The organism is Chromatium okenii (assembly GCF_016583745.1).
GTDB classification, from domain to species: Bacteria; Pseudomonadota; Gammaproteobacteria; order Chromatiales; family Chromatiaceae; genus Chromatium; species Chromatium okenii.
In genome coordinates, this window is sequence record NZ_NRRQ01000017.1 from 57,672 (window position 1) to 115,342 (window position 57,671).

The following is a 57,671-nucleotide window of genomic DNA, read 5'->3' on the forward strand; positions in this document are numbered from 1 at the left end:
GTCGCCAGCAACCCGCGAAAACGATACGCAGCGCGTTGATGTTCTGGCGTCACCACCGCGCTCATCACCCGCGACACCGAAGCGTTGACATCAATTGCCGGATACCGCCCCGTTTCGGCGATGTCGCGTGACAGCACGACATGCCCGTCGAGAATGGCGCGAGCGGAATCGACAATCGGATCATTTTGATCGTCGCCTTCCGCCAACACGGTATAAAACGCCGTGATCGAACCGCCGCCTTGATCGCCGTTGCCAGCGCGTTCCACCAACTGCGGCAGCCGCGCAAACACTGACGCGGAATAACCTTTGGTGGCGGGCGGCTCGCCAATCGCCATCGCAATCTCCCGCGCTCCCTGCGCAAACCGCGTCAACGAATCCATCAACAGCAGCACGTTCAAACCGCGATCTCGAAAATACTCGGCAATCGTGGTTGACACCCACGCGCCGTGCTGGCGCAGCAGCGGCGATTGATCGGCAGGCACGGCAACGACCACCGTGCGTCGGCGCGATTCGTCATCTAAAATTTCCGTAATAAATTCATTGACTTCACGTCCGCGTTCGCCGATCAGACCGACCACGATCACGTCCGCTTCCGTGTGTTTAGTCATCATCCCCAGCAACACGCTTTTGCCGACGCCGCTGCCAGCAAATAGCCCAATCCGCTGCCCACGCCCAATCGACAGCAGCCCGTTGAGAGCGCGGATGCCGACATCCAGCACCGTGCGCACCGGCGCCCGTTTGAGCGGATTGATCGGTCGCCCTTCAATCGGCACCAATTCCTGCGTGCGCAGCGGCCCGCCGCCGTCCAGCGGTTTACCCAGCGCATCCAGCACCCGCCCGAGCAATTCCGGGCCAACGGGAATCCGGCGGGTTTGTTCCAGCGGCTCAATCCGCGCACCGGGGATCAAACCTTCTAACTTCGTCTCCGGCATTAAAAACGTGCGTTCACCCTGAAATCCCACCACTTCTGCCGCCAACTGCGTGCCGTGAACGGTATGAATCGCAGCGCGACCACCGATGGGCAGACGAATCCCTTCCGCCTCCAGCGTCATTCCCACCATCCGCGACAGCCGACCTTCGGGCTGCGGCTCCGGCACGGTTTCAACGCGCTGACGGGATTGCGCCAGCCGTTCGCGCAGCCCTTGCGTCAACTGCCGCGAACCTTCTTCTTGTAAATCACGAATGACATCAGTCATTAACTACTCCGGGGAGCGGCGGAAGTGCAGGTGAGGAAGCTGGCAGCGGGGCTGCGGCTGGTGGAGCAAGCTCGCCCCAGATGGCATCAATCGCTTGCTGGAGGCGGGTTTCGAGAGTGGCGTCGATGCGACTGGGGCCGCTTTGTACCACGCAGCCGCCGCGTTCAATTGCCTGATCTGGCAGCCAAATCATCGTTTCATCGAGCGCGTGGGCATAAGCCTCCAGCATCACTTGATCGTCGGGATGAATATGAATGCGCAGCGGATGATGACGGGAGGGCAATTGCGTGAGCGCCTGCCGCAACACCGACACGATCAACTCTGGATGTTGCTGTAATTCTTCCATAATCACGCGCCGCGCCAAGGTGGTGACTAGCAACAACAATTCTGGCTCCAGCGCGTCGGCGGAATCCGCCAGCGGATCGGCGAGCGCGTGGGCGATGTTTTCGAGTGCGCCGACTGCGATCTTGAGCATCGCCTCTTGCTCGGTGCGAAAGTCCAACTCGCGCTGCTGGCGCGTCCGTTGTTCCTCATGCGCCAACTGCGTGGCCAACTCGCGTCCGGCGTCATAACCGGCTTGATAGCCTTCTTGATAACCCGCCTCCGCGCCAGCCCGCCGCGCCGCTTCCTCAATGGCGGCAATTTCCGCCGGTGTCGGCAGCGGCTGGGCTGGCGGCTGCTCTGGGGGAGATTCATCCACTGCAACCGTGTCAAAAAACACATCGGGCAAGCTGACGTCGGGGGGATCCCACAGCCGCACGTCAGTGCAAAAGGATGGACCTGCCAGAGTGAGGATGCGGTTCACAACATGGTTTCTCCGCCTTTACCACCGAGGATGATTTCGCCACTTTCGGCCAGACGACGGGCAACGGCGAGAATTTCTTTTTGCGCGGCCTCAACATCGCTCAGGCGTACCGGCCCCTTGCTATCAAGATCATCACGCAGCGCCTCGGCAGCGCGTTTGGACATATTGCGGAAGATTTTGTCTTTCAAATCCTCTTCCGCCCCCTTCATCGCCGTGACCAGCACATCGGTTGAGATTTCGCGCATCAGCGTTTGCAGACCGCGATCATCAACATCAATCAGGCTGGCGAAGACAAACATCAATTCTTGAATCCGCGTGGCGACGCCTTCGTCCACTTGGATGATGCCTTCCATGACTACCGCTTCTTTTGAGGAATCCATCAAATTCATAATGTTAGCGGCCATCTTGATGCCGCCAACCATGGACGATTTGGCGGTATTTTTGCCGGAGAGCTGGCGCTCTAACACTTCGTCGAGTTCCTGCAATGCTGCCGGTTGGACGCCGTCAAGCGTGGCGATGCGCAAAATTAAATCCGACTGCACCCGGTCGGGCAGATACGACAGCGTCTCGGCAGATTGATCGGGGTCTAAATGCGAGAGCACGATGGCGACGATCTGCGGATGTTCGTTGCGGATCATTTCGGCGATGGCGCGGGGATCAAGCCATTTCAACGCCTCCAACCCTTTGGAATTACGCCCCAGCAAGATGCGATCAATCAACCCTTCGGCTTTATCTTCACCGAGAGCTTGGCGCAACACGCGGCGCACATAATCGTCCGCACCGATGCCAAACGAGGTTTGATCGTGAATGACATCAAGGAATTGTTGCAGCACATAGCTGATGTCGTTGCGCGAGATGCGTTCCAGCGATGCCATCGCGGTGCCGATTTTCTGCACCTCTTTCGGCCCCATGTGCCGCAGCAATTCGGCGGCGGAGTCTTCACCGAGCACCATCAAAAAGATCGCGGTGCGTTCCGTGCCCGTAAAGCGCGACGGATCGGTTGATTTGGGTTTTGCCTCAGCCATTATTCAGCCATCCACAGTTTTAAGACCTGCGCCACCCGTTTGGGGTCTTCGTGTACCAGTTCCCGAATGGCATCTAAATCCATTTGTTGCTGTTCCACTTCTTTCGTGGTCGCCAACGCCAACTTCGCCCCGGTCAGTTCAGTTTTCTTCTCGCTGCCATCAGTTAATGCCGCCATCGCTGCTCCTTCTTCACTCAGCGCCAAAATCTCTTCTTCAGTCATGTTGTCATCAAGTTCACGTCCATCTGCCAAGGCTTGGGCGCGGGCAGCGGCGAGACGTTCATCACGTTCATCATCAGGTCCGGTCAACTGCGCGACCGGTTCGGGTGCAGGTGGTTTTGGCAACAGTTGCCGCAGTGCGGGGCGGACGACGGTCAACAGCACCAGCAACGCCAGAATCATGCCGCCCACGACCTTGACCAGCTCCAAAAACCAAGGCTCTGACCAAAACGGCGTGGCATCTTCGGTCAGCGTATCGGGCACGAAGGAGGCAGAACTGACGCTGAGTTGATCGCCGCGTTTGTCACTAAAACCAATCGCGCCGCGCACCAGCGCCCGAATGCTTTCGAGTTCCGCCTCGGTACGCGCCACCCGCACCACTTCACCTTGCGCGTTGGTTTGATCTTGAAAATCAACGACGACGGCGGTGGATAACCGGCGGATGCCGCCCGGCGTTTCCTGAATGTGCGAGACGCTGCGATCCACTTCATAGTTGCGCGTCATCTGCTGGCTGCGACTGCTGGGCGGTTGCGGATTGGCGCCAGCTTGTTGTTGATTGCCGACTGCGCCGCCAGCGGGCGGTTGATTGGTCAACGCGCCGGGAATGCCACCAATTGCAGCTTCAGCGCCGGTTTTTTCTTCTTCATTACTTTGTTCAGAACGGATCGCAGTGCGGTCGGGATCAAAGGTTTCTTGCGTCCGCTCTACTCGCGCAAAATCCAGTTCTGCTGCGACCTGCACCCGCACCCGATTCCGCCCCACGATGGGCGTCAACAGCGCCTGCACCCGCTCCACAAAACCGGATTCGACGCGATGGGTATAGTTTAGATGGTCAAGTGACAACCCCGCGTTTTTGTCCTCTTTGCCATCGGAAGTGAGCAAGCGCCCGGTTTGATCGACCACCGTCACCCGCGTGGGCAGCAATTCCGGCACGCTTGACGACACCAGATGCACGATGGCACCGACCTGCGCCTCGGTGAGTTCTTGGTTGTTGCGCAAATGTACGACGACCGATGCGGTGGGCGGAGTGCGGTCACGAACAAAGACCGAGCGCTCGGCTTGCGCCAAATGCACCCGGGCGTGTTCCACCGGTTCCAACGCCGCCACTGATCGCGCCAGCTCGCCTTCCAAAGCACGTTGATGACGCGCCCCTTCAATCAGCCGACTGCTGCCAAAGCCAGAAGTTTCTTGCAGCAATTCAAAGCCGGTATCGGTCGTTTTTGGCAAGCCTTGCCCCGCCAGCAACAAGCGCGTTTCCGCGATTTTGGCTTCGGGAATTTCAATGCGCCCGGTGGCGGAATCGACTTGATAAGGCACTTTCATTGCCGTGAGTGCCTGCATCACCTCTGCGGCTTGCGCCCCTTCAATCTGCGCAAACAGCGGCGCATACGTCGGGCGCAGTGCCCAATACAAAATCGCGCCCGTGACGACCAGCCCGCCCGCCAAAATGCTGATGAGCGCAATCTGACGTCCAACCGGCAATTCGTTGAAATTGCTCATGCTGGTGGAAAGCGCGGTGGACAATGACGAGGACATGGCAGGGTGTTCCGATTAACGGGAAAGGGCGATCAGGATTCAGACCTGCATACTCATCACTTCTTGATATGCCGTGAGCAGGCGATTGCGCACCTGCGTGATGGCTTCAAACGCAATGCTGGAGCGATTCATCGCCAGCATCACTTGCGGCAGGCTCACTTGGTCATCGCCGAGTTCAAATTGGGTTTGCAAGGTGTTGGCTTGCTGCTGTTCGGTATTGACCGAGCGCACGGCGTCTTTCAACTTGGCGGCAAAATCGTCTCCCGCCGAGAATTGACTTAATGCGCCAAGCGCCGCAGTGGGCGACGTCTCGCTGCTTTCAGAAGTTTGGAGGCGGCTGATTTGCGGTGACAACACCGTGTTGAGACTGAGTGAATTCATGTGTTTCTCCGGCGCAGGACATGAGGGGCGAGGCGGCGCGTCAAATAAGCGCCCGGCGACATACCGTTGCTTCCGGCAGTGCAAAATCAGTGCCGCTGTAATGAGTTGTCAGTTGTCGGTGACACCGACGTTTTTTACTGACAACCGCCAACTGACAACTGCCAACTGTGTTGCCTAACACCGTTAAAACTGGGTTATTGAGCGCGGTGCCGGTGGCGGCGTCAAACAGATGGCGGCAGCAACAGTGCTGCTAATCAGTTGTTTTATTTGATGCTTTGTGGCGTGAGTGGCGATGGTGCGGTGGCAGTGACGAGATGTTGACGCTGGCGCGGCACCTGCGCTAGACGGAAAAGTCGTCAGCAGTATCAACGCCATCGCGGTCAAGACCGAATTTGCGCATCCGTTCCACCAGCGTGGTGCGCCGCACTCCTAAACGACGGGCAGCGCGGGCGACGACCTGCCCGTGTTGTTCCAAGGCGGTGATAATCATATTGCGTTCTAAATCATTGAGATATTCGCGCATCTCGACGCCTTCGGGAGGCAATAACGGGGTGAGTTGAGCGGGGGGATGTGGGCGCAATTCCTGAACATGCGTCAGGGGCAGCAGTGCGAGTTGGGGCGGGCGAAACCGCGTGGGCAATTGCGCCAAATCCACCAGCAAGTTGGGATACATAATTGCCAACTGTTCCAACAAGTTAGCGAGTTCGCGGATGTTGCCGGGCCAGGGAAGGGTTTCGAGATGGGCGAGGACGGCGAGACTGAGATGCGCGGGCTGGACGCCCTGTTCGCGCAGCCGCGTTTCCAAGGTGTTAATCAACAGCGGAATATCGCTTTGGCGCTCGCGCAGCGAGGGCAGTTCAATCGGGAACACGTTGAGACGAAAGAATAAATCTTGGCGGAAGCTGCCGCAGGTGACGGCGGCTTCTAAATCGCGGTGGGTGGCAGAAATGATGCGGGCGTTGGTTTGCAGTGATTTATTAGAGCCAATCCGTTCAAACGTCCGTTCTTGCAACACGCGCAACAGCTTGACCTGCATCGGCAGCGGCATGTCGCCGATTTCATCGAGAAAGAGCACGCCATCTTCGGCGAGTTCAAAGCGACCGGCGCGGGCGGTGAACGCGCCGGTAAATGCGCCCTTTTCGTGCCCAAACAGTTCACTTTCCAGCAAATCCGGTGGAATTGCGCCGCAGTTGACGGCGACGAAGGGTTTATTTTGTCGATTGGAGGCGGCGTGAATGGCGCGGGCGACGACCTCTTTGCCGGAGCCGGTTTCGCCGAGAATGAGCACGGTGGCGTCGGTTTTGGCGACCTGTTCGATCAGCCGTTTAACCAGCAGCATCGTGGGATGCTGTCCGACGAGTTCCATATCGGCGGGGGCGGCGGTGAGTTCACAGTGCAGCCAGTGCAGGATTTGCATGACCTGCCCGGGAATGAGCGGCGTCTCAATTTGCACGACGGTAGATGGCAGGGCGTAGGGCGCAACGTCGCTCAGTTGGCAAATCACGGGGAGCGTGGTGCTGAGAGTCGCAAACCAGTTTTTGAGGGCAGCGGCGGGAGCGCACAGCCACAGTGCTTGCAGCTCGGCGGGCGGAGCGGTGGGCAACTGCGCCAGCTCACAGACGCTGCACCCGAGAAATTCCAAAATATGGCGCGTCGCGGTGCCTGCATGTGCATGATTGAAAAGACCAATGTGCATCACCGCCACCCATCCCCTGTACCCGGCATCTTGATGATTGTGCCGTGTTGTTTATAGAGCGTTATTGAACTGGGCTGGAGTGGCGGAGGTGACACATGACGCCTCATCAGTCGCTTCAGGTCCATGTAAGCGCCGCCGTGCGACTTCACGCCGATGTAGACGAAATACCCAGCGCCGTAACACTTCACCCAGTCCGTAATCTGGAGAATGCCAACGCGCTCCGCAACGTGCGCCCTGCTGCTGAAAACCGTCGATTTCTAACACCAACGGCTGCGCGAGCCAGTGACAGGGATAAATGGCGAGGCGGGTACAGTCGCTCGGCAGCAGTGCGGCAGGGAACACAATGCCCTCGCTACTGAGGAATAACGGCACACAAGGCGGAAGTTGATTGACTAACAGCGTCGTGACTAAATCCATCAATAAATCAAGTTTAAGCTCTAACCGTACCAGTTCTGGCGGCGCAGGATCATCCGCCCCTCGCGTGGGTTCGGTTTCCAAAACGGCGATGGCATCAAGCAACCGCACGGCGACATCGGGCGTGGTTGGTGGACGGTCGCTCGCTGCAAGCGGTAATTCCAACGTGACAATCAACCCATCGCCAAGGATATTGTGCCAATCCTGCATTGTGAATAGCCTTATTTAAGTGAATTAAATACGATGACGACGCGCTCAGTTGGATGTTATTTCATTGCTAACGGTGCGCCAGTTGCACAAACTCAATAACGGAAATGAACAATTGTTATCGTTATTCATAATAGTTGTAATAACACTTTTAATACGAAAAAGTGCGTTGTTATCACGAGCGGATTACAATTCAAAAACTGTACTTCTTATGCGTATAACCGCTGCTATTAAAGCCCAGTTGTTTACTATCAATTGACAGCTCACGTTCGACTGACAACTGACAACTGACAACTCAAAAAAACTGCCCCGTTGCGCTTTCGCAACAACTCGCACGGCATCCCAGCGCCGCCAGCGTGGCTAAAGTGTACGCGATGTTGGGCAAATGTGAGCTGCCGCACATTTTCGCAAGCAACAACACACAGCGTCTATTTAACGCAACAAACGGAATTGCCCCACTAACTGTTGTAATTCAGTTGCCAAACTCGTCAATTGTTGGGCTGCCGCCGCCGAAACCTGCGCATTGGTAGCACTTTGCTGTACTACCACCGCGATTTGTTGCAATGCCCGACTGATGCTGCGCGTTTCGGCGGTTTGTTCCTCAGCCGTCTGCGCAATACACTGTACCTGCGTACTCACAACGTCGATTTGGCGCAACAACGTTTGTAGTATATCACTTGACTGTTGCGCTTCAGCAACGTAGCGATCCACTTCACACACATCTTCTTGCCGCGCCGCCACCGCCAGCCGCGTCTCTTGTTGAATCGTAGCAACAGTTTGCGCAATATCGTGTGTCGCGTGCGTCGTCTGATCCGCCAGCGCCCGCACTTCATCCGCCACCACCGCAAACCCGCGCCCATGCGACCCCGCCCGCGCCGCTTCAATCGCAGCATTCAACGCTAATAAATTGGTTTGTCGCGCAATTTTTTCAATTGTTTCAACGATGTTCCCGATTTGCTCCGAATGCTGCCCCAGCCCCAACAACGTCACCGCTGTTTCCCTAGTTCGTGCGCCCAAATGCGTCATCGCCTGAAGAATATGTGCCGCGCTGGCAGTTCCCGCTGCCCCTGCCGTCGTCGCTTGTTGCGCATCATGTGCCGCCTGCACACAATGATTTGCAATCTCCGAAGCAGTAAAACTCATTGTTTTACTGGCAGTTGCGACCTGCGTCAGTTGCTGCGCTACCATGTCAGCTCCGCCGGCAATCTGAGAAGCAGTGGTTGACATCTGCGCGGCTGCCGTCGTTAATTGAGCGGCGGAATCTTTCACATTGCTCATAATGCCATGTAATTGCTTACTCATACGATTGAGATCACGCGCCAATTGCCCCAATTCATCATTCGCTGCGTAATCAATTTGAAAGTCAAGATGCCCTTGCGCAAATTCATTAACATTGTGAGCCAAATATCGCGTGATACGCCGAATTGAACGAATCACCATGATTGCAAGCAGCGTTCCTAAACTAAATACTCCTACTGCAATTAACACACAATCACGCAATACAACGTACAATGCCTCTTGAATACCAGCTAACGACAAATCAGCGCCAATGACATATTCCGTGCCATCACTTGCGCGAGCGGGAACAAAGACCGAGCGAAATTCGCCCCACTCATCATGATATTGATCGTGTTGCAGGCGGCGCGTATCCAATGCAGAATGCAATCCGGCGCTGGCGTCATCATAGGGATCAAACAGCACATTTAATTCACCACGTGCAAGTTCTTCAGCGGTGTAGCTTGATAGGGTAAATTGCACCACATCATCACGCTTAATCACAGTATAGAGATAATCTAATTGCGCCACAGTCGCAAACTGTGATAAACGATCCAACAACGTTCGATAATGCTGGGATGAAATTGTCTCGGGATGAGCAAGCAAAGTATGAAAATCATCACTGAGCAAACGAACACTTTCGGCAGCAACAAATAAGCGATCATCAATCTCACGCAGTACCGTCTGCCGTTGATGCTCATAAATATAAATGGTAAAAGCAGTAGTGGTGATTGCATTCATCACCATCATTGCCAACATCAACTGCGTTGATAAAGTCATTCGGATTCGAGTTTGAGGGTGTGTCATCTCATTATTCCATCGCTATAGTACATATGACTGACTCAAAGCTGTCATGGTAAGGTAGCACTTAATACACCACACGACATAGGATTGAAAACTCCAGCAGGTCTGTTAAACTCAGCACAACAGTAAAATTTTATCGGTTCTCGCCGTCAGGTCAAACAACCGATTAGCGCGATGACTATTCTACCCTTGTTTTTTGCGTTCGTTATTATTACCCATCTGAGGATCAAACTATGGCAATCAGTTTACAAAAAGGCGGTAACGTCAGTTTAACCAAGACCGATCCGGGTCTGATTAACGCTCTTATTGGACTTGGTTGGGATGCGCGTTCCACTGATGGCGCAGCTTTCGATCTTGATACCAGTGTATTTTTGGTTGGCGACAGCGGTAAAGTGCTTTCTGATGCGCATTTTATTTTTTACAACCAAAAAACCTCACCCGATGGCGCAGTGATTCATTCCGGTGATAATCTTACCGGAACTGGTGACGGTGATGATGAAACCGTTTCGATTAACTTGCCAGGAGTTGATGCCGCTATTCAACGCATTGTATTCGCGGTCACGATTCATGAAGCGGAAACGCGCAATCAAAATTTTGGCATGGTGCGCAACGCCTTTATGCGTGTTTTGAATAAAGACAGCAGCACCGAATTAGCGCGGTTTGATTTATCTGAAGATTATTCAACTGAGACAGCGATGGTCTTTGGTGAAGTGTATCGCAACGGTGGCGAATGGAAATTCAAAGCGGTTGGACAAGGATTTGCAGGTGGTTTGGGCGCTTTGGCGCGAGATCATGGAGTGAGCATCGGCTAATCACCATGCGTGGAATGAGCGAGGTGTTTCCATTATGCCAACTTTCACAGTCACGGGTGACATTGATCCCTTTTTACATGTGCATTTATGTAAAAATGAAAAGATTTTTTGTGAATCTGGGGCAATGGTGATGATGGAGGACACCTTGCAATTAAAAGGCAAGATGCGGGGCGGTTTGGGACGAGCATTATTGCGCCGCATGGCAACTGAAGAATCGTTTTTTCAGCAAGAAATTGCAGCAACTACTGGTGACGGTGATTTCTTATTATCACCAGCATTGCCTGGATCAATTGAATTGCTGACCGTTAGCCCATCCTGCGCTTATACGCTTGCAGATGGAAGTTTTGTTGCCGCTGAATCATCAGTTACCTTAAACTCCCGTCTGAATTCATTAGGTGGAAGTTTCTTTGGTGGTACTGGTGGTTTTATCATTATGGAAGCACGCGGCAGCGGGCAATTAGCAGTGTCTGGATTTGGAGCAATTTTTACCCTAGATGTGCAGCCAGAACGCGACATTGTAATTGATAACCACCATGCAGTTGCGTGGTCATCCCAGCTCCATTATGAGATTGGAATGCCACAAGCGGGAGGTGGTTTTTTAACCGGATTAGTTAATTCCGTCACTTCTGGCGAAGGGCTTGTTATTCGGTTTCGCGGACAGGGTAAGGTGGTGATTTGTTCACGCAATCGTGCATTATTTAATGCACAACATGCTAACGCAACTGCGTTAAGCTAATACATACCATTATCGAGGAGTTCATTATGGGAATCAGCCTAAGTAAAGGGCAAAAAATTTCCTTGACTAAAGAAGCCGGTGCCAGTTTAACCCGCATTATTATGGGGTTGGGCTGGGATGCAGTGAAAAGCAAGGGCGGCTTTTTAGGAGGAATTTTTGGTGGTGGCGGTGAAAGCATTGATCTTGATGCGTCCTGTTTAATGTTTGATGATGGCGGCAATTTAATAGATGTAGTTTGGTTTCGCCAATTGCACAGTAAAGACGGCAGCATTCAACATTCTGGCGATAATCGCACTGGAGAAGGCGAGGGTGATGATGAGCAGATTCAGGTGAATCTCAATGCAGTTCCAGCAACAGTCAAGAACCTGATATTCACTGTAAATAACTTTACCGGGCAAAATTTTGCCAACGTAGAAAACGCTTATTGTCGTTTAGTGAATGCAGATAATAACAGCGAGATTGCGCGTTATAATCTGAGCTGCCAAGGTGAACATAGCGCGATGATTATGGCAAAAGTGTATCGTCATAATGGCGAGTGGAAGATGCACGCAATTGGTGATGTGGGTCATGGTCGTACTGCTGGGGAGTTATTGCCGCAACTTTCTCCATTGCTCTAAATTGACAACTTGGTCATCAATTTTGGCTTGATGAATAAGCCAAATTTAATTAACCGAAGAGTTTCAACGCTTAATACTCAGTTTTGAAATTCTTCGGTTTTTCCTCAGTTAAAACACCATTCTCTCGGTGCGTTATTAACATTTTGAGGCAGCGTATTTGAACACAATGCAACAAGTTGAATTAGCAACTGGTACCCTTAAATGTAGAGTGCAGAAAGCCGATTTTACTTTTACTGAATTGTGTGATTTTGCTGCCCGCAACAATCAAAAACGTGGGTTTCTCTTCGTCAGCAAAGTGTTAGGGAAACATTGGCCAACAACGCCAACGCGAATGCGCCAAATCCATGATTATTTAGCGCAATCATTGACAATCACTGCTACGCCTTGCCTCTTTATTGCTTTGGCAGAAACAGCAACCGGATTAGGGCAAGGTGTATTTGAAGCCACACTGGCACAACAACATGATTCCTTGTTTTTACATTCCACTCGCTATCGCGTACCCGGACGGCAAGCAATTATTTTTCAAGAAGAACATTGTCACGCACCCGAACAACTGTTATATGAACCATTACATCCGCCGCATCGTCACATTTTTCAAAATGCCCGCGAATTAGTGGTGATTGATGATGAAATTAGTACGGGCACCACATTGTGCCATTTAGTCAACGCTTATCGCAGACATAATCCATATCTTGAACGGGTGCATTTCGTTACCATTACTGATTTTAGTGGCGAAAAAAGCAGTGCGCTTTTTTCCAGTCGTATTGGACTTCCAGTGCAGATGCACGCAGTGCTCAGTGGCGATTTTTCTTTTACTCCAGACCCAGATTGGATGGCAGAACCGGCACCACCAGCAGTTGGCAATAATCATTGTGATTTTGAACAACTCATTGAATCATTCGGGCGCTTTGGTATTGACCATCGTATTGACATCCCCGCTGCGGATTTAGTACGCCTAAGTGCTGGACTTGATAGCGACGCACGGATACTGGTGCTTGGTACTGGTGAATTCATGCACTTAGCGTTTCGCTTAGGATTAGCATTAGAAGCACGCGGATTTACAGTGGTCGTACAAGCCACCACGCGCTCGCCAATTTTAATTGGCGCTGCTATTCAAAAACGGTTAATTTTTTTGGATAATTATGGGGAAGGCATTTATAATTATCTGTACAACGTTGATTCCTGTGAATATGCCCGCATTATCATTTGCCATGAAACGCCAACTGATACGTTAGATGAATTAGTGCAATTACTGGGTTCGCACTGCGTGACTTACCGACCCTGTTCCTAAACAACTTTAGTGGCATCTTATGAGTTTGCATCAAGTGATTGACCAATTAAAACAAAAAGCGGCTGATCTAAAAAATGAAGTTCTAAAATTTAAGAACAAAGATTTTTTGAACGCTGCGATTAGCGGTTCTGTGTTAATTGCAATGGCGGATGGTGAAATTACCGCCCCAGAAAAACAGAAGATGATGCGTTTTATAGAAAACTATGACGCTTTATCCGTTTTTTCAAGTCAAGAATTGATTGAAACGTTTCAAACAATCGTTCACCAAATTGAGTTTGACCGCGATCTTGGTGAAGCTAAGGCTTATGCGGCTATTCGGAAGATGAAACGCAATGAAGATGCAGCGCGACTCATTATGCGGTTGATTGTGGCAATTGCTGCGGCTGACGGTCATTTTGATGACAATGAACAGTGCATTGCTGGTAAAATCGCATTGGAGCTTGAGCTGAATTTAGCGGATTTTGAATTACCCACGACGTCGCCAATATCTCCAACTTCTTCTACTATACAGGAGCGCACTATGACAATTAGTTTGAATAAAGGTGGCAATGTTAATCTGAGCAAGGAAGCGCCCACGCTTGAAAATGTTCTGATTGGTTTGGGCTGGGATTCCCGCGCTACAGATGGACAGGCATTTGATTTGGATGCCAGCCTATTCATGGTAAAAACCGATGGCAAGGTTCCCAGTGATGCTTATTTTATTTTTTACAATCAGAAAACATCACCAGAAGGTTCGGTTGAACACACCGGCGATAATTTAACCGGCGATGGCGACGGTGATGATGAAACAATGCACGTCACCTTATCCAAGGTGCCCGCCGATATTCAGCGTTTGGTCGTTGTCGTGACGATTCACGATGCCGAAGCGCGGCATCAAAACTTTGGACAAATCAATAACGCATTTGTGCGGATTGTGAATCGTGACAATCAACAGGAAGTTGTGCGGTTTGATTTGTCAGAAGATTATTCGACTGAGACCGCGATGGTTTTCGGTGAACTGTATCGTCACAACGGCGATTGGAAGTTTAAAGCAGTTGGACAGGGCTATGCTGGTGGTTTACATGCATTAGCATTACAACACGGCGTCAACGTTTAATCATCAACCCTATTGTTATTGGAGTCATGCGCGATGAGTTTTCAAGATTTTGTCAGCAACTTGAAGCAGAAAGCTGCTGAGTTAAAAAATGAGGCGATGAAGTTCAAGAATAAAGATTTTTTGAACGCCGCCATCAGTGGTTCCGTGTTGATTTCAATGGCGGATGGTCATGTCTCTTCTGAAGAAAAACAGAAGATGATGCGCTTTATTGAGAACTATGAAGCGCTGTCAGTGTTTTCTAGCAAGGAACTGGTTGAGGCGTTTCAAAACGCAATGAGCCAGATTGAGTTTGATAAAGACCTTGGCGAAACCAAGGCTTATGATGCGATTCGCAAGATGAAGGGCAATGATGGCGCAGCGCGGTTAATTGTGCGTTTGATTATTGCCATTGCTGCTGCGGATGGAGATTTTGATGAGAGTGAGAAACGGGTAGCGCGTAAAATCGCTATGGAGTTGGCACTCAATCCAGCAGATTTTGAATTAGTCTGATTATGAAAACGTTGGTTTTTCTGGATTTGGATAATACTTTATTCCAAACACGCCAGAAATGCCCAACTGAAGACGCGCTACAGTTTCCGGTTGCTTATCTCCGGGACGGTAGCGCACATTCTTTTATGACGCCTAAACAACGCCAATTTTGGCAATTGTTAAATACCAACGCAACAATCATTCCCACCACAGCGCGAGATTTAGACGCTTTACAGCGCGTTCAATTGCCATTTCATAGTTGGTCTATTATTGACCATGGTGGAGTTATTTTGAATCCGGCTGGAATACCAGATGCGTATTGGCTTGAACACATGACCAGCGCATCACAAATGGCACAGGTTGATCTTGGCGCTTTATTAGAGATGGCAAATACTGTCATTGCGCATCAAAAGTTAGCGGCACGGGCGCAAATGATTACCGATTTTCAATTACCACTTTATTTTGTGGCGAAATACCGCAATGGAAAAAGTGGTGATCTTGATTGGTTACAAGAGCACCTTGTGCAACCTTGGGTGTTAGCGCGATCAACTACTTACCAATTACACCGCAACGGCAATAATCTTGCAGTATTACCGCGCGGCCTTGGTAAAGAACACGCCGTGCGTTATTTAATCAAACGCTTCAATAACGAATGGGGCGATTTATTCACTATTGGTGTTGGTGATAGTGTGAGTGATGGTGCATTTATGGCAGAGTGCGATTATGCAATCACGCCCCGCGACTCGCAGTTGTTTAGCGCAACGTTAAAGCTGCTTTAACTATTTGGCGCTGAAGTTTAACGCGCTCATGTGTATTTCCGCAGCACCACCCCCCACTTTTTTTTCAGGGAGTTATCGTCCTGATGACGTGCGTATTTTACTCAAGCCACTTGCGTTAAATACCGTCAGCATTGCAGAAAAAGAGCAGTTACTCCAAACAGGTCAATACCATTACAGTGAATTGCTCAGTCCAGAAACACTCCCGTCACCGCGTTATTTAGAGATTTTTTATCACACTTTTGCGCTCATGCAGCAGCGACTGGCGCATAACATCATTGATTTAGCTGCGCTCATTGCCGCACAACACGCCCACACCATAACGCTCGTTTCACTCCTCCGCGCTGGTACGCCAATTGGCGTCTTGCTCAAACATGTATTAACCAATTATTTCGCCCGTTCTGTCGTGCATTATTCGGTATCAATTCTGCGGGATCGCGGCATTGATAATAATGCGCTGCGCTTTATTGTGCAGACAGAAGCGCAAAATGCCGCCAGCATTGTCTTTGTTGATGGTTGGATTAGTAAAGGAATGATTGCGCGTACCCTTACGCAGTCGGTGACTGCATTTAATCAGGAATATCACACCACAGTGGATACGCGATTATTTGCATTAACTGATTTAGCCGGGGCTGGGGTTGCGCCGAGCGATGAAGATAATTTAATTCCATCCTGCATTTTGAATGCGACGATTTCTGGTTTAGTGAGCCGCTCAGTATGCAATCAACACATCAATACCAACGATTTTCATAGCTGCTTATTTTATCAACAGTTTGCCGCGCATGATATTTCAATCTGGTTTATTGATACCATGCTGGCAACCATTCACACTTGTTTGCATGAGGGTTATTTACCGCAAGCAACGCCAGTTGCATCTCCGCCCGCCCGTGATCGTTCGCAACAATTATTAGCGACAATGAAAGCGCAATTTGGAGGTAATAACGAACATTTAATTAAATTCGGGATTGGTGAATCAACTCGCGTATTGTTAAGGCGCGTTCCTGAGCGTTTAATTGTGCGCGATCCGACCGCCCCGGACGTGGCGCATCTTTTACAATTAGCGCAGGAAAAACAGGTGCCTTGGCAAATCAATCCAACTTTGCCATATCAAGCCGTATCATTGATTCAAGGATTTACAGCATGTTAAATGCGTATTGTCTTGGTGGTTCTTTATATGTTCCGGCAACGCATCAAGATTTATTGACCATTGCGAATGGTACGCGCTGGCCAGCATTGCGCTCGGTGATTTTTTGCACTGAAGATGCAGTTGCGGAAAATGCGCTTGAAAATGCGCTTGTTCATTTAGAACATTGCTTGACTGCGATGATAGCAACTACAGCGATGTTGCGTTTTGTGCGCGTGCGTAATCCCGCTGTTTTAGCGCGATTATTAGCGCAGCCCGGTATTGAAAAACTGGATGGGTTTGTCTTTCCTAAGCTCGACATTAATAACGCCGATGTCTATCTGGATATGCTAAAACATTCTAAATATCTTTGTATGCCGACGCTGGAAACGCGAGATGTGTTTGACACGGCAAAATTGATACAGTTGCGCGATCATTTGCTCGGTTGTCAGTATGAACAACGCATTCTGGCGTTGCGCATTGGCGGCAATGATTTGTTAGCCATTTTGGGAATTCGCCGTCCCCGTGATCGCACCATTTATCGCACTCCGCTCGGTCATATCATTGCGCAAATTGTCACGGTATTTAAACCGTTTGGTTTTCAAATTACCGCACCCGTATTTGAGCATCTTGATTGTGTGCAATTATTGCAAGAAGAACTCAGTGAAGATATTGCGCATGGTTTATGCGGCAAAACCGCTATTCATCCGCAGCAGCTTCCCGTGATTGAAGCGGCTTTTCAGGTGACGCCAACAGATTTAGCCGCTGCCCAGCGCATTTTGAGTGAAGAACGCGCCGTCTTTCAATTCAATGGCTCCATGTGCGAAATTGCGACGCATCGCGCTTGGGCGCATACCATTGTGGCGCGGCAAAAGACGCTCTCTTAAAACGGTCGATAATGCGGAACGTCAGCAGCCGCTAATAATTCGCGGTCGCCTTCTGAATCACCATACGCATATAATTCATAAGCACTTAAATCACCGCACAGCAATTCTAATTGGCGCACTTTTTCTGCGCCGCGACAATTCACTCCAATCAATTGCCCAACGCAGCGTCCATCGCGCATTGCCAATTGCGTACACAGCAATTCATTAAACCCTAATTGTGCGGCAAGATCGCGCAAATAGACATCCAACGAGGCGCTGATCATAATTAACCGATCACCGCGACTGCGGTGCCACGCAATGCGTGCAAGTGCGGCGGGACGCAATTGGGTTGTGAACACCTGTTGCGCATGTTGTGCGCCGAGTTGTTGTAGTTGCGCTTGCGGTTTGTTGGTGAATAAATAAGCAATCAATTTGACTTTGAATTGATCGCGGTGCAGCCGCCCCAATCCCACTTGGATTCCAGCGCCAGCTAAAAACAGCAATGCCTGCGCCACGCGCCAGCGTCCACAAACGCGAATTAAAAACGGTAAAAACGTGTCCGTTTTGCTAATGGTTCTATCAAAATCAAATGCCGCCAGCACGGGTTTTTTTAATGCAGTCATATTTAACTTTCCGTATGCAATGCCGCCGCAATGCCGCTGACACGAGTCACTCGCCGTTGTAACGCAGCTTCTAATACCGATGCCTGATAATAAATCAGCGTAAAGGCTTTTTTGGAGCGCGTAATGCCGGTGTAAAGCAATTCTTGCGTCAGCACCGGATTGGGCACATCTGGCACCAGCAGCGCCGTGTGTTCAAATTCCGAGCCTTGCGCTTTGTGTACCGTCATCGCAAACACCGTTTCGACCGCTTGCAGCCGACTCGGTAACATCCAGCGCACCCCGCCGCTGCCGTCATCAGCCGGAAACGCGACCCGCAACCCGCGCTGCGGCGGTTGGGTTTGGCGCAGCGGCACCTCCAGCGTGATCCCAATATCGCCATTCATCAGTCCCAAATTCGGATCGTTGCGCGTGACCAGCACCGGTCGCCCGGCAAACCACTGCTGCGTCTCCGTCGGCTCGCCGTCCAACAGCTTTTGGTCGCGCAGCAACGCGATGATGTGCTGATTTAAGCCGCTCACGCCCCAGATGCCGTCGCGCAGCGCCGTGAGCAATTGGAACTTTCCCAGCGCCGCCAACACGCTCAGTGCCCATTTATCAATCTCCGCTGCTGACGCCGTCGCCGCTGGAGCTGCATTGCGCAGCCGCTTGAGATACTCGGCATAACCCGCGCTCACCAATTCATCAAAAGCGGGCGCAGCCGGGCTGGCGCTGGGCAATTGCAGCGCGGTGAGTTGGCGCGAATCGCCTTGCTCCGCAAACAGCGCCAGCACCGCCTCCGCTCGCCGCTGTTGACCCGACGGCGGCGCATTGACCAACGCAGCCAGTGCGCCAATGCCGCCGTGCCGATCAAAGCGATAACTGTGGCGCAACATCGCCACTGCTTGATCAAGCGCCCGTCCAGCGGGATCGCGGTATTCCTCCGGCAGCATCACCCCGGTGACGCGCTGCAACCAGTCGCAGGTCGCAGCCGTGTAGTGCGCCGCTGCCGCCCGCCGACATAAATCACCCAGCACTGCGCCCGCTTCCACCGACGCCAATTGATCCTTATCACCCAGCACCAGCAGCCGCGCTTCGGGGCGCAGCGCCTCCAACAATCGCGCCAGCAATTCCACATCCACCATCGACGCCTCATCAATCACCACCACATCCACCGGCAGCGGCTGCCCGGCATGATGATGAAAATGACGACTGTGCTGGCGCGGCCCCAGCAGCCGATGCACGGTCGTGACCGCCGTCGGAATCGCCGCCCGAATCTGCTCACCGTGCGCGAGATCAGCCAGCGGCAACGCAGCGACGCGCCCAGCGATGGATTCATTCAACCGCGCTGCGGCTTTGCCGGTGGGCGCAGCCAGCCGAATTCGCAGCAATGGTTGTCCCGCTGCCAGCGCCAGCCCTTGCAACAGCGCCAGCAAACGCACCACCGTCGTGGTTTTGCCCGTGCCCGGGCCGCCGGTGATGATGGCAAAGGCGCTGCGCACCGCCAACGCACAGGCGATCCGATCCCAAGGCAACTGCGCTGGTGCTGGCGCATCAAATAACTGCGCCAACAACTGCCGCAGCACGTCGTCATCCACCGCCAGCGGCTGCCGCAATCGCGCCGTAATTCCGGCTAAAATCAGTTGTTCATCGCGCCAATAGCGGCGCAGATACAGCAACGGACGCGCCGCAGTTCCCGCCAATACCAACGGCGTGGTCGCAGCCGCCGTTGCTGCGAACTGGTCAGCGACTGCCGGACTGCGGCGCAAGTGTTCCAACCACTGCGGCAGCGGCAGCGCCCCGAGCAACGCCTTGAGTTCCGCTGCTACCTCAACTGGCTGCGCCGTCGGTCGCCGCGCCAGCAACAGCGTTTCTGGATGCTGCTGCGCGGCGGTCAAATCGAGGCACACATGCCCGTGACTGTTGCGCTCGCTGACCAGCGCCGCTGCCAATAACACCGGCGCAGCACTGTCCGGGCATTGCTCGTGAATGAGCCGCGCCAGCGCCAAGTCCAACTGGCGCAGTGCGCCCACCGCGACCCAGCGTTCTAATTGCGTGATCAGCGCCGAGCTTTGATTCACGTCAATTCACCTCGCGCTGTTGCAGAATAACGATGTTCAACATTTTATAATCACTTTCACTTTTATCACTGAAAAAATGCAACGGTTCTATTTCAATTTGTCCATTTCAGCCACCGAATATCTCCGCTATTATCAAGGCGCGGCGAATACGGTAATCGTCCACACGCACAACGGCTTAAAACTGTCGTTACCTGCGGCAAATTTGCGTCCATTCGTCAGTAGCAGCGGTATTGTCGGACAGTTTTGTGTGACGGTCGATGCGCAGCACCGCTTGGTCGCGCTGGAGCGCGTGCCGCCGTCAAGCTAACGCCGTCTCCGCCGATATATTTCCCACCATCAACGATGCTGTTTGGAGCCTGTCATGTCGATAACACTGCAATCTTACGCTGCTTTTTCCGCGCAACAGTCGGCGCTAAAACCGGCGCAGTCTGATGCGAACTCTGCGCCGAATTGGGGGCAATCAGAACGGGCGCTGGCGCGGGTGCAAGATGTCACGCTCAAGGCGCTGGCGCAGGAAATTCCGGGCATGGATGTCAATACGCTGAAAAAGCGCGATCAACAGGAATACACCCCGGACAAAATCGCCAATCGGATTGGCACCTTTGTGGCGCGTGGTTTAGAGAATGCCCGGGCGCAAGGAAAATCAGATGAGGAAGTGCAAGCGTTGTATGACAGCGCGGTGCGCGGAGTGGAGCGCGGTTTCAAAGAAGCGAAAACGATTTTAGAGAATTTGAATCTATTGAATGGCGGCATCAGTGAGCAGGTGCAGGCGACGGAAGATGCGACCTTTGCCACTCTGCGCCAGCTCGCACCGTCGTCAACGCTGGCGGGACTTGATACGGGTGCGAGCGCCGTTGGTGCCGCGCAACGCTATCAAAAAGCTGAGGATTTCCAGCTCAGTTTGCGCACCAAAGATGGCGATACCGTCAAGGTGAGTTTTAGCCGGGCGCTGGATGCGCAGGTCAGTTTGGGCGTCGCCGCTGACGGGAAAGGCAATCAAGCGTTGGCGCTGGATGTCAGTCGCAGCTCCAGCACGGGCTATCAGTTCACGGTGGAGGGCAATTTGGATGCCGAAGAGCTGGAGGCGATGCAGACGTTGGTGCGCGATGTCAGCGCCGTTGCGAATCAGTTTTTTAACGGCGATGTGCAACAGGCGTTCGCGCAAGCGCCGGATATTCGCTTTGATGACAGCCAGTTGGCGTCGATGCAGTTGCGCTTGAGTCGCAGCGAACAATCGACGGCAGTGGCGCAATATCAACAGACGCAGCAGTTGGAGCCGTCGCCGCAGGTGGGAGCTGGTCGCCGATTGGGGCAGATGGCGCGTGATCTTAATGATGCTGCGCTGGCACCAGCCGCGCAGTTTTTGGAACAGGCGCGGACGGCGGTCAATCAGATCATGGAAGGGCTGGTGCGGCAGGATCAGCGGTTCCAGACCGCCTCCGCTGACCAGCAAACGACTTACCAAAACAACCTCGCTCGCCTGCTGGGAATTCCTGAATTTTCAGCGACTTAAATTTGCACCACCACGCAGCGTTTAGACTCTCGCTGCGTGGCATTGATTGTCGCCAATCACGCCACAGCGTAGGATCGCCAACTGTGTTTTATGGCAATTTTAACTGCCGCAGTGAACGATCCATTTGAGCCGTTGGGGTGAGACGATGTCGAATAATCAGGACAACAATCAAGCAGTTACTCCACCGCCCCGACCTTGGAAAGTGCTTTTATTGGGCGTTGGCGCTGCCGCAAGTCTCATCGCATTGACTCCCAGCGCGTGGCTGACATGGCTGCTGGCGCTGGCGCTGCTGACCGGCGCGGCGCTCATTGAATATCTGCACTGGCAAACGCTCACGGCGCTGCTGGCGCAGTCTCGCCGCGATTCCCAAGACACTGCTGCTCACCAAACGCAGCGATTTGAGCGGTGGCTGCACACTTTTGAGCGGCTCGGCATCGAGCTATTTCCCATCTTTACCCGCCACATCGAACACTCGCGCCAGCTTGCGGAAGACAGCGTGATCAATCTCTCACAGACGTTTAGCGGATTGGTGAATGATCTGGAGCGGATCGTGAGCACGTCGCGCAGCGGCGGGCACATGCAATCTCTCGTCGAGCAGTTCCAACGCAGTCAGGCGACCTTGACCGAGGTCATCGGTGATTTTGAAAACATCCTGCACCGCGAGGCGGAAATATCAGATCAAGTCAAGTTGTTGACGGGGTTTGGGATGGAGATGCAGCAGATGGCACAAGGTGTGCGTTCGGTGGCAGAACAGATCAATTTGCTGGCGCTGAATGCGGCAATTGAGGCGGCTCGCGCTGGTGAGCAGGGACGTGGTTTTGCGGTGGTGGCCGATGAGGTGCGCAAATTGGCGGGTTCATCAGCTGCGACCGGCGCACAAATCAGTCATAAAGTTGAGGAGCTGGCGCGGGCGCTGACGCAGACCCAAACGCTGGTGCAGGAGTCGATTCGGAATGCGGATGGTTTGGTGAAGGCGTCGGAAGACAAGGTCAGCACGGTGCTGGCGCGGCTGCAACAAACTGCGGAAACCATCAATGCCGATGCCGAGCAATTGCGCGGGTTGAGCACCACCATTCACGATCAGATCAGCGCGGCGCTGGTGGATTTGCAGTTTCAAGATCGCACCAGCCAGATTTTGGTGCATGTTTGCGATGGGTTAAATCATCTCAGCTCGCGTCTCAAGCTCTGCGTGAATCACGATGTGCTGCAACAACAGCAGGACATTTTGGAATTGGATGGTTTATTGGCGCAGATGTTGGCGTCATATAGCACTGCTGAAGAATTGAATTTGCATCATCACGGGCGTGGTGCGGCGCTGGCAAGTCCGGCAGCGGCGAGTGAAGAATTAACGTTTTTTTAATAGCAATCAAATGGAATGAGATATGGCAAAAACAATTATGATCGTTGATGACTCCGCCTCGTTGCGCAATGTCGTCGGAATTGCGCTAAAAGGGGCTGGTTATGATGTGATTGAAGCCTCGGATGGACGTGATGCGTTAGCAAAACTCACCGGGCAGAAAATTCATCTCATTGTGAGCGATGTGAATATGCCGAATATGGACGGCATTACGCTGGTGCGAGAATTAAAACAGCTTCCGAATTACAAATTTACGCCGATTATGATGTTGACCACTGAAAGTCAGCCGGAGAAAAAACAGGCGGCGCGGGATGCGGGAGCGAAAGCGTGGCTGCTGAAACCATTTCAACCGCCGATGTTATTAGATGCCGTTGCTAAATTGGTGCTGCCTTAAAAGTTGTCAGTTATCAGTGAGCGGTGGTCAGTAAAAAACCGTGATCACTGATAACTGAAAATTGACAACCGCCAACTGAAACGATGAGGAGCGCGAAATGTCTGCTGAATCGGCGCTGGTGTTGGAAGGTGAAATGACGATTTACACCGCTGCGGCAATCCGCACGCAATTACAGGATTATGTGACGGGGCGGCAGCACTGCGTGTTGGATTTAACGGCAGTGTCGGAAATCGACAGCGCCGGTTTGCAATTGCTGCTATGGGTGCGGCGGGTAGCGGCGGAACAACGCGCCGATTTTCAATTGCGCAGCATCAGTCCACCGGTGGCGCAGGTATTGGAACTGTTGCAACTGGAGCAAGGTCTGAATTTGAAAACCAGTGATGCAGCGAGAAAGCAACATGAATCTTGACAGTGCTCGCCAAGCCTTTATCGAAGAGGTCGCCGAATTGCTCCAAACGATGGAGGACGCGCTGTTGACCTTGGAACAAAATCCCGCCGATCCCGAATCACTCAACGATGTATTTCGCGCCATGCACACCATCAAAGGCACCGGCGGCGTGTTTGGCTATACGCCGGTGGTGGAATTTACCCACACGGTGGAAACGTTGATGGATCAGGTGCGCAGCGGGCAAATGATGTTGACTAAACCGTTAATTGAAACGCTATTTGAATGCCGCGATCACACCTTGGCGCTGATTGATTTCATTGCTGCCGACGCTACCGGCGATGCACCGCTGTCTCCTGATTTACAACGGGCTGGCGATGCGCTGCTGGCGCGATTAGGACATGTGCCGCCGCCCACGCCGACGGCAGTGCCGGTATTAAATTTTGACGCGCCGACGTATTTACCGGAAGCAAATGATTTATGGATGATTAGTTTGGAATTCAAAGCAGATGCGTTTCGGCATGGCATGGACCCGCTGTCATTCCTGCGTTATCTCAGTTCGCTCGGCGATTTAGTGCATGTTGTCACCTTATTACCGCTTGCATTCATTGATAGCGAACATTTTGATCCTGAAAGCTGTTATTTAAGTTTTGGTATTGCGTTTCGCAGCGATGCCGATAAACGCACCATTGCGGGTGTCTTTGAATTTGCTGATGAAGATTGCGAGATTCGCATTTTAGAACCTGATTCAGCGCATAACCGTTATGTGGATTTGCTGGAAGCGACGCCGCACGATCAAATCAACTGCATGGGCGATTTATTGGTCAGTATTGGTGCAATCACGCCATTTGAATTAGTGCGGGCGCTCAAAATTCAAGAAGATAGCAGTCAAGTGCTGGACGGCACTGAACCGGCAGCAAAACGGCGGTTAGGCGATATTTTAGTTGAGCAAGGATCAATTAAATCTGGCGTTGTGGAACAGGCAGTGAAAACGCAAGAAACCGCCCGCAGTAAACGCCAAGAAGATAACCGCATTATTCGGGTTGATGCACAACGTTTGGGACATTTGATTGATTTGGTTGGCGAATTAGTGACCAGCAGCGCCGCCATTCGCGTGATGGTTAAACGCGCCGGCATTGACAACATGAATGAAGTGGTTGATGGCGTCGATTATTTAGTTTCCGAAATTCGGGATAACGCGCTGCAATTGCGGATGGTGGCAATTGGTGAAAGCCTGTCACGGTTTCGGCGCGTGGTGCGCGATGCCAGCCAAGAATTAGGCAAGTTAATTGATTTAGTGATTACCGGCGGCGAGACCGAATTAGATAAAACGGTGGTGGAAAAGATCATTGATCCGCTCACGCATTTAATTCGTAATGCCGTCGATCATGGTATTGAAGAGCCGATGGTGCGCCAAAAAGCGGATAAATTAACCACCGGCACCATTCATCTCAATGCGTATCACGATTCTGGTCACATTGTGATTGAAATTGAAGATGATGGCGCAGGTTTAGATGCTGCGCGTATTCGCGCCAAAGCCGAAGCCAAAGGCTTGGTCAAACCGGATGAAGTATTAACGCGAGAAGAAATTTTGCGCTTAATTTTTGCGCCCGGTTTATCGACTAAAGAACAGGCAACCAGTTTATCGGGGCGCGGCGTGGGCATGGATGTGGTGCGACGCAATATCGAAGCCTTGCGCGGCACGGTGGAATTAGACAGCACGCTCGGCGTTGGAACAAAAATCACCATTATTTTACCGCTCACGTTAGCGATTATTGAGGGGTTTTTAGTCGGCGCGGGGCGCGATCAATATGTGATTCCACTCTCGCAAGTCGCGGAATGTGTGGAAATGACTGCGACTGCAACGCTCAAACAGCATGGCGAGCATTACATCAATTTGCGCGGCGAAGTGCTGCCGTTTATTCGCTTAACCGATTTATTTCATAACGCCGATTGGCATCGCGCTACCAATCAACGCGAAAGTTTGGTGGTGGTGCGTTTTGGACATCATAAAATGGGCTTGGTGGTGGATACGTTACTCGGTGAATTGCAAACCGTGATTAAACCGCTGGGTAAATTGTTTGAACGGTTGCGCGGCGTTGCGGGTGCCACCATTTTAGGAACTGGCGATATTGCGTTAATTCTCGATGTCGCTGAATTAGCCGCCATTGGTCAAGTACCGCGTCATGTTGCGGCTAAACACTAATTTTTTATTTAACGCTACAGGAGTTTTTCAATGTTTCAGTCGATGACAATGGCAAAAAAATTGGTGCTCGGTTTTGCAACTGTATTAGTTTTGCTGGTAATCGTCAGCGTGTTATCTTTTATTGCGATTGATGGCGCTTCCGTTGGGTTTGCGTCCTATCGTGAAAAGGCAGTACGCGCTAATCGGATGGGGGAAATGCAGGCGAATATGTTGATGGGGCGTTTGCAAGTGAAGGGTTATTTGAAAACCCATGGCGAACAAGACGCTAAATCATTTCAGCAGTATTTAGGCATCACTGATAGCATTTTGGCGGAACTCATCGCCGCAGTGAAAGACCCCGAACGGTTAGCTAAACTCAATGCGGCCAATAGCAATATCGACACCTATGCGAAAGCATTTGAAACCGTCGTGACGCATACCCGCGAGGCGGATCGTTTAGATAGCGAAGTATTGGCGAACGTTGGGCGCGAAATAGAGCAGCGGTTGACAAAAATTATGGATGAGGCGAGTCAACAGGAAACAACGGCGCTGGCGGCAAAAACGTTACGCAGTCTGTTATTGGCGCGGCTGTATGTGCGGCGGTTTATTGGTGAGAATGAACAAAAAGATGTGGAGCGCGTTAATCAGGAATGGGCGGAGTTTAGTAAAAACCTCAGCGCGTTGGGAATTGTCATGCAAGATGCGCAGCGCCGTTCACTGTTGGATGAGGTGATGCGTTATAAAGATGAATATAAAAATGCTTTTGAGCGCATGGTGCAATTGACGGTTGAACGCAATCGCGTTGTGACGGAAACGCTGGATATTCTCGGCGCTAAATTCGCTGCTGATCTTGATGACGTGAAACTGTCTTATAAAGCAGAGCAGGATATGATTGGCCCGCAAGTACAGACTTCAAATGATCGCGCTATTTTTACCATTGTTCTGTTATCGGCGATTGCGCTGTTAATGGGAGTTTTAATTGCGTGGCTGATTATTCGCGCAGTGATGGCGCAATTAGGCAAAGACCCGGGTGTGATTGCGGACGTAACGCGCAAAGTGGCGATTGGTGATTTAGCAATTGAATTCGATCAAAACAATTTGCGCGGCGTTTATAAAGATATGTTTGGCATGGTAGATCGGCTGCGCCAAATCGTGGGCGAGGTGCGGGTTGGCGCGGACAATTTGTCGTCGGCGTCGAGTCAGGTCAGTTCGACGGCGCAGGCGCTCAGTCAGGGCGCGACTGAGCAGGCGGCGAGTGTTGAGGAAACCACCGCCAGCATTGAGCAATTGAACGCTTCGGTGCAGCAAAATACGGAAAATGCGCGGATTACCAACGGGATTGCAAAGAGTTCGGCGGAAGAGGCGCGGCGCGGCGGTGAGGCGGTGAAGCGCACGGTGCAGGCGATGAAGGAAATCGCCAGCAAGATCGGTCTGATTGAAGATATTGCTTATAAAACCAATCTGTTGGCGCTCAATGCGGCGATTGAAGCCGCTCGCGCTGGTGAGCACGGCAAGGGCTTTACTGTTGTTGCCGCCGAGGTGCGCAAGTTGGCGGAAAATAGCGGCGTTACTGCCCAAGAAATCAATCAGTTAGCCACCAGCAGCGTGTCGATTGCGGAGGAAGCGGGTAAGTTGCTGGAGCAGATGGTGCCCAATATCGTTAAAACTGCTGATTTGGTTGAGGAAATCACCGCTGCATCCGGCGAGCAGGCGACCGGCATCAGTCAGATCAATGAGGCGATGAGCCAGCTTGATAAGGCGACCCAACAAAATGCGTCGTCCTCAGAACAGCTCGCCGCCACTGCGGAGGAATTGAGCGGGCAAGCCAGCCAGTTGCAGGAAACGATGTCGTTTTTCCGCACCGGCGCGGGCAATGGGCGGACGAAATCCCGCGCCAGCGCCAGTTACGCCGCCAGCCCGCGCCATCAGCAGCAGCCGACCCGCCGTGCCAGCCATGTAACTGAAGACTTTGCCGATTCTTCAATTGATCCGGCGGATTTTGCCCATAAAGACTTTGAGCGGTTTTAACGGAGCGGCTGACATGGGACAACTCGTGGTAAGCAAACAGGCCGCTCGCAGCGGACGCGATCTCAATGACGAGGTGACGCAATATCTCACTTTTTCGGTGGCCGATGAGCGGCTGGCGATGTCAATTACTGCCGTTAAAGAAATCATTGAAACTCCGCAAGTCACGCGGGTGCCGATGACGCCCGACTATATTCGTGGCGTGATCAATTTGCGCGGTAACGTGGTGCCGGTGGTGGATTTAGGAGCGCGGCTGGGACGCGGGGCGCTGACGCTAACCAAACGGAGCTGCATTGTATTAGTGGAAGTGCAAGTCGGCGAAGAAGATCGCCATGTTTTAGGAATGCTGGTTGATGAGGTAAAAAACATTCTCGACATTCCGCCCCAAGATGTGAAACCGCCACCGGAATTCGGTTCAGAAATTCGCACCGATTTTATTGAAGCGATGGGGCGCGTGGAGGATATTTTTGTCATTATTTTAAGCGTCGATCATGTGTTATCGGTGCAGGAATTAGCATCGCTGCGTCATTTTACTGATGATCACGTCGCTGATGTTGAGCACTAACACGATTGCCGCAAGCATCATTTTGAATCATCGTTTTTATTGTGAATAAAAGGAATCTCCGCACACTATGCCAACTCCACTGCTTTTAATCGTTGATGACAGTAAAATGGCACGCATGATGGTCAGGCAATTTGTGACTGAATTGCGTCCTGAATGGCGTTTAATGGAAGCAACCAACGGCGATGAAGCGCTGGCGCTAATTAAGCAGCAACCGCCAGAATTTGTCAGTTTAGATGTGAATATGCCCGGCATCAGCGGTTTAGAAGTCGCGGCACGGTTACGGTTACATCATCCTGAGATTCGGATTGTGATTTGCAGTGCCAATATCCAAGAAGCGGTGCGCAAAGCCGCTGAAAAAGCCGGAGTGAAATTCGTCGCCAAACCAATTACACCCGCCACGATTGCCAATATGGTCACGCTGTTTGAGGAGTGAGCGCGTGCTTGAGATCAATGAATTGCAAGGCGATGCGCTGAAAGAGTTATTTAATCTCGGCGTGGGACGCGCTGCGCATAGCCTCAGCATGATGGTGAATGACGAAGTAGAATTATCGACTCCCGATATTTTGCTTGTGCAAGCCAGCGAAGTTGTCACCACTTTGCTCGGCTCGGAATTTAGCCAATTGAGCATGGTGACGATTGATTTTATTGGCCCCTTTAATGCCACAGCGATTTTGTTATTTCCAGAACGCAATGCCTTGAGCATTGTCAGTCACATGCTTGACCCGCACATGTTGCCAGAAGAATTATCTGAGTTTGAACAAGAAGCGATGTGTGAGATTGGCAACATTATTTTGAATGCCTGCATGAGTTCATTAGCAGATGAGTTTCAAATTGAGTTCGAGGGCGGCTTGCCGGTGCATTATTTCAGCGACACTGATTCGTTACCATTGTTTGGTAATCAACATCTGCTGCATGAACAGGTGGTGCTTTTGCTGCAAATTCATTTAACCATGCGTCAAGAACAGGTGCAGGGACATCTGTTGTTTTTACTCAGTGTCAGCTCGTTGAATGCGTTATTAGATTGCGTTGATCGTTATCTGGCACGGCTCGGAATAAGCTAATGAACGAATTGTTTGGAGCCCAACTGCTCGATCACTTGCAGAGTGGAATTGTCTTGCTCAATCAGGAGACAAAAATTTGCGCGTGGAATCAGTGGATGACACGCCATACTGCGCTCGATTTAGAACAGGTTGCTGAACAACCTTTTGCGCAGTTGTTTCCTGAAATTGTCACCACGCGCTTGCAGGATTGTATTCATCAGGCGTTGCATTTCAAACTGTCTTCCATTCTCACGCCGGGCTTAAATTTGGCGATTTTACCGCTGTATAAAAATCCCAAAACGCCTACGCAACGCTTGGAACAACTCATTTATATCACGCCGGTGCCGCGTTATATGCAGATGGCGTGTTTAATTCAAATCCACGATATGACGGCAACCGTGCGGCGAGAACGGCGGCTGCGGGCGCAATCTACCAGTTTAATTGCCACAACTTACCGCGATGCGCTCACTGGCGTCGGGAATCGGCGGCGGTTTGATCACGATTTGATGGCGTTTTTTACAGATGCGCGGAGCAAACAACAGCCGCTGGCGCTATTGATGATTGATATTGATGATTTCAAAGCCTATAACGATCAATTGGGACATTTGCAGGGCGATGAATGTTTAACGCAGGTGGCGACGGTATTACAAGAAGGATTGCGCCAGCGTGGGGATTCGGTGGCGCGTTATGGCGGTGAAGAATTCGCGTTGTTATTGCCAGATGCAGATGTTGATTTGGCTTATAGTATTGCCGAGCGGTTGCGGACGTTAATTGAAACCGCCAATATTCCGCATCCCGCGTCGCGCACGAAACCACACATTACAATTAGCATCGGTGTGAGTGCTTTAATTCCTGCGCCGCATCAAACAATGAAAACGTTAATTGAACAAGCCGATCAGGCGCTTTATCAAGCGAAAGATGCCGGTCGCAATCGTTGTTTGTCTTATAACCCACCGCAAACCGACAATCGCATTAAAAAAACGGATTGAATTCACCGATGTGGAAACCAGACCCGTATTCCCCGTCTCGCCCCGTCCCAGTATTAGCGCCCGCGGAAATGGAGTCTTTGGACGCGGTGCCGCTGTCAGAGGCGGATTTTGAGCGGTTCCGGCGCTTCATTCACGACCGCGCTGGCATCAGTTTGGCACCGCACAAGCGCCAGATGGTGAGTTCGCGCCTGCAACGGCGGCTGCGCCATCTGGGGCTGCGCAGTTTCAACAGCTATTTGGAACATCTCGCAGCACCCGGACAGGATGCCGAGCGCCAGCATCTGGTGGATTTATTGACCACCAACGAAACCTATTTTTATCGGGAACCGGCGCATTTTGAGTTTTTGCTGCACGACATTGTGCCGGCATATCGCGGGCAATCGTTGCGGGTGTGGAGCGCGGCGTGTTCATCCGGCGAGGAGGTTTACACGCTGGCGATGGTGCTGTCGGAAGGGCTGGGCATGGGTGACTGGCAGATTTTTGGCTCCGACATCAGCCAGCGGATGGTGGAGGCGGCGCGAGAAGCGGTGTATCCGCTTGACCGCGCCAAACGGCTGCCGGCGGACTGGCTGGGCAAATACTGTCTCAAAGGCGTGCGCTCGCAAGCGGGAAATCTGTTGATTGATCCGCGCCTGAAAGCGCGGGTGCATTTGGAGCAACACAATCTCAAACAACCGCTGACCACTGGGCAACGTTTCGACGTGATTTTTTTGCGCAACGTGATGATTTATTTTGATGTCCCCACCAAACAGATCGTCATTGACCATCTCAACCGGGCGCTGTATCCGGGCGGTTATTTGTTTTTGAGCCACGTTGAATCGCTGCATTCACTCAAAACCACGCTCGAGATGGTGCGTCCGTCTGTCTTCCGCAAACCGGTTGATTAACCACTGAGCAACCACTGCCGCATGTCTCAAAATGTCAAGCAGGTACCCAAACGCTTTCTCCGTCCCGGCGAGCATTACGTCACCAACGATCCAATCGTTCTCTCCACGCTGCTCGGCTCGTGCGTTGCCGTGTGTTTATACGATCCGGTTGAGCGCGTGCTGGGCATGAACCATTTTTTGCTGCCGATGCGCAATCCGGCCGGCGGCGCACTGGCGCTGGCATCAGATGCCGGGCGTTATGGGTTATGGGCAATGGAATTGCTGATTAACGGCTTGCTCAATCACGGCGCACGGCGCCAAAACCTCCGCGCCAAAGCCTTTGGTGGCGGCAACGTGCTCAACATTCCGCACAGCGCACAAGCGCCTCGTCTGCAAATCGGCGCGGCGAATGCGCAATTTGTGCGCCACTTTTTGCACGAGGATCAAATCCCACTGGTGGCCGAAGACCTCGGCGGTGATCGCGGTCGCCAAATTTTCTTTGATGGCGCAGATTTTTCGGTCTATTTGCGGCGGATTCCGGCACGTCAAGATCAGCAGATTGTGGTGGCAGAACGGGCATATTTGCATCACACCCTCAAGGTGCAGCGGCGTCCGGCACCCGCTGAATTTTTTTAGCAACACAGGTGCAACATGGCGGTGGTGAAGGTTTTTATCGTTGATGATTCCGCAGTGATGCGGCAGGTGTTGACCGAACAGCTCAACGGTATTCCGGGCATTGCGGTGATCGGCGCGGCGCGTGATCCGATTTTTGCGCTCGCGCAGATGGAAAAAGCCTGGCCGGACGTGATCGTGCTCGACATCGAAATGCCGCGCATGGACGGGATTACCTTTCTGCGCCAGCTCATGCGCGATCATCCGACGCCGGTCATCATCTGCTCGACGCTGACCGAAAAGGGCGCAGAGGTGACGATGCAGGCGATGAATGCTGGCGCGGTGGACATCATCGCCAAGCCAAAAGTCGGACTGCGGCAATTTTTAGAAGAATCGGTCACGTTGCTGGGCGACGCGATCAAGGGCGCGAGCTGTGCGCGATTAGATCGGTTTGGCGCGGCGCGGCGGGCAGCGAGTGCTGCGATGCCAGCGACGCCCAAATTGACAGCGGAAGCGGTTGAAGCTGCCCGCAGCAGCAAACCGCTGACGCTGACGACGGAGCGCGTGATCGCCATCGGCACCTCCACCGGTGGCACGCAGGCGTTGGAATATGTGCTCACGCGCCTGCCGCGCACTGCGCCCGGCATCGTGGTGGTGCAACACATGCCCGGGCAATTTACCGCTGCGTTCGCCGCCCGTTTGAACGGTTTATGCGAGATTGAAGTGCGCGAAGCCCGCAATGGCGACCGCGTGATCGCTGGGCTGGCGCTGATTGCGCCGGGCACTGATCACCTGCTGCTGCGGCGCAGCGGGGCGCAATATCGCGTGGAAGTGAAAAACGGCCCGCTGGTCAGTCGCCATCGCCCGTCAGTCGATGTGCTATTTCGCTCCACCGCGCAGGCGGCGGGTGCGAATGCAATTGGAATTATTATGACGGGCATGGGCGATGACGGCGCTCGCGGCATGTTGGAAATGCACGACGCCGGCGCATTCACAATTGCGCAAGATGAAGCGACCTGCATTGTGTATGGAATGCCCAAAGAAGCGGTGAAATTAGGTGGCGTTGATGCGGTGCTGGGTTTGCCGCAGATTCCCAATATCATTGTGCAAGCGCCCACGCGCCAAAGCCATTTGCGCTTTAATGGGAATAACCAATGATCGAATTACAAAACTATTGGCGCACATTAGATGATTTACGCCGAATTGCTGGCGCAGAGAATGAAAGCGCACTGCGTCCGGCATTTGAAATGCTTTTGCGCGAATTGGGTGAACAACAGCACTTGATTGTATATGCTGAATATCCATTCAAAGCGCCCAACGGAGCCAATTTACGCGCCGATGGTGTGTTATTAGATCGCCTGCGTTTAGTGCATGGCTGGTGGGAAGCGAAAGATGAAAAAGATGATTTAGAAAAAGAAATTGCCGCTAAATTAGCGAAAGGTTATCCCAACGATAACATTATTTTTGAAGATACCCGCACTGCTATTTTATTGCAGCAAGGTGCAGAAGTAATGCGGTGCGCGGTGACAGATGGCAAAGCGTTGAAACGGTTGCTGGATTGCTTTTTTAGTTATGAATTGCCAGCGGTGCAGGATTTCCGCATTGCTCGCAGTCAATTCATGGTTGAGTTACCGGGTGTGGCGCGGGCGTTGAAAGAATTGTTAATTGCTGCGCACAATCATCATGCTGCTTTTCAAGCGCAAGCAACTCAATTTTTCGCATTGTGCCAACGGGCAATTGGTGAGCGCGTCACCAACGATCATGTGGATGAAATGCTGATTCAGCATATTCTCACCGATCAAATTTTCCGTGCCGTCTTTCCGAATATCAATTTTCATCAAGAAAATCATTTAGCAGAAGCCATTGGGCAATTGGAAAAAACGTTTTTGCGCGGTGAAATGCGGATGGCGTTATTAAAACGGTTGGAACCGTATTTTGCTGCAATTCGGCGGACTGCTGCAACTACAATCACTTCCGCAGAAAAGCAGGATTTTCTCAAGCAGGTTTACGAAGATTTTTACACCGCTTATAACCCCAAAGATGCAGATCGTTTAGGTGTTGTGTATACGCCCGGTGAAGCGGTGCGGTTCATTATTGCGGGTTGCGATTGGCTGGCACAACAACATTTTAATAAACGCTTGGCGGATCCCGGTTTAGATATTCTTGATCCCTGCACCGGAACCGGAACCTTTATCGTCGATTTAATTGATTATCTGCGTGGTGATAAACAGGCATTGATGCGTAAATTTGATGGTGAAATCCACGCCAACGAGATTTCAATTCTGCCCTATTACATTTCGTGCTTAAACATTGAACAAGCCTACTATGAAGCAACTGAACAATGGCGCGAGTTTAGCGGAGCTTGTTTTGTCAACACGTTAGATAATTGGGGATTTCAGTTACAACACAAAGGCGCAGTAAATGATTTATTGGGGAGCATTACCAACGAAAATCAATTGCGTATTTTGAATCAAAATCAGTGTACTATTCCGGTGATTTTAGGCAATCCGCCGTATAACGCCAATCAGAAAAATGCGAATGACAACAATCAAAATTATCTCGCTGAATTGGTGGATAAACGGATTAAAGATACCTACATCGCTGAAGGCACGGCACAAAAAACCAAACTCTATGATCCTTATGTGCGGTTTTTACGCTGGGCATCAGATCGCATTGGTGAGCAAGGAATTGTTGCCTTTATTAGCAATTCTTCTTTTATTGAAGCGAGAGGATTTGATGGGTTTCGTAAAGTGGTCGCGCAGGAATTTCAAGAGATTTGGATTGTTGATCTAAAAGGGAATGCCCGCACCAGCGGCGACCGGCGTCGTTGTGAAGGTGGCAATGTATTTGATGATAAAATTCGCGTTGGCATTGCGCTTTATTTTCTCGTGCGCAATCCGGCATTAACGACTGGCTGTGCTATTCATCATTACGCTGTGAATGACTTTTTAACTGCACTTGACAAGCGCCGCTGGTTAAGAGGACATCAGTTGCACAAATTAGCAAAAGCTGGTGATTTTCATCGTATTCGCCCTAATAGCAGCAGCAACTGGTTGAATCAACCACACGAAAATTGGAGCAATTGGTTGGCAGTAGCCAGCAAAGAAGGAAAATTGCAGAAAAGTGAAGAAGTGATTTTCAAGCTGTATTCACTGGGTGTGATGACAACACGAGATGAGTGGTTGTATAGCCACACACAAGCAAGTGTTAGTGCGCGTTGTAAATACTTTTTTAATCTCTACCGGCAAGAACAAGCGCGATGGAAACAACTTGAACAGCCTGAGAACGTTGAAGATTTTGTTAATCGTGACATTAAGTGGACGACTGAATTAACCGCGTATCTTGTTAAGGGAAAAACCTTAACATATCGTTCTAAACGGATTGTGCGCAGTCTTTATCGCCCATTTGTTAAACTCTTTTTATATTACGATAAAATCATCGTACATCGAACATCTCAGCAAACTAATATCTTTCCCATTGGACTAACACCTGATAATGTAGCGATTGGCATTTCAGGAATACCGATCACGAAGCCTTTTCAAGTGTTAGCAGTCTCAATACTGCCAGACCTTCATTTCCTCGAACAACCTAACTTTTTTCCACTCTGGGTTTATGCCGCTGATGGCTCCAAACATGACAACATCACGAATTGGGCATTAACGCAATTCCAACAGCATTATGCGAATAATGAAATCACCAAGCGCGATATTTTCAATTACGTTTACGCTGTACTGCACGACCCGCGTTATCGACAGAAATTTGCGCTCAATCTGAAAGCAGAATTTCCGCGCATTCCGTTTCATCCTGAATTCAAACAATGGGCGGCGATTGGCGCAACGTTAATTCAAGCTCATGCGTATTTTGAACAGGTCAAACCGTTTGAATTAAAGCGCGTGGATCACGCAACGGGAACGCCTAAATGTCGCTTAAAAGCCGATAAAGCAGCGGGAATCATTGAAATTGATGGCGTGACCACGTTAGAAAATATCCCACCGCAAGCATGGCAGTATCAACTCGGCAATCGCTCGGCGCTGGAATGGGTGTTGGATCAGTATAAAGAAAAAACGCCGAAAGATTTAACCATTCGTGAGCATTTCAATACCTATCGCTGTGCCGATCATAAAGAACAGGTGATTGCATTATTGCAGCAGGTGTGTCAAATCAGTATCAATACCGTCGCGGCAATTTCCCAATTGGAACAATTGTCGTGGTGAGATGCGACACACTAACCTCATAATACATTTCTTGAACTAAATAACTATGTATCCTGACTATTTCGGTCTTAAAGAAGCGAGCTTTTCAATTGTCCCTGATCCCCAATATCTGTTTCTCAGCAATCAACACCATGAAGCACTTGCGCATTTGTTATATGGTGCCGAAGATCATTGTGGATTTGTGCTATTAACTGGTGAAGTGGGCACAGGCAAAACCACCATTTGCCGAGCATTTTTGGAACAATTGCCATCTGGAGTAGAGGTGGCGCTGATTCTAAATCCGATGCAAACCGATGAAGAATTGTTGTTGACGCTGTGTGATGAATTCCAAATTGCGCTGCCGCCACCACCGCATTCAACAAAAAGTTTAATTGACCAACTCAATCATTATTTGTTGGCAGTACACGCAGCGGAGCGGCGAGCATTATTGGTGATTGATGAAGCGCAAAATCTGTCATCGCAGGTGTTAGAGCTGATTCGGCTGTTGACCAATTTAGAAACCAATAAACATAAATTATTGCAAATTCTTTTGATTGGGCAGCCGGAATTGCGCCAGATTTTGGCAACTGAACACATGCGCCAGCTTAATCAGCGTATTACTGCCCGTTATCATTTAATGCCGTTCACGCTGCGTGATACCGGTGATTATATTCGGCATCGCCTTGCGATTGCTGGAGTTGAACGTCCATTATTTACAAGCGCGGCAATTCGGCATATTCATCGTTATTCCGGGGGAATTCCGCGTTTAATTAACATTTTATGTGATCGCGCTTTATTCGGCGTGTATGCCAGTCGTCCCGAACAGGTAACGCCGACGATTGTTGCTAAGGTGGCCGCTGAGGTGCGCGGCAATTTGATGCTGCCGCTGCCGCGCCGGCGAGCGGCACATCCGGCGCTGGTGGTGGCGGGGGTGTTTACGTTATCGGTTGGCGCGGGGTGGTGGGGTTATGCGTGGCTAGATCACGTCACTACTGATCCGCTGACGACGCTCACGCAATTATTGACGCCGCGCACTGCGCCACCGCCGGAGCCGGTTGTGACCGCTGCACCTGCGCCCGTGCCCGCGCCGCTACCAGAGCCGCCCGCTGAACCGGTGCCGTTGGCAGATGAAAAACCGGCGGAAGTGTTTCCCGTTGCGACGTCGTTTGAACAGGTGGTGCTGCCGGAGCGAACGGCGTTTCGTGTGCTGTTGCAGCAGTGGGGACGGACGTTCGGCACCACCACTGTTGCACCCTGTACGCGAGTCAAAGCACTGGGGCTGAACTGCACTTTGGAGGTTGGGACGGTCGCTAATCTGCGTTATTTCGATTTACCGGCGCTGCTGCGGGTCACGCGGGCAAATGGCAGGCGCGAGTTTGCGGTGTTGACGGGATTGACCGATAGCGAGGCGACGCTGGCGCTGGAGACGGGAAAGATGCGGCTGCCGGTGGCGGTGTTGGAACAGGAGTGGACGGGAAATTACACCTTGGTTTGGCAACCGCCACCGGGTGGGGCGGTGTTGATTGCGGAGGGTGCATCTGATGCCAACATCCAATGGCTGCGGCGAACGCTGGCGCAGGTGCCTAACTTGCCGCCGCGAGCGGAGATTGCCAACGCCGGATCGCTGTTTGATGCGGAATTAACTGAAACAGTAAAAGCATTTCAACGCTTACGGGGCTTGCATCCAGATGGCGTGGTGGGAGTACGGACGTTGATACAGTTGAGTCAGGCAGCGGGTTTGTCGGGCATTCCGCGCCTGACCGCGCCCGCCGTGAATGGCGGAATGCAGCCATGAGTTACATTCTTGAGGCGCTGAAACGGTCGCAGCAGACGCGAGAACGCCAACAGGTCGTGCATTCGGAACAAGCCACTTCAGAACCGGCACCGCGTTTAGAACGGGCGCTACATTTGGAACGCGCTCTGCATTTACAGCGTGAGCAACAGTGGACGCCAAAATCGGTTGCGCCGTCGCGCTGGGACGTGTTGGCGGTGAGCGTGGCGAGTGCGGCGTTGGTGGTGGCGCTGTGGAAAACGCCACTTTTGCCACCGCCGCCCGTGCAGAAAGAGGAGCTGGCAACGCATCCCGCTGTAGAAATAATCGCGCCACTCAGTCTGCCGGTGGAACTCCCCACGCCAATGAGTCTGCCGGTAGAAAAGGAGAGTTGGGGCGATCTCATTGCTCCGCCGCCGCCCAAGCCGCGTCCGAGTGTGCCGGTGAGTCCTCGTGAAGAAGTCGCCGCGCCGCCGCCAGCGGTGAAAACGCCGGTGCCGCCGCCGGTGGTGAAACCAGCGCCCGCACTGCCGCGTCCGGTTGCGCCGGTGCCGGTGGATTATCCCGATCCCAATCTTGATCCGAAGTTGGAGCAGCAACTGGAAGCGGGCGCGGTGGATGACATGGATATTGAAGCGCCGACGCCAATTCCGCCGGATTTGATTCAAGAAATTGAGGCGTTTAAGCAGCAAGTGAAGCGGGAACAGGGCGCAAAACCAGCGGGTGTGCTTGATCCGTGAGTGCTAAGGCGTGCTGGCGCATTCGGTAAATGTCAATGGGATCGCTGTGGCGCTTGCCTTTTATTTTCTGACAGATTCTGTATATTGGCGCGTTTATCTGCGGGTCATCCGCGCCGTTCACCGCCTGAACTTTAGGACAACATTATGGTCACGATTCGTTTATCGCGTGGGGGTTCTAAAAAGAATCCTTTTTATCAAATCGTCGTTGCCGACATTCGTGCCAAGCGCGATGGTCGTTACATTGAACGTTTAGGGTTTTTCAATCCCAATGCGCGTGGTGGTGAGGTTCCGTTGCGCATTGACCGCGAACGCGCCGATCATTGGATTCGTCAGGGCGCACAGCCCACTGATCGCGCCAAACAGCTCTTGAAACAAGCTGCGCGTGACGCGGCAGCAGCGGCTTAATTCAACCTTCTGATGACCACTCCAGCCCCTCAAACCCGCATCGTTCTCGGCCGCATCGTGGGCGTTTATGGTCTGAAAGGTTGGGTGAAGGTGTTGTCTGACACCGCCCCGCGTGATGGCATTCTCAGTTATTCGCCGTGGCTGATCGGTGCCCAAGCGCAGGTGCGCCGAGTGGCAGAACGCAAACTGCACGGAAAAGGAATGATCGTGCGGCTTGACGGCTGCAATGACCGCGACGCTGCTGCGCAATTGGTGGGCAGCGAAATTGCGGTGCTGCGGGAGCAATTGCCGCCGCCGCAAGCAGATGAGTTTTATTGGATTGATTTGGAAGGTTTGACGGTGGTCACGACCACTGGCGTCACGCTCGGTGTGGTCGATCATCTGTTTTCGACTGGCGCTAACGATGTGCTGGTCATCAAGGGCGAACGCGAACATCTGCTGCCGTTCGTTTGGGGCGAGGTTATCAAGGATGTCGATTTTGTCCGCCACCAGATCGAAGTCGCGTGGGACCCTGATTTTTAACGGCATTTTCCGTCATCTCGGTCACTGATTGTTGCCATGCGCTTTGACATCATCACCTTATTTCCCGAGTTGTTTCAGGTGCCAGTCGCTCAAGGTGTCACCGGTCGCGCTTTCTCGCGTGGACTGGTCGAGCTGGCGCTGTGGAATCCGCGTGATTTTACGCAGGACATTCATCGTACCGTCGATGATCGACCTTACGGCGGCGGGCCGGGGATGGTGATGAAGGTAGAGCCGTTGCGTGCCGCGATTAGCGCGGCTCGCGCTGCGGCACCAGCCAGTCGCGTGGCGTATTTGTCGCCGCAAGGTCGTTTGCTCAATCACGCAGCAATCGCTGCGATTGCCGCGCAGCCGGGCTGGATTCTCGTGGCGGGGCGCTATGAAGGCGTCGATGAGCGGTTGCTGACCGCGCACGTTGACGAGGAATGGTCGATTGGGGATTACGTCTTGAGCGGCGGCGAACTGCCCGCGCTGGTGGTGATGGATGCCGTGATTCGGCTGTTGCCGGGCGTACTCGGTCACGCGGAATCCGCGCAACAAGATTCGCACGTCAATGGGCTGTTAGATTGCCCGCACTACACCCGCCCGGAGCAGCTCGATGGTGACGCAGTGCCATCGGTGTTACTCGGCGGCGATCATGCCGCAATCGCACGGTGGCGGCTGCGCCAAGCACTCGGTCGCACTTGGTTGCGCCGTCCCGATTTATTGCAGCGGCGGGGAGTGAATGCGACTGAGCAAGCGTTACTTGATGAATTTATAGCGGTTTATCACCACGATTTGGCGCTAACTACAAAAATCTGAGGGAAATTATGAGCAACATTATTCGCGCACTTGAACAAGAACAGATGACCCGTGAAGTGCCCAACTTTGCGCCCGGCGACACCGTTGTCGTGCAGGTCAAGGTGAAAGAAGCCAACCGTGAGCGGTTGCAGGCGTTTGAAGGCATCGTGATTGCAATTCGCAAACGTGGGCTGAATTCCGCGTTTACGGTGCGCAAAATGTCACACGGCGAAGGCGTTGAGCGCGTGTTTCAAACCTACAGCCCAGCGATTGGCGGGATTGAAGTGAAGCGCAGAGGCGACGTGCGCCGTGCCAAGTTGTATTACTTGCGCGGTTTGACCGGCAAGGCAGCGCGTATCCGCGAAAAAATCTAACGTGCCACCGCGCCTTCTACCGCAATGCTTGATTTTGAAGTGGATAAAACGATGAAGATTCTGGTGAGCAACGATGACGGCTATCAATCACCGGGCTTGATCGCGCTGGTAGAAGCGCTGCGGGTGCTCGGAAAAGTGGTGGTGGTCGCGCCAGATCGGGATCGCAGCGGCGCGAGCAATTCACTCACGCTGGATGTGCCATTACGCGCCAGCCGGATGCCCAATGGGTTCATGCGCGTGAACGGAACGCCGACGGATTGCGTTCATCTCGCGCTCACCGGACTGTCAGATACCGATCCTGACATCGTCGTGGCGGGCATCAATCACGGCCCGAATCTCGGCGATGACGTGATTTATTCGGGCACGGTCGCGGCGGCAACGGAAGGGCGGTTTTTGGGTTTACCCGCGATGGCGATCTCCATCGTCTCGCACACGCCGCAGCATTTGGCAACGGCAGCGCGAGTGGCGGTGGTATTGGTGCAGCGCCTGCGCGAGCAGCCGCTGGAGCCAAGCATCATTTTGAATGTCAATGTGCCCGATTGTCCGTTTGATGAATTAAATGGGTTTGTCGCCACCCGCTTGGGCAATCGCCATAAAGCCGAACCGGTGGTGATGTCGCAAGACCCCCGCGGGCAGCGTATTTATTGGATTGGGCCGGCGGGGCCGGAGCAGGATGCGGGCGTGGGTACTGATTTTGACGCGGTGCGCAATGGATTCGTATCAATCACACCGCTGCAAGTTGATCTCACACGCTATGCCGCTTTACCCATGTTAGGAAGTTGGTTAATGGGAGTTGCTTAATTAAAAATTGATGTGTTCATTGCACAGTCAATCGCACATAAAAAAGCCGCCTTCAGTATTCTGAAGGCGGCTTTTTTCATTCATTCACATTAAGATTGCGCGGCGGCACTGTCCGTTTTAGCGCGTCCTTTCATTGCCTTTGGATCCGCAATCAATGGGCGATAAATTTCCACCCGATCACCATCGCTCACTACCGTCGTCAGCGCCGTGACCTTGCCAAAAATTCCCACCTTTTGCTGTTCCAAATCAATTTCCGGGCACTGCGTCAACACGCCAGAACCTGCAATCGCTTCCTGCACCGTCGCCCCATCGGGCACTTCCGTCGTGAGCACCAGTTGGCGCTTGGCTTGCGCATAAATCACGTTGACTTTCATCAGTTTATCCTCACACGCTGTGCGCACCAGACATCTGGATGCCCTTACCAGTGCGGATGTCAATCAGGCGTTTGCCGACCACCACAAAGCCAGTCACCAAGAATCCGCCCGGCGGCAAAATCATCATCAACACGCCCATATCCGCTGGCATGATGCGCATTTCCATAAACTTAAATGCCGGCCCCAATAATAATGACGCATCGGCAAATAAAGTCCCCGCGCCGGTGATTTCACGAATGGCACCAATTAACGTTAATGCCAACGTAAATCCTAAACCCATAAAGATGCCGTCCATTAACGCCGGCATCACCGGTTCTTTGGAAGCAAAGGATTCTAATCGCGCCAGCGGTAAACAGTTGGAGACGATCAAGGGAATAAATAATCCCAATACTTTATACAGCTCGTGCATCCACGCATTCATGGTTAAATCCACAAAGGTCACATTCGCAGCCACAATTAAAATGTAGACCGGAATGCGCACTTCGCGGGTAATGTAATTGCGTGAAGCCGCCACCATAAAATTGGATGCCGCCATCACGACTGCGGTTGCCAATCCCATGCCTAAGCCATTGGTGGCGCTGGTGGTCATTGCCATTGTCGGGCACATGCCCAATAACATCGCAATGACGCCATTGTTATCCCATAACCCATCGCGGGCAATGCGCCCATAACTCGGAGTTGCCATTATTTCACCTCCAATAATTGCGCTCGATTGGCAGCAAAGAATTCTAATCCGCTGCGAATCGCGTTAATGGTGCCACGCGGAGTGATGGTTGCGCCGGTGAATTGATCGAATTTTCCACCATCTTTCTTCACTTTCCATTTTTCCAATGGTGGATTGCCAATTGATAACCCAACGAATTGTAAAATCCAATCGCCTTTTTTGGTTTCGATTTTATCACCTAAGCCGGGTGTTTCTTTATGGCTTAAAGCGCGAACACCTAATACCTTCCCTTCCGCATCGACACCCAGCATGAATTTCATTCGTCCGGCATAACCGGAACCGTGTACTTCATACGCCACGCCGGTCACTTGCCCGTTTTGCCGAGCGCGATAGATGAGTAAATCCTCACCTTCATCATCTTTTAAGGTCAGCGTATCGAGCACCGGGTTATTGTCGTGAATCGTTTTTGGAATGACTTGACCGAGTGAATTTTGGCGATCTTCCATTGCACGATCTGCAATAGAATTGTGCGTTGCCAACTCTGTCAATGCCAGAAAAATTCCAAACCCAAGACAGAAAATTCCCAAAATGATGCCGTGAACCATCGCGCCTTCGCGCTGTGCCATCATCTGGTTAAAATTGGCAACCAGTGGAATTGCTTTCACATCAAACGTCATGGCTGCACCTTAATTGGCAATGGTTCGCCCTTGCGGGTGCGACCGAATAAACGGGGACGGGTGTATTGATCAATAATGGGCGTGACTGAATTCATCAGTAATACCGCAAATGCCATGCCTTCGGGATAGCCAGCGAAGGTGCGAATGACCCATGTCAGTAATCCCACACCAATGCCGAAGATGATTTGTCCTTTTTCCGACACGGGCGAGGTGACGTAATCGGTGGCAATGAAAAAGGCACCGAGAAATGCTGCGCCCGAAAAGACGTGAAAGAGACCCGGCGCAAAGCGGCTGGAATCAACCAAATTAAAGATCGTGCCCATCACAAACAGCGTTCCCAACACCGTCACGGGAATATGCCAAGTGATGATCCGCCGCCGCATCAAATACAGCCCGCCCAGCAAAATCAGCACTGCCGAAGTTTCGCCCAAGCTGCCCGGTTTATAGCCAGTCGCCAAATCCATCAGATCGGGCGTGTAGGTCAGCGTGGTGTCGCGCCCGTATTCGGTCAGCGATTCCGCCACCGGTACGCCCCGCGACAATTCCGTTTTGACATAACCCAGCGCCGTCGCTGCCGTCACGCCGTCGGGCATTTCACCGCCAAAGGTGATGGCGATGGATTGCTGCACACCGGGCGAGTGGTCAGAAAACAGCGGATGCGGCGCAATCCACGCCGTCATCACCACCGGAAATGACACCAGCAGCGCCACTCGCGCCACCATCGCCGGATTGAACAGATTTTGACCGAGACCGCCAAACGCTTGTTTTGCCAACGGAATTGCGATCACTGCGCCGAGCACGCCAATCCACCACGGTGCCCAAGGTGGCAGCGTCATCGCCAACAGCCAGCCGGTCAGAATTGCCGAACCATCGGTCAAGGTGCGCCACAGCGGACGTCCCGCCAGCACCAGGCTGATCGCTTCGGTGGCGAGACACGCGCCGATGGTGACGGCGAAGAGAAAAATTGACGGCCAACCAAAGAGATACAGGTTAAACAGCGTCGCTGGTGACAGCGCCAGCACCACCGTGAACATGGTGCGCTGCACCGTGTTGGTGTTGTGCGCAAACGGCCCGCTGATCGTCGCAGTTGCAGCCTGACTCATGCTGACACCTCACCGCCGGGCGCAGCTTTGGGTTTACGCGCTGCTGCCCGCTGCGCAGCCAAACGTTCCTGCCGCGCCGTATTTGCCTCCACCAGCGTCTTGGTGCGCTCCAATTTGCGTTGCTCCCGATCTTGCGCAGCGAGTGCGCCCTTGGCGTAATTGAAATAATGCACCAGCGGAATGTGCGACGGGCACACCCACGAGCAACTGCCGCACGACACGCAGTCCAGCAAACCGAGCGTGATGGCACCTTCTAAATCGTCGTGACGAATCCGCGCCGCCAGCTCCACCGGCGTCAGTCCGCAGGCGCAAATGTTCACGCACGAACCGCAGCGAATGCACGGATCAGACGGACGGTCGTTAATTTCGGCAGCGGTGAGCGCCAAAATGCCCGACGTGCCCTTGACCACCGGCACATCCAGATTCGGCAGCGGCGTGCCCATCATCGGTCCGCCTTGAATGATCCGCTCCGGGCGCTGCGCGAAGCCGCCACAAAATGCAATCAAATCATTGACCTGCGTTCCAATCGGCGCTTCGATATTTTTGGGAGTGCGAATGCCCTCGCCGCTGACGGTGACGACGCGGGTAATCAACGGACGCCCAAACCGCACCGCTTGATGAATTGCGCGAGCCGTCGCCACGTTGTGAACCACCACGCCCAAATCCGCCGTCAATTTGCGGGCTGGTGTTTCTAAGCCAGTGATTGCTAAGGTTAAATGCCGTTCTGAACCCATCGGATATTTCACCGGCAGCGCCGCAATTTCAATCTGCGGAAACGCCGTCGCTGCGACCGTGATCGCGGCAATCGCCTGCGGTTTGTTTTCCTCAATCCCCACCACGATCCGCCCCGCGCCGAGCGCATACGCCATGATCCGCGCCCCGTCGATGATTTCATCGGCGTGTTCGCGCATCAGGCGGTCATCGCAGGTCAGATACGGCTCGCACTCCGCGCCGTTAATCAACAGCGTGTCGATGCGGTGACGAATGCCGAGCTGGAGCTTGACGGCGGACGGAAAGGTCGCACCGCCCATGCCGACGATGCCGCAGTCGGCGACGCGCTCGGCGAGCACTTCGGCGGGAACGGCAAACGGATCGGCGATGGGTTCTGGCAGCGTCGTCACCCATTCATCGCGCCCATCGGGTTCCAGCACGATGGTCAACTGCGACAAACCCGACGGATGTGGCGCGGGCACTTCGGTGACGGCGATCACGGTGCCGGAGGTGGGCGCGTGATGCGGAGCGGAAATCTGCCCCTGACGGCGGGCGATGAGCTGCCCTTTTTTCACCGTTTCACCTTCGCTGACCAGAATCTCGGCTGGCGCTCCGATGTGCTGCTGCACCGGCAAATAGAGGTGCGCGGGCAGCGGCAAGGTTTCAATCGCGCACTCGCCGCTGAGTTCTTTGTGATAGTCGGGATGGATGCCACCCCGGATTGGAAAAAGTTTCATAACGTGCTCGCTCCCGCAAAAAAAATCCCTCCTGCCGCGCTGGGTTCACAGCGCGGCAGGAGGGATTTGAATGTCAGTGAATGTGTTTGGCGTTGGGCTTTGGCCAGTGCCAAGTTGCCAAGGTGCGCGGAATCTCCACCATTGTGATTGCATCAGTCGGGCAGGCTTCGGCGCACTTGCCGCAGCCATGACAGGTTTCTGCCAACACGGTGTGCATCATTTTGCTGGTGCCGATGATGCCATCCACTGAACACTCTTTGACGCAGCGCGTGCAGCCAATGCACAGCGCCTCATCAATCACCGCGTACATTGGCACCTGCGCGGCGTGATCGCTGAGATCGACCGACACGCCGAGGCGTTTTGCCAACTGCTCGGCAACCGCCTTGCCGCCGGGCGGACAGAGCGTGACTGGCGCTTCACCTTTGGCGAGCGCGACTGCCGCCTGCGCACAGCCGACAAAACCACATTGTCCGCACTGTGACCCCGGCAACATCGCTTGCAGTTCCTGTTCGAGCGGGTCTTCCTCCACCGCCAGCAACCGTGCCGCTACCCCTAATAAACCACCGAGGGCGATGCCCATCGCGGTCAAACTACCTACTGCTGTCAACATGGCTTGCGCCCTCCACGGTTGCGTTAAGACGTGCTAATGCCCGAAAACCCTAAAAATGCCAGCGCCAGCAGGCTGGCGACGATGAATCCAATCGGCGGGCCGGCGAATAAACGCGGCACCTCAGCCAGCGCCAGCCGCTCACGCAGTCCGGCAAAAATCACCATTACCAAGCTGTAGCCGAGCGAAGAGGCGAAAGCGAACACGGTGGCGGCAATGAACGTCATCTTGCCTTCTACCAACAGCAGCGCCACGCCCAATACTGCGCAATTGGTGGTAATCAGCGGCAAGTAAATCCCCAGCATTTGAAACAAGGGCGGCGAGACTTTGCGCACTGTCATCTCGGTGAATTGCACTGCGCCGGCGATCACCAAAATGAAGGTCACGGTGCGCAGATAGCCGAGGTGATACGGCTCCAGCAAATACTGTTCCACCGCCCAGTTGCCCATTGACGACACGGTAATCACGAAGGTCGTCGCCAAGCCCATGCCAATCGCAGTGTCGATGCGCGTGGTGACGCCCATAAACGAGCACAAACCCAGAAACCGCGCCAAGATCACGTTGTTGACCAGCGCCGCTCCCACCATCAAAAGTATGTATTCCTGCATTTTTTCAGCTCTCTAAAGTCACAAATTGACTGGTTGCATCGCAGTCGACGCGGCGGAGAAAACGTGGGGCGAGTTGACCGCGACTGCCCAACCACTGCGCTCCCCAGCGTGCAGCAAGCAAACCGATTGCCAATCCGCTCACCATCGCCGCCATCGTGACGCCATCACTGCCGACGCTGCTTTGCGCCACGCCGCCGGCGCCAAACATGATGAGCAGCGGCAGTGCGTAGGCGGTGCCCGATGCTTTCAATAACGCTCGCCCGTCCACGCCGACGACGATGCGCTCGCCGACCACTAACTGCGGAGTGTTAATGAGGGAAAAGCGACGAAATTGGAGCCGCCGCGCAGTCGTGCCGATGCCCGTCGCGCCACACAATCCAGATGCCGCGCAGCCGCCGCAGGTGGTGGTGGTTTCTGGCTCCAACCACACCAGCTCGCCCTCCACGGCGACGACCCGCGCCAGCCCTTCAATCAGTTCAGGTTGCAGCAGATCGGGGGAATCATCTGGCGGAACATTTGATAAGGGCATCGCGCACCTCAAGCGTTAAATTTAAGAATAAAATCAAAGGTCAATGCCAATTGTTGCGCTGCACAAAAATACTATACTCTTGGTTTATGCAGCCGCGCAAGCGGGGTTTGCAGCGGTCGCGGTGAACAAACAATTTGCCGCCATGCAACGCGCTAGAATGCGCCATCCGTTTCGCTTTAGCGGTTGCTTCGACCGCCTCACCACTGCATGTGCAGGAGTTTGACCTGATGACCGATTCCACCAGTCCACTTGCCGCTGGCGCTCCGCTGCCGGTGTACAAACGCGGTCTTGATCTTGTCCGCGATCCGCTGCTCAACAAGGGCACCGGTTTTACAATCAATGAACGTGCCACCTTGGGCTTGCGCGGGCTGGTACCACCGCAAGTGGTTGATATTGAAGATCAAGAGCGGCGCATTCTGCAAAATTTCCAGCGCCAGCACGATGATCTGGATCGCTACACTTATTTGGAAACGCTCCACGACCGCAACGAAACGCTTTATTACCGCGTGCTGTTGTCGCATCTCAACGAGATGACGCCGATCATTTACACGCCGGTTGTTGGGTTGGCGTGTAGCCAGTTTTCTCATATTTATCAACGCAGTCGCGGCATGTATTTCAGTGCTGATGATGTCGCGCACTTTGCGGAAATGGCGCAAAACTGGCCGGAAGATGAGGTGGAAATCATCGTGGTGTCCGACGGCAGTCGGATCCTCGGTTTAGGCGATCTGGGCGCGAACGGGATGGGCATTCCCATCGGCAAGCTGTCGCTGTATGTGGTCGGCGCGGGATTGGAACCGCGCCGGACGCTGCCGATTTTGTTGGATATGGGCACCAATAATCAGGCGCTGCGCGATGATCCGCTGTATCTCGGACGCCGCCTGCCGCGCTTGACCGGCCCGGCGTATGAAACGGTGGTGGAGGCATTTATTCGTGCCGTTCACGCCCGCTGGCCACATGCGCTGATTCAATTTGAAGATTTTTCTAACGATCAGGCGTTTCAATTGCTGGAGCGGTATCGCCGCCAAGTGCTGTGTTTTAACGATGATATTCAAGGCACGGGCGCAGTCACGCTGGCGGGCATTCTCAGTGCGCTGCGGATTACCAAACAGACGTTGAGCGAGCAGCGGATTGTGTTTTTGGGTGCTGGCGCGGCAGCGCGGGGCATCGCCGACACCTTCGTTGCGGGCATGATGGCGGAATCAGGCATGACGCTGGATGCAGCGCGGCGGCAGATTTGGACGCTGGATTCACAGGGTTTGGTGACGCTGGAGCGGCTTGATAGCTTGTCGGAACACAAGCGCCCCTTCGCGCAGGATTCTGCGCCGCTGCCGGATTTATTGGCGGTGATACACGCAGTGCGCCCCACGATTCTGATCGGTGTCAGCGGGCAAGCGGGCAGTTTCAGCGAGGCGGTGGTGCGGGCGATGCACAGTTATTGCGAGCGCCCGATTTTGTTCCCGCTGTCGAATCCGACCAGCAAAGCGGAATGCACGGCGGAGCAAGCGTATGAGTGGACGAATGGCGCGGCGTTATTTGCCAGCGGCAGTCCGTTTCCGCCAGTCACTCGCGGCGGACATCTGCTGGTGCCGGGGCAATGCAACAACATGTACATCTTCCCCGGCGTTGGTCAGGGCGTCATCAGTTGCCGAGCAAAAAAGGTAACGGATGCAATGTTTTATATCGCAGCGCGGACGTTGGCAGGCTTGGTGGGCGAGGACAGTTTAGCGGTCGGGCGCTTGTATCCTGATTTGACGTTGATCCGCGAGATTTCGGTGCAAATCGCAGTGGCGGTGTGTGAATTGGCATTTGCGGAAGGATTAGCTGGCATTGAACGACCGGCGGATTTAGAAGCAATGATTCGGGCGCGGATGTTTATTCCCGAATATCAACCCTATATTGCTGCTGAATAATTCACGGCGTAAAAAAAAGGGGCAAGGTGTCAATCACCTTGCCCCTTTTTTTATGGCAATTGCGCGTTAATCGTTAGAAGCCGTAAATGGCAATCGATCCACTAAACCATCCAATTGGCTGCTGGTATCTTGGAAACTCGCCACAATGCGCTCCATCGTCGTGAATTGCGCCAATAGCCGTGCTGAGACGCCTTCCATGCGGCGATCTAAATTTGAAGTGTCTTCATCCAGTTTATCTAGTTGGGTTTGAATACTCGACTCGCGGGTTTTAATCACACCATTTGAACTTAAAAACTGTTCGACTAAGTTCAAAAATTCACCCGCCATGCCGCGTGAAAAACCCACTTCAAAACCATCACCACTTTCAGCCTTAGCGCCCGCTCGCACACTAAAATTCAACCCATAGGCATCAGAATCAACATCAGGCAATAACACATTGCCCGCGCCAAATCCTTCTACGCCATTCACAGTTCCCGCCACATCAATTCCACGAGTGCCACCCATGGTGGTGCTTATTCCGAATGCCGCCATATCATCGCTAACGGTGCTAAATTCAATCGCTGATACCGTCCCGCCGGCGCGTGAATTAAACGTAAACCGATTATTCACGGTGTCATATTCGACATCAATGGCGGCACCAGCAGTGGATAACGTAGAATCAGCGTTGATTTTTAATTCCAACTCTGCTGCGACATCCGCCGCAGAATTATAGGTATTTGTTAAAGTGATAGAACTTGATTCCAAACCATCAACCTTGATCTGAAAAGTGTAATCTTTCGTCGTCGCATCTAATGGCGAAGTAAAGGTATCGGTGCCACTATCAAAAGTCGCTTCAGTCAGTGCGGCACCGACAATCTTTGCTTGCGTGGGCGTAATTCCTAAATTTGCCATGCCCGCGCCAGCTTCACTAAATATGGCTTGAGAAATCGTGCCGTATTCCCGCGACTTAAAACTGAACTGGTTGTTAACGGTATCAAAGCCAACATCAACACCCACTCCGGCTGCTTTGAGTTTGGAATCGGAGTTAATGCTCAATTGTAAACCAAGGCGCAACTCTTCAACGGAGGCATAGGTGCCAGTCAATTCGATGCTATTAGAAAACACACCATCGACATTCATTTTAAAGGTGTAACCATCGCCGCTGGCAATTGTTTTAGGGAATACATCAGTAACGGCATTACCAACTGTTTGACCTTGCGTTGGATCGCGGGTAATGGCTACTTCATAATTGCCAGCAACTGCTGATGAGGCAAAGGTGCCTTGATTCACCGTGACGGCGCTGTTAGCAGATGTCGCTTTGCTGGCAAATAATTCACCAACCAAATTGAAGTGATTTGTAAAAGCATCATTAAATTCAGTGTTGTTGATTGTCAAACTACCATCGCGTTCCGTGCGAATACCAACATTTGTCAACGCAGTAAAACCACCACTCGCCAACCCGGGCACTGCGCCGCCAATTAACGTGCGCAATTGGTCGATCATGCTGCGGGCAGAAATATCACCCGCTAATTCACCCCGCACCAAGTTATTGTCTTCATCGCGGTAATAACTGACTAAATCGTGGCTGGTTTTTTGGAAGACGTTATATGCCGCAACAAAGTCTTGCACGGATTCCTTGGCTGAGTCTTTATCGGCGGTAATTGAAAAGTTTAAGCTGGCAGTTGAAATGTTATTAACGGTGAAGTTTAAACCCGTGATGACATCATCCATGGTGTTATCTTCACGCGTCACGGTCAGACCATTGACTTTCACTTGCGCATCACTTGCGCGTTGCGTTTGTGTCACTTCAGCGTGATTGTCTTTGGTGAAGGAAAACCCATTCAAACTAGGATCACTCACGCTAACTTGTAATGCGTTTTTTTCACCTGATGGCGCAGTCAATAACAACTGGTATTTATCATCAACTTTGAGTACGGATGCCTGCACTCCAGCATCGGCTTCATTGATTTTTGCGGCAATGCTATCAAGTGAATCAGTCGCGGTAACGGCAATTGATAATGCCTCACGCTCGGTATTGGCGGTAAAAGCGGGTTGGTCTAAGGGATCAGAAGTATCTAAAGGATCAGCCGGATTAACGCTGCTATATGTCCAAGCACCAAAGTTAATGGTCATGGTGCCAGTCGCATTGAGTGCGCTATCACGTTCATCTTGCGCTTCAGTGGCTAACGATTGCGCACTTGCAACTTTTAAGACATCAATGCTGTAATTACCAATTTGCGCTCCGGCAGAGACTTTGTTGGCAGTAATGGCTTCAGAATCTGGCACGTTCACGGTACGCGCATTAAATAAACTGGTATTGCCAAGTTCACCAATTGCCGTTTTTAAGGTATCCAAAGCACTTTTTAATTTTCCATAGCCGGAAATTTGCGCGTCGTAGGTCTTTTGTTTGGTATCAATGCGATCTTGGCGAGGCGCACGTTCAATGGCAGTGAGCTGCGTGACCAGATTTTTAATATCAATCCCGGAACCGGCACCGAGGGTACTGACGATATTGGTATCCATGACGCACTCCTTTAAGGTTAAGCAGTTATTCGATATTCAGGCTTTTTGGTGTAACACTAAACCAACTAAATTATCGAGATGTTCGTCGATGTATTTGGCAAAATATAATGCTTCTTCACTCGGAATTTGGCGAATTAATTCATCAGTGCGGGTATCGGTGACGCGAATCACCATCCGTCCAGATTCATCATCTACTGCAAAACTAACGGTGCTGTCATTATCCTGCAAACGGTCATTGATGCGTTCAAGCGTCGCCGTCAGTTGTTCTGAAGTCATCGCGGCAGACGGGGTAGTTGACGGGGGTGAAGCAGAGGAGACAGCGGATTTGGAAATAGCGTCGATTGAAGAACGTAAAGCAGAATCAAGTGATATGACATTGGAAGTGGGCGATGGCGGCGGACCAACTGCACCAAGCGTTGAGGATTCGTTGACCATGATGTGAAGCTCCTGATGTCAATGCCGCGCCCCACTTGGGGACGCGGCACTGCTGGTGGCAATCTGTTGGTTATTTAACGGAGAAGCTGCATGATCTGTTGCGGCGCTGAGTTAGCTTGCGCCAGCATCGCCGAACTCGCTTGTTGCAATACCTGCGACCGCGATAAGGTTGCCGATTCCTTCGCGTAGTCTGTATCAATAATGCGCGATCTTGATCCTTCTGAATTCACCCGCATACCATCCAAGTTACTGATTGTGAAATCAAGCCGGTTATTGATCGCACCCAAATCAGACTTGGTGGTGTTGACCTGTTCCAGCGCGTTATCAATGGCGGTGATGGCTTTTTGTGCGCCCTCAGCAGTGGAAATATCAATGCTGGCCAGTGACATGCCATCTTCGCCGTTGCCATATTCACCTGCCAACAACCCAGTGTTGGAAATGTCAACATTCGTGCCGCGTGACACGACGATTTCCTTATCCGAGGTCAGCGTAAACTCGCCAACATAGGTACCGTCAGAAACAGACAATCCACCTTCCGCAGCATTGCTTCCAGCGACCACAATGTTGCGTCCATCTTTGGCAACCAATTGAACCCCGCCGCCGGACGCTGTGCCATCAACACCCGTATCAATAGCGGTGACCCCGGTCTCAGCCGAAAGCTTGTTAATCTGCGAAACCATTTCCTGACGGTTGGCGCTATTGGCACCGGCAACTGAGGTGAACTGGGTAATCGCAACACCGTTGATCGTTAAATCAACAGCAGCACCAGTAGCCGCTTGAACTTCCCCGCCCTTTGCCACATTGGTATTCACTACCGCAGTGACACCGCTTTGAGCAGAAACCTTATTGAACGCGGCTGCTTTCGCAATCGCACTGTAGTCGTTGCCGCCTGACGATGCGTTGTCATCAGTCGCATAAGAAGGTCCGACCGACACAGCGTTGATTAAAACGTTTCCAGCAGTCATCGCGGTAACGTTTGCACCAAGATTAGACGAAATCTGCGTTGCCTTGCCGCTATAGGTTCCTTCCATAAAACCAGCATCAATCGCATTGCCGTTAGCATTCGAGGTGATATTGATGTCCTTGCCGCCATCAGCCACCAAAGTCACGGTGCCGGTCGTGATGCTAGCACCGGCGGCCGATCCTCCAGGAAGACCAAGACCCGTAGCGGCAGTAGTCAACGTTCCATCGCTCTCAAGCGAGATGTTGCGCCCGTCTTTAGCAACTAAAGTAATGCCTCCGTTATCCGTGCCACTATCCACCGCCGTGACGCCGGTTTGTTCTGAGACCAAGTTGATGTCACGGACAATACCTGACCGTGTCGTGGCTGCATCACCCGTCGTATCCAATGCAATGCTCACTCCATTCATAGTGATCGCGCCAGCAAGAGCAGCACCAGTAGCATCCATTGCATTGCCACCGATCCTAGTTTCACCGACGATTGCGCTCACGCCGGTCTCAGCAGATTTGGCATTAATGGCTGCTGCGGTTGAAATGGCGCTGGAATTTTTTGCGTCGTGCGAAGCGGTATCCGCAGACGTGACCGCTGGATCAATGGTGATACCGTTAATAATAAGGTCGCCAGAGCTGAAAGAACCCAGAGCAGCAGCAGCTAATGCCAAATCAGTCCCTTCACCGATCTTGGTAAAAGAACCCACACCGGCAGCATCAGAAACGCCCAACTCTTTGGAAGTCATCGCGCTGATGTTGATACTGATCGTTTCGTTCGCACCGGAGCCGATCTGCAATTTGACATCGCTCGAAGTGCCATCCAACAGATTCATGCCGTTGAAGTTGGTGCTGGTAGAAATGCGGTCGAGTTCTTTAATCAACTGCTGCGTTTCAGCATTCAGCGTGCTGCGGTTACCGCTGGTGTAGGTTCCGTTCGCCGATTGCACTGACAGCTCACGCATCCGCTGCAAAATGTTGCTGGATTCGTCCAATGCGCTCTCAGCGGTTTGCACCAACGAAATACCATCATTGGCGTTGCGGGTGGCTTGCTCCATGCCGCGCACTTGCGAGGTCAAGCGATTGGCGATGGCGGACCCGGCGGCGTCATCTTTCGCGGAGTTGATGCGCATCCCGCTGCTCAACCGCTCCATCGTTTGCCCCAAAAGGTTTTGGGATTTAGCGACGTTTTTCTGTGCAACTAACGACGCCATATTGGTGTTGATTGATAATGACATGACTGCTCTCCTAACGTGGTCAAAAGGGCGAACTGCTGAACGTGAGCGCTGCGCCGGGGAAAAATAGGTCGTTCGCTGTCAATATCGGCGCTGTCTGACAAACCTTTAATCACCATTATCGACTACTGTACGCACCGCTCACGCTTGCCGCTAACCCCGCTTCACGCCGCACCCATACCGATCAATCCCACCTTCAGCGACCGCAACCGCCCGGAAAATCGCCCGCCCTTTATTCAACGTCTCCTGCCATTCCGCTTCCGGCACCGAATCCGCAACGATGCCCGCGCCAGCTTGAATGTGCAGCAATCCGTTTTGAATCACGGCAGTACGGATCGCAATCGCAGTATCCATGTTGCCATTCCACGCCAGATAACCGACCGCGCCCGAATAAATCCCGCGCTTGACCGGCTCCAACTCGTCGATGATTTCCATTGCCCGCACCTTCGGCGCACCAGAAACGGTGCCTGCCGGAAAGGTCGCCCGCAACACATCAATCGCCGTCATGCCGTCGCGCAGCGTGCCAACGACGTTGGAAACGATGTGCATAACGTGCGAGTAACGCTCAACGATCATCTTATCGGTCAGGCGCACGCTGCCGATTTCCGCCACCCGCCCAGTATCGTTGCGCCCCAAATCAATCAGCATCAGATGTTCGGCGCGTTCTTTCGGATCGGCGAGCAGCTCGGCTTCGAGCGCCTGATCTTCCGCCTCGGTATGACCGCGCCGCCGCGTTCCCGCTATCGGGCGCACCGTGACGATGCCATCTTCCAAGCGCGTCAAAATCTCCGGCGATGAACCGACGATGTGAAAACCGCCGAGATCAAGAAAATACATATACGGCGAAGGGTTCAGTCCGCGCAGCGCCCGATATAAATCCAACGGCGGTGCCGAGAACGGAATCGACAGCCGCTGCGACAGCACGACCTGCATACAATCACCGGCGCTGATGTATTCCTTAATGTTATCAACTGCTTGCTTGAAGCCATCCTCGGTAAAACCGGAGATAAAATCCGCCTCGCTGACTTCACGCGAGCTGGCGCTGGGGAGACGCGGCACCGCCTCCTGCATTCGCGCCGTCAATTCCGCCAATCGCGCCTCGCCCGCCGCGAGCGTGTCGCCCGCCGTCGGATCGAGATGCACGATCAAATGCAGCCGCCCGCTCAGGTTGTCGAACACCACCACTTCATCCGATACCAGCAACAAAATATCGGGATTGCCGAGCTGATCGGGATTTGGACACTGCGCCAATTTCGGTTCGATATAACGGATGGTGTCATAACCGAAATAGCCCACCAGCCCGCCGGTGAAGCGCGGCAACCCAGCAACTTCGGCAACTTGAAACCGCTGTTGATAGGCATCAATCCACGCCAGCGGATCGGGCGCAATAATGGTTTCAATGACTTGCCCGTCGCGTTCAATGTGAATGGTGGTGCCATGAATCCGAATTAACGTCCGGCACGGCAAACCAATGATTGAATAACGCCCCCATTTTTCACCACCCTGCACTGATTCAAATAAATACGAATACGGTGCGGCAGCGAGTTTGAGATAAACACTCAATGGCGTATCGAGATCAGCAAGCACTTCGCAAGCAACGGGAATGCGATTGTAACCTTGCGCGGCAAGGGCTTGAAACGTTTTGTGGGTCATGGCGTGATTCCTAATATAGTTATTTCAACATAGAAATGATTATAAATGACAAACAAACAAAATCTCAACTAAATAATTATCCCTTACAGAAGTTAGCGATTGTTTCAATCGCATTTATTGGGGTTTTCATGCTAATTTTATCTCGGTGTTACGCAGTTGAGCAAAAATAGCTTTAACAAAGATGGGAACTATAAATTTGTACGGAACAAGAAAATGCGCGGTGCCATGTGATTTTACTTCAGCGCCACTCTAATTCTTTTCAATCGGCTAAATGAAAAAAAGGGTCGCTTTTGAGCGACCCTTATTAGTTTCATCGCCTCTAATTCGGCTCAACCGGCTAAATACGGTTTAGGTCCGTGGCACTGGGTTGATGTAGTTTCATCGCCTCTAATTCGGCTCAACCGGCTAAATGTGGTGGGCGTCAAAGAAGGCGTTGTGGGAGGTTTCATCGCCTCTAATTTGGCTCAACCGGCTAAATTTGACATCTTTTTTCGCCGGTCGCCACTCTGGTGTTTCATCGCCTCTAATTCGGCTCAACCGGCTAAATGGAGATGATCCCCTGCTCGAAGCCCGTCTCCAAGGTTTCATCGCCTCTAATTCGGCTTAACCGGCTAAATGCTGGTACGGCGAACCAGCGCGGGTAACTATCGTTTCATCGCCTCTAATTCGGCTCAACCGGCTAAATATTCGGGTATCTGTTCTCTTAGGAGTTTGACCGTTTCATCGCCTCTAATTCGGCTCAACCGGCTAAATGTGGTGGGCGTCAAAGAAGGCGTTGTGGGAGGTTTCATCGCCTCTAATTCGGCTCAACCGGCTAAATGTTTCCCTTGTTGGCTGCAAGGTACTCCCTCTGTTTCATCGCCTCTAATTCGGCTCAACCGGCTAAATAAACTCGGGTGGACTTTGAGCGAGAAATCGCAGTTTCATCGCCTCTAATTCGGCTCAACCGGCTAAATACTTATTTACCATAATAACCTCCTAGAAGGAGTTTCATCGCCTCTAATTCGGCTCAACCGGCTAAATACCACGTTCGTGGCCCTGGGTGACCAGGGTGTGTTTCATCGCCTCTAATTCGGCTCAACCGGCTAAATACCTTTCTTCACTTACTCTTAAGGAGAGTATCGTTTCATCGCCTCTAATTCGGCTCAACCGGCTAAATCCGAAGCCATTCGGTTACGTTAAGCCACCCAGAGTTTCATCGCCTCTAATTCGGCTCAACCGGCTAAATCAATGCCGAAGTTTATCGCTGTAGAGCTGGAGGTTTCATCGCCTCTAATTCGGCTCAACCGGCTAAATCTTTGATGGATGCATGGGTTGCCCGTAAGGGGTTTCATCGCCTCTAATTCGGCTCAACCGGCTAAAATGTCAAGACCCGAGAGATTGTAGACCTGTTTTTTGAAGCGTTCGGGTTCTTTCTGCTGCCAGTTTTTCAACGCTTGCAC

At 52.4% G+C, this 57,671-nt stretch carries 54 protein-coding genes and 2 pseudogenes (2 of these 56 cut by a window edge); 33 read left to right on the top strand and 23 right to left on the bottom strand.

Annotated features, from left to right (window positions below; translation table 11 throughout):
- The 8 genes from fliI to CKO12_RS08310 form a co-directional block, all read right to left on the bottom strand.
- Positions 1-1,196: the 5' portion of a flagellar protein export ATPase FliI gene (gene fliI, locus CKO12_RS08275; RefSeq protein ID WP_200154267.1), read on the bottom strand. Its footprint begins 199 nt before the window's first position; only the first 1,196 of its 1,395 coding nucleotides appear in the window; it begins with the start codon at positions 1,194-1,196; its stop codon lies off the left edge, out of view.
- Complete coding sequence (locus CKO12_RS08280; RefSeq protein WP_338032720.1) at positions 1,189-1,896, bottom strand: FliH/SctL family protein; 708 nt, start codon at positions 1,894-1,896, stop codon at positions 1,189-1,191. Before CKO12_RS08280 ends, fliI begins: the two co-directional genes overlap by 8 nt.
- Before the next feature lie 101 nt (positions 1,897-1,997).
- Positions 1,998-3,026, bottom strand: coding sequence for a flagellar motor switch protein FliG (gene fliG, locus CKO12_RS08285; protein ID WP_200154268.1), 1,029 nt, complete (start codon positions 3,024-3,026; stop codon positions 1,998-2,000).
- Positions 3,026-4,780: a flagellar basal-body MS-ring/collar protein FliF gene (gene fliF / locus CKO12_RS08290; RefSeq protein WP_200154269.1), complete on the bottom strand. Its 1,755-nt coding sequence runs from the start codon at positions 4,778-4,780 to the stop codon at positions 3,026-3,028. Before fliF ends, fliG begins: the two co-directional genes overlap by 1 nt.
- 39 nt (positions 4,781-4,819) lie before the next feature.
- Positions 4,820-5,161, bottom strand: a complete 342-nt coding sequence (gene fliE, locus CKO12_RS08295) for a flagellar hook-basal body complex protein FliE (RefSeq protein WP_200154270.1) — start codon at positions 5,159-5,161, stop codon at positions 4,820-4,822.
- Between the two features lie 340 nt (positions 5,162-5,501).
- Positions 5,502-6,857 (bottom strand): sigma-54 interaction domain-containing protein, encoded by a 1,356-nt coding sequence (locus CKO12_RS08300; protein WP_200154271.1) that lies wholly within the window; start codon positions 6,855-6,857, stop codon positions 5,502-5,504.
- Positions 6,858-6,908: 51 nt separating this feature from the next.
- Positions 6,909-7,481, bottom strand: a complete 573-nt coding sequence (locus CKO12_RS08305; RefSeq protein WP_200154272.1) for a PilZ domain-containing protein — start codon at positions 7,479-7,481, stop codon at positions 6,909-6,911.
- Positions 7,482-7,910: 429 nt separating this feature from the next.
- On the bottom strand, positions 7,911-9,560 hold the full coding sequence (locus tag CKO12_RS08310; RefSeq protein ID WP_200154273.1) for a methyl-accepting chemotaxis protein: 1,650 nt from the start codon (positions 9,558-9,560) through the stop codon (positions 7,911-7,913).
- A gap of 230 nt (positions 9,561-9,790) precedes the next feature.
- Here CKO12_RS08310 and CKO12_RS08315 point away from each other — a divergent pair, with 230 nt between their 5' ends.
- The 10 genes and pseudogenes from CKO12_RS08315 (at position 9,791) to CKO12_RS08360 (ending at position 17,363) form a co-directional block, all read left to right on the top strand.
- Positions 9,791-10,369 carry a TerD family protein gene (locus tag CKO12_RS08315; protein WP_200154274.1) on the top strand — a complete coding sequence of 193 codons (579 nt, stop codon included), beginning with the start codon at positions 9,791-9,793 and terminating at the stop codon, positions 10,367-10,369.
- 34 nt (positions 10,370-10,403) lie between these two features.
- Positions 10,404-11,105, top strand: a complete 702-nt coding sequence (locus CKO12_RS08320) for a TIGR00266 family protein (protein WP_200154275.1) — start codon at positions 10,404-10,406, stop codon at positions 11,103-11,105.
- Positions 11,106-11,131: 26 nt separating this feature from the next.
- Complete coding sequence (locus CKO12_RS08325) at positions 11,132-11,722, top strand: TerD family protein (protein WP_200154276.1); 591 nt, start codon at positions 11,132-11,134, stop codon at positions 11,720-11,722.
- Between the two features lie 166 nt (positions 11,723-11,888).
- A complete protein-coding gene (locus CKO12_RS08330; RefSeq protein WP_200154318.1) occupies positions 11,889-13,013 on the top strand; it encodes a phosphoribosyltransferase domain-containing protein in 1,125 nt (374 codons plus the stop codon).
- A 19-nt stretch (positions 13,014-13,032) separates the two neighbouring features.
- A pseudogene (locus tag CKO12_RS15145) lies at positions 13,033-13,467 on the top strand (tellurite resistance TerB family protein); the annotation flags it as partial.
- A 66-nt stretch (positions 13,468-13,533) separates the two neighbouring features.
- Positions 13,534-14,109, top strand: a complete 576-nt coding sequence (locus tag CKO12_RS08340) for a TerD family protein (protein WP_200154319.1) — start codon at positions 13,534-13,536, stop codon at positions 14,107-14,109.
- A gap of 33 nt (positions 14,110-14,142) precedes the next feature.
- A complete protein-coding gene (locus tag CKO12_RS08345; protein WP_200154277.1) occupies positions 14,143-14,598 on the top strand; it encodes a tellurite resistance TerB family protein in 456 nt (151 codons plus the stop codon).
- Positions 14,599-14,723: 125 nt separating this feature from the next.
- The gene (locus tag CKO12_RS08350; RefSeq protein WP_242466262.1) at positions 14,724-15,356 is read left to right on the top strand and encodes an HAD family hydrolase; all 633 of its coding nucleotides are present in this window, start codon (positions 14,724-14,726) and stop codon (positions 15,354-15,356) included.
- 28 nt (positions 15,357-15,384) lie between these two features.
- Entirely contained in the window at positions 15,385-16,500 is a 1,116-nt protein-coding gene (locus CKO12_RS08355; protein ID WP_200154279.1) for a cysteine protease StiP family protein, read from the top strand.
- The gene (locus CKO12_RS08360; RefSeq protein ID WP_200154280.1) at positions 16,494-17,363 is read left to right on the top strand and encodes an HpcH/HpaI aldolase/citrate lyase family protein; all 870 of its coding nucleotides are present in this window, start codon (positions 16,494-16,496) and stop codon (positions 17,361-17,363) included. Before CKO12_RS08355 ends, CKO12_RS08360 begins: the two co-directional genes overlap by 7 nt.
- Here the strand turns inward: CKO12_RS08360 and CKO12_RS08365 are convergent.
- Complete coding sequence (locus CKO12_RS08365) at positions 17,360-17,965, bottom strand: HAD-IB family hydrolase (RefSeq protein WP_200154281.1); 606 nt, start codon at positions 17,963-17,965, stop codon at positions 17,360-17,362. The two genes, CKO12_RS08360 and CKO12_RS08365, sit on opposite strands and share 4 nt — an antisense overlap.
- 2 nt (positions 17,966-17,967) lie before the next feature.
- The gene (gene recD, locus CKO12_RS08370) at positions 17,968-20,022 is read right to left on the bottom strand and encodes an exodeoxyribonuclease V subunit alpha (protein ID WP_338032721.1); all 2,055 of its coding nucleotides are present in this window, start codon (positions 20,020-20,022) and stop codon (positions 17,968-17,970) included.
- 76 nt (positions 20,023-20,098) lie between these two features.
- Between recD and CKO12_RS08375 the strand changes: the two genes are divergently transcribed.
- The 22 genes from CKO12_RS08375 (at position 20,099) to surE (ending at position 41,536) form a co-directional block, all read left to right on the top strand.
- The gene (locus CKO12_RS08375) at positions 20,099-20,329 is read left to right on the top strand and encodes a DUF2835 domain-containing protein (protein WP_200154282.1); all 231 of its coding nucleotides are present in this window, start codon (positions 20,099-20,101) and stop codon (positions 20,327-20,329) included.
- 54 nt (positions 20,330-20,383) lie between these two features.
- Positions 20,384-21,535 (top strand): DUF5610 domain-containing protein, encoded by a 1,152-nt coding sequence (locus CKO12_RS08380; protein ID WP_200154283.1) that lies wholly within the window; start codon positions 20,384-20,386, stop codon positions 21,533-21,535.
- Positions 21,536-21,680: 145 nt separating this feature from the next.
- Positions 21,681-22,895, top strand: a complete 1,215-nt coding sequence (locus tag CKO12_RS08385; protein ID WP_200154284.1) for a methyl-accepting chemotaxis protein — start codon at positions 21,681-21,683, stop codon at positions 22,893-22,895.
- 22 nt (positions 22,896-22,917) lie between these two features.
- The gene (locus tag CKO12_RS08390; protein WP_200154285.1) at positions 22,918-23,286 is read left to right on the top strand and encodes a response regulator; all 369 of its coding nucleotides are present in this window, start codon (positions 22,918-22,920) and stop codon (positions 23,284-23,286) included.
- A 97-nt stretch (positions 23,287-23,383) separates the two neighbouring features.
- A complete protein-coding gene (locus tag CKO12_RS08395) occupies positions 23,384-23,695 on the top strand; it encodes an STAS domain-containing protein (protein WP_200154286.1) in 312 nt (103 codons plus the stop codon).
- Positions 23,685-25,877, top strand: a complete 2,193-nt coding sequence (locus tag CKO12_RS08400; protein WP_200154287.1) for a chemotaxis protein CheA — start codon at positions 23,685-23,687, stop codon at positions 25,875-25,877. Before CKO12_RS08395 ends, CKO12_RS08400 begins: the two co-directional genes overlap by 11 nt.
- Before the next feature lie 30 nt (positions 25,878-25,907).
- Positions 25,908-27,884, top strand: coding sequence for a methyl-accepting chemotaxis protein (locus CKO12_RS08405; protein ID WP_200154288.1), 1,977 nt, complete (start codon positions 25,908-25,910; stop codon positions 27,882-27,884).
- Positions 27,885-27,897: 13 nt separating this feature from the next.
- Entirely contained in the window at positions 27,898-28,446 is a 549-nt protein-coding gene (locus CKO12_RS08410) for a chemotaxis protein CheW (RefSeq protein WP_200154289.1), read from the top strand.
- Positions 28,447-28,513: 67 nt separating this feature from the next.
- A complete protein-coding gene (locus CKO12_RS08415; protein WP_200154290.1) occupies positions 28,514-28,879 on the top strand; it encodes a response regulator transcription factor in 366 nt (121 codons plus the stop codon).
- A gap of 4 nt (positions 28,880-28,883) precedes the next feature.
- Positions 28,884-29,507, top strand: coding sequence for a chemotaxis protein CheX (locus CKO12_RS08420; protein ID WP_200154291.1), 624 nt, complete (start codon positions 28,884-28,886; stop codon positions 29,505-29,507).
- Positions 29,507-30,475: a diguanylate cyclase domain-containing protein gene (locus tag CKO12_RS08425; RefSeq protein ID WP_200154292.1), complete on the top strand. Its 969-nt coding sequence runs from the start codon at positions 29,507-29,509 to the stop codon at positions 30,473-30,475. The genes CKO12_RS08420 and CKO12_RS08425 overlap by 1 nt, the downstream gene beginning before the upstream one ends.
- Positions 30,476-30,483: 8 nt before the next feature.
- Positions 30,484-31,362, top strand: a complete 879-nt coding sequence (locus CKO12_RS08430) for a CheR family methyltransferase (protein WP_200154293.1) — start codon at positions 30,484-30,486, stop codon at positions 31,360-31,362.
- A 21-nt stretch (positions 31,363-31,383) separates the two neighbouring features.
- On the top strand, positions 31,384-31,977 hold the full coding sequence (locus CKO12_RS08435) for a chemotaxis protein CheD (RefSeq protein WP_200154294.1): 594 nt from the start codon (positions 31,384-31,386) through the stop codon (positions 31,975-31,977).
- Positions 31,978-31,992: 15 nt separating this feature from the next.
- Positions 31,993-33,111: a protein-glutamate methylesterase/protein-glutamine glutaminase gene (locus CKO12_RS08440; RefSeq protein ID WP_200154295.1), complete on the top strand. Its 1,119-nt coding sequence runs from the start codon at positions 31,993-31,995 to the stop codon at positions 33,109-33,111.
- The gene (locus CKO12_RS08445; protein WP_200154296.1) at positions 33,108-36,167 is read left to right on the top strand and encodes a type ISP restriction/modification enzyme; all 3,060 of its coding nucleotides are present in this window, start codon (positions 33,108-33,110) and stop codon (positions 36,165-36,167) included. Before CKO12_RS08440 ends, CKO12_RS08445 begins: the two co-directional genes overlap by 4 nt.
- A 46-nt stretch (positions 36,168-36,213) precedes the next feature.
- Complete coding sequence (locus CKO12_RS08450; RefSeq protein ID WP_200154297.1) at positions 36,214-37,941, top strand: ExeA family protein; 1,728 nt, start codon at positions 36,214-36,216, stop codon at positions 37,939-37,941.
- The gene (locus CKO12_RS08455; RefSeq protein ID WP_200154298.1) at positions 37,938-38,657 is read left to right on the top strand and encodes a hypothetical protein; all 720 of its coding nucleotides are present in this window, start codon (positions 37,938-37,940) and stop codon (positions 38,655-38,657) included. The genes CKO12_RS08450 and CKO12_RS08455 overlap by 4 nt, the downstream gene beginning before the upstream one ends.
- Before the next feature lie 144 nt (positions 38,658-38,801).
- Entirely contained in the window at positions 38,802-39,062 is a 261-nt protein-coding gene (rpsP, locus tag CKO12_RS08460) for a 30S ribosomal protein S16 (RefSeq protein ID WP_200154299.1), read from the top strand.
- Positions 39,063-39,074: 12 nt separating this feature from the next.
- The gene (rimM, locus tag CKO12_RS08465; protein ID WP_200154300.1) at positions 39,075-39,584 is read left to right on the top strand and encodes a ribosome maturation factor RimM; all 510 of its coding nucleotides are present in this window, start codon (positions 39,075-39,077) and stop codon (positions 39,582-39,584) included.
- Between the two features lie 36 nt (positions 39,585-39,620).
- Positions 39,621-40,382: a tRNA (guanosine(37)-N1)-methyltransferase TrmD gene (gene trmD, locus CKO12_RS08470; protein WP_200154301.1), complete on the top strand. Its 762-nt coding sequence runs from the start codon at positions 39,621-39,623 to the stop codon at positions 40,380-40,382.
- Between the two features lie 8 nt (positions 40,383-40,390).
- On the top strand, positions 40,391-40,735 hold the full coding sequence (gene rplS, locus CKO12_RS08475; RefSeq protein WP_200154302.1) for a 50S ribosomal protein L19: 345 nt from the start codon (positions 40,391-40,393) through the stop codon (positions 40,733-40,735).
- A gap of 51 nt (positions 40,736-40,786) precedes the next feature.
- A complete protein-coding gene (gene surE / locus CKO12_RS08480; RefSeq protein WP_200154321.1) occupies positions 40,787-41,536 on the top strand; it encodes a 5'/3'-nucleotidase SurE in 750 nt (249 codons plus the stop codon).
- 89 nt (positions 41,537-41,625) lie between these two features.
- Here surE and CKO12_RS08485 read toward each other — a convergent pair whose 3' ends face one another.
- From CKO12_RS08485 to CKO12_RS08520, 8 genes are all read right to left on the bottom strand, one after another.
- Entirely contained in the window at positions 41,626-41,910 is a 285-nt protein-coding gene (locus CKO12_RS08485) for an RnfH family protein (RefSeq protein WP_200154303.1), read from the bottom strand.
- 10 nt (positions 41,911-41,920) lie between these two features.
- A complete protein-coding gene (locus tag CKO12_RS08490; RefSeq protein ID WP_200154304.1) occupies positions 41,921-42,595 on the bottom strand; it encodes an electron transport complex subunit E in 675 nt (224 codons plus the stop codon).
- Positions 42,595-43,251, bottom strand: coding sequence for an electron transport complex subunit RsxG (rsxG, locus tag CKO12_RS08495; protein ID WP_242466264.1), 657 nt, complete (start codon positions 43,249-43,251; stop codon positions 42,595-42,597). The genes CKO12_RS08490 and rsxG overlap by 1 nt, the downstream gene beginning before the upstream one ends.
- On the bottom strand, positions 43,248-44,354 hold the full coding sequence (locus CKO12_RS08500) for an RnfABCDGE type electron transport complex subunit D (protein ID WP_200154305.1): 1,107 nt from the start codon (positions 44,352-44,354) through the stop codon (positions 43,248-43,250). Before CKO12_RS08500 ends, rsxG begins: the two co-directional genes overlap by 4 nt.
- The gene (gene rsxC / locus CKO12_RS08505) at positions 44,351-45,802 is read right to left on the bottom strand and encodes an electron transport complex subunit RsxC (RefSeq protein ID WP_200154306.1); all 1,452 of its coding nucleotides are present in this window, start codon (positions 45,800-45,802) and stop codon (positions 44,351-44,353) included. The genes CKO12_RS08500 and rsxC overlap by 4 nt, the downstream gene beginning before the upstream one ends.
- A gap of 73 nt (positions 45,803-45,875) precedes the next feature.
- Positions 45,876-46,412: an RnfABCDGE type electron transport complex subunit B gene (locus tag CKO12_RS08510; RefSeq protein WP_200154307.1), complete on the bottom strand. Its 537-nt coding sequence runs from the start codon at positions 46,410-46,412 to the stop codon at positions 45,876-45,878.
- 23 nt (positions 46,413-46,435) lie between these two features.
- The gene (gene rsxA, locus CKO12_RS08515) at positions 46,436-47,017 is read right to left on the bottom strand and encodes an electron transport complex subunit RsxA (protein ID WP_200154308.1); all 582 of its coding nucleotides are present in this window, start codon (positions 47,015-47,017) and stop codon (positions 46,436-46,438) included.
- A 4-nt stretch (positions 47,018-47,021) separates the two neighbouring features.
- Positions 47,022-47,546, bottom strand: a complete 525-nt coding sequence (locus CKO12_RS08520) for a SoxR reducing system RseC family protein (protein WP_200154309.1) — start codon at positions 47,544-47,546, stop codon at positions 47,022-47,024.
- Between the two features lie 227 nt (positions 47,547-47,773).
- On the opposite strand from CKO12_RS08520, the gene CKO12_RS08525 reads away from it, so the two are divergent.
- Positions 47,774-49,456: an NAD-dependent malic enzyme gene (locus CKO12_RS08525; protein ID WP_200154310.1), complete on the top strand. Its 1,683-nt coding sequence runs from the start codon at positions 47,774-47,776 to the stop codon at positions 49,454-49,456.
- A 66-nt stretch (positions 49,457-49,522) separates the two neighbouring features.
- On the opposite strand, the gene fliD is transcribed toward CKO12_RS08525, so the two are convergent.
- The 5 genes and pseudogenes from fliD to CKO12_RS14925 all read right to left on the bottom strand — a co-directional run.
- A complete protein-coding gene (fliD, locus tag CKO12_RS08530; RefSeq protein ID WP_200154311.1) occupies positions 49,523-51,958 on the bottom strand; it encodes a flagellar filament capping protein FliD in 2,436 nt (811 codons plus the stop codon).
- Positions 51,959-51,994: 36 nt separating this feature from the next.
- Positions 51,995-52,234: a flagellar protein FlaG gene (locus tag CKO12_RS14920; protein WP_242466265.1), complete on the bottom strand. Its 240-nt coding sequence runs from the start codon at positions 52,232-52,234 to the stop codon at positions 51,995-51,997.
- Positions 52,235-52,467: 233 nt separating this feature from the next.
- Entirely contained in the window at positions 52,468-54,579 is a 2,112-nt protein-coding gene (locus CKO12_RS08540; RefSeq protein ID WP_200154313.1) for a flagellin N-terminal helical domain-containing protein, read from the bottom strand.
- A 150-nt stretch (positions 54,580-54,729) separates the two neighbouring features.
- Positions 54,730-56,229, bottom strand: coding sequence for an anthranilate synthase component I (trpE, locus tag CKO12_RS08545; RefSeq protein ID WP_200154314.1), 1,500 nt, complete (start codon positions 56,227-56,229; stop codon positions 54,730-54,732).
- A 1,349-nt stretch (positions 56,230-57,578) separates the two neighbouring features.
- Positions 57,579-57,671, bottom strand: a pseudogene (locus CKO12_RS14925) (IS481 family transposase) (its annotated part continues 48 nt past the right edge of the window); the annotation flags it as partial.

Bases quoted from the DNA above. Each gene is read 5' to 3' on its own strand.
- fliE (WP_200154270.1), bottom strand. From the start codon at position 5,161: ATGAATTCACTCAGTCTCAACACGGTGTTGTCACCGCAAATCAGCCGC.
- CKO12_RS08405 (WP_200154288.1), top strand. From the start codon at position 25,908: ATGTTTCAGTCGATGACAATGGCAAAAAAATTGGTGCTCGGTTTTGCA.
- CKO12_RS08430 (WP_200154293.1), top strand. From the start codon at position 30,484: ATGTGGAAACCAGACCCGTATTCCCCGTCTCGCCCCGTCCCAGTATTA.
- fliG (WP_200154268.1), bottom strand. From the start codon at position 3,026: ATGGCTGAGGCAAAACCCAAATCAACCGATCCGTCGCGCTTTACGGGC.
- CKO12_RS08355 (WP_200154279.1), top strand. From the start codon at position 15,385: ATGTGTATTTCCGCAGCACCACCCCCCACTTTTTTTTCAGGGAGTTAT.
- CKO12_RS08520 (WP_200154309.1), bottom strand. From the start codon at position 47,546: ATGCCCTTATCAAATGTTCCGCCAGATGATTCCCCCGATCTGCTGCAA.
- surE (WP_200154321.1), top strand. From the start codon at position 40,787: ATGAAGATTCTGGTGAGCAACGATGACGGCTATCAATCACCGGGCTTG.
- CKO12_RS08485 (WP_200154303.1), bottom strand. From the start codon at position 41,910: ATGAAAGTCAACGTGATTTATGCGCAAGCCAAGCGCCAACTGGTGCTC.
- rsxG (WP_242466264.1), bottom strand. From the start codon at position 43,251: ATGACGTTTGATGTGAAAGCAATTCCACTGGTTGCCAATTTTAACCAG.
- rpsP (WP_200154299.1), top strand. From the start codon at position 38,802: ATGGTCACGATTCGTTTATCGCGTGGGGGTTCTAAAAAGAATCCTTTT.
- CKO12_RS08490 (WP_200154304.1), bottom strand. From the start codon at position 42,595: ATGGCAACTCCGAGTTATGGGCGCATTGCCCGCGATGGGTTATGGGAT.
- CKO12_RS08510 (WP_200154307.1), bottom strand. From the start codon at position 46,412: ATGTTGACAGCAGTAGGTAGTTTGACCGCGATGGGCATCGCCCTCGGT.
- CKO12_RS08450 (WP_200154297.1), top strand. From the start codon at position 36,214: ATGTATCCTGACTATTTCGGTCTTAAAGAAGCGAGCTTTTCAATTGTC.
- CKO12_RS08330 (WP_200154318.1), top strand. From the start codon at position 11,889: ATGCAACAAGTTGAATTAGCAACTGGTACCCTTAAATGTAGAGTGCAG.
- CKO12_RS08345 (WP_200154277.1), top strand. From the start codon at position 14,143: ATGAGTTTTCAAGATTTTGTCAGCAACTTGAAGCAGAAAGCTGCTGAG.
- CKO12_RS08300 (WP_200154271.1), bottom strand. From the start codon at position 6,857: ATGCACATTGGTCTTTTCAATCATGCACATGCAGGCACCGCGACGCGC.
- trmD (WP_200154301.1), top strand. From the start codon at position 39,621: ATGCGCTTTGACATCATCACCTTATTTCCCGAGTTGTTTCAGGTGCCA.
- rsxA (WP_200154308.1), bottom strand. From the start codon at position 47,017: ATGCAGGAATACATACTTTTGATGGTGGGAGCGGCGCTGGTCAACAAC.
- CKO12_RS08390 (WP_200154285.1), top strand. From the start codon at position 22,918: ATGGCAAAAACAATTATGATCGTTGATGACTCCGCCTCGTTGCGCAAT.
- CKO12_RS08415 (WP_200154290.1), top strand. From the start codon at position 28,514: ATGCCAACTCCACTGCTTTTAATCGTTGATGACAGTAAAATGGCACGC.
- rplS (WP_200154302.1), top strand. From the start codon at position 40,391: ATGAGCAACATTATTCGCGCACTTGAACAAGAACAGATGACCCGTGAA.
- rsxC (WP_200154306.1), bottom strand. From the start codon at position 45,802: ATGAAACTTTTTCCAATCCGGGGTGGCATCCATCCCGACTATCACAAA.
- CKO12_RS08385 (WP_200154284.1), top strand. From the start codon at position 21,681: ATGTCGAATAATCAGGACAACAATCAAGCAGTTACTCCACCGCCCCGA.
- rimM (WP_200154300.1), top strand. From the start codon at position 39,075: ATGACCACTCCAGCCCCTCAAACCCGCATCGTTCTCGGCCGCATCGTG.
- CKO12_RS14920 (WP_242466265.1), bottom strand. From the start codon at position 52,234: ATGACTTCAGAACAACTGACGGCGACGCTTGAACGCATCAATGACCGT.
- CKO12_RS08380 (WP_200154283.1), top strand. From the start codon at position 20,384: ATGTCGATAACACTGCAATCTTACGCTGCTTTTTCCGCGCAACAGTCG.
- CKO12_RS08395 (WP_200154286.1), top strand. From the start codon at position 23,384: ATGTCTGCTGAATCGGCGCTGGTGTTGGAAGGTGAAATGACGATTTAC.
- fliF (WP_200154269.1), bottom strand. From the start codon at position 4,780: ATGTCCTCGTCATTGTCCACCGCGCTTTCCACCAGCATGAGCAATTTC.
- CKO12_RS08305 (WP_200154272.1), bottom strand. From the start codon at position 7,481: ATGCAGGATTGGCACAATATCCTTGGCGATGGGTTGATTGTCACGTTG.
- CKO12_RS08375 (WP_200154282.1), top strand. From the start codon at position 20,099: ATGCAACGGTTCTATTTCAATTTGTCCATTTCAGCCACCGAATATCTC.
- CKO12_RS08340 (WP_200154319.1), top strand. From the start codon at position 13,534: ATGACAATTAGTTTGAATAAAGGTGGCAATGTTAATCTGAGCAAGGAA.
- CKO12_RS08310 (WP_200154273.1), bottom strand. From the start codon at position 9,560: ATGACACACCCTCAAACTCGAATCCGAATGACTTTATCAACGCAGTTG.
- trpE (WP_200154314.1), bottom strand. From the start codon at position 56,229: ATGACCCACAAAACGTTTCAAGCCCTTGCCGCGCAAGGTTACAATCGC.
- CKO12_RS08365 (WP_200154281.1), bottom strand. From the start codon at position 17,965: ATGACTGCATTAAAAAAACCCGTGCTGGCGGCATTTGATTTTGATAGA.
- CKO12_RS08445 (WP_200154296.1), top strand. From the start codon at position 33,108: ATGATCGAATTACAAAACTATTGGCGCACATTAGATGATTTACGCCGA.
- CKO12_RS08400 (WP_200154287.1), top strand. From the start codon at position 23,685: ATGAATCTTGACAGTGCTCGCCAAGCCTTTATCGAAGAGGTCGCCGAA.
- CKO12_RS08320 (WP_200154275.1), top strand. From the start codon at position 10,404: ATGCCAACTTTCACAGTCACGGGTGACATTGATCCCTTTTTACATGTG.
- CKO12_RS08325 (WP_200154276.1), top strand. From the start codon at position 11,132: ATGGGAATCAGCCTAAGTAAAGGGCAAAAAATTTCCTTGACTAAAGAA.
- CKO12_RS08350 (WP_242466262.1), top strand. From the start codon at position 14,724: ATGACGCCTAAACAACGCCAATTTTGGCAATTGTTAAATACCAACGCA.
- CKO12_RS08425 (WP_200154292.1), top strand. From the start codon at position 29,507: ATGAACGAATTGTTTGGAGCCCAACTGCTCGATCACTTGCAGAGTGGA.
- CKO12_RS08440 (WP_200154295.1), top strand. From the start codon at position 31,993: ATGGCGGTGGTGAAGGTTTTTATCGTTGATGATTCCGCAGTGATGCGG.
- CKO12_RS08525 (WP_200154310.1), top strand. From the start codon at position 47,774: ATGACCGATTCCACCAGTCCACTTGCCGCTGGCGCTCCGCTGCCGGTG.
- CKO12_RS08435 (WP_200154294.1), top strand. From the start codon at position 31,384: ATGTCTCAAAATGTCAAGCAGGTACCCAAACGCTTTCTCCGTCCCGGC.
- CKO12_RS08315 (WP_200154274.1), top strand. From the start codon at position 9,791: ATGGCAATCAGTTTACAAAAAGGCGGTAACGTCAGTTTAACCAAGACC.
- CKO12_RS08540 (WP_200154313.1), bottom strand. From the start codon at position 54,579: ATGTCATTATCAATCAACACCAATATGGCGTCGTTAGTTGCACAGAAA.
- CKO12_RS08500 (WP_200154305.1), bottom strand. From the start codon at position 44,354: ATGAGTCAGGCTGCAACTGCGACGATCAGCGGGCCGTTTGCGCACAAC.
- fliD (WP_200154311.1), bottom strand. From the start codon at position 51,958: ATGGATACCAATATCGTCAGTACCCTCGGTGCCGGTTCCGGGATTGAT.
- CKO12_RS08455 (WP_200154298.1), top strand. From the start codon at position 37,938: ATGAGTTACATTCTTGAGGCGCTGAAACGGTCGCAGCAGACGCGAGAA.
- CKO12_RS08360 (WP_200154280.1), top strand. From the start codon at position 16,494: ATGTTAAATGCGTATTGTCTTGGTGGTTCTTTATATGTTCCGGCAACG.
- CKO12_RS08410 (WP_200154289.1), top strand. From the start codon at position 27,898: ATGGGACAACTCGTGGTAAGCAAACAGGCCGCTCGCAGCGGACGCGAT.